The sequence below is a fragment of the Myroides sp. C1519 genome, from assembly GCF_038039755.1.
Lineage (GTDB): Bacteria > Bacteroidota > Bacteroidia > Flavobacteriales > Flavobacteriaceae > Flavobacterium > Flavobacterium phaeum_A.
This window is the reverse complement of record NZ_JBBPHM010000008.1, coordinates 57,672-115,342: the sequence shown is the minus strand read 5'-3', so window position 1 is coordinate 115,342 and position 57,671 is coordinate 57,672. Positions and strand designations below refer to the sequence as shown.

The 57,671-nt window shown below is 31.8% G+C and carries 46 protein-coding genes and 1 riboswitch (1 of these 47 only partly in view); of the genes, 38 read left to right on the top strand and 8 right to left on the bottom strand.

From position 1 onward, the window contains the following. The 12 genes from AABL81_RS06610 to AABL81_RS06555 all read left to right on the top strand — a co-directional run. Positions 1–764, top strand: partial view of a site-specific integrase gene (locus tag AABL81_RS06610; protein ID WP_286431462.1) — the 3' portion only. The gene continues 394 nt to the left of window position 1, outside the view; the window shows 764 of its 1,158 coding nt (coding positions 395–1,158); the start codon falls outside the window, past its left edge; its stop codon occupies positions 762–764. 19 nt (positions 765–783) lie between these two features. Next, positions 784–1,935, top strand: a complete 1,152-nt coding sequence (locus AABL81_RS06605) for a hypothetical protein (protein ID WP_286431464.1) — start codon at positions 784–786, stop codon at positions 1,933–1,935. 93 nt (positions 1,936–2,028) lie between these two features. Then, positions 2,029–2,391 (top strand): helix-turn-helix domain-containing protein, encoded by a 363-nt coding sequence (locus tag AABL81_RS06600; RefSeq protein WP_286431466.1) that lies wholly within the window; start codon positions 2,029–2,031, stop codon positions 2,389–2,391. Beyond that, positions 2,391–2,714: a hypothetical protein gene (locus tag AABL81_RS06595; protein ID WP_286431468.1), complete on the top strand. Its 324-nt coding sequence runs from the start codon at positions 2,391–2,393 to the stop codon at positions 2,712–2,714. The genes AABL81_RS06600 and AABL81_RS06595 overlap by 1 nt, the downstream gene beginning before the upstream one ends. Before the next feature lie 3 nt (positions 2,715–2,717). After that, on the top strand, positions 2,718–4,262 hold the full coding sequence (locus AABL81_RS06590; RefSeq protein WP_286431470.1) for a DNA primase family protein: 1,545 nt from the start codon (positions 2,718–2,720) through the stop codon (positions 4,260–4,262). Between the two features lies 1 nt (position 4,263). Beyond that, a complete protein-coding gene (locus AABL81_RS06585) occupies positions 4,264–5,286 on the top strand; it encodes a DUF6371 domain-containing protein (RefSeq protein ID WP_286431472.1) in 1,023 nt (340 codons plus the stop codon). A 584-nt stretch (positions 5,287–5,870) separates the two neighbouring features. Then, positions 5,871–6,998 carry a site-specific integrase gene (locus tag AABL81_RS06580; RefSeq protein WP_341340639.1) on the top strand — a complete coding sequence of 376 codons (1,128 nt, stop codon included), beginning with the start codon at positions 5,871–5,873 and terminating at the stop codon, positions 6,996–6,998. Positions 6,999–7,002: 4 nt separating this feature from the next. Further along, positions 7,003–7,776: a hypothetical protein gene (locus tag AABL81_RS06575; protein WP_341340638.1), complete on the top strand. Its 774-nt coding sequence runs from the start codon at positions 7,003–7,005 to the stop codon at positions 7,774–7,776. An 89-nt stretch (positions 7,777–7,865) separates the two neighbouring features. Then, the gene (locus AABL81_RS06570; RefSeq protein ID WP_341340637.1) at positions 7,866–8,252 is read left to right on the top strand and encodes a helix-turn-helix transcriptional regulator; all 387 of its coding nucleotides are present in this window, start codon (positions 7,866–7,868) and stop codon (positions 8,250–8,252) included. Between the two features lie 57 nt (positions 8,253–8,309). Next, positions 8,310–9,536 carry a VapE domain-containing protein gene (locus AABL81_RS06565; RefSeq protein ID WP_341340636.1) on the top strand — a complete coding sequence of 409 codons (1,227 nt, stop codon included), beginning with the start codon at positions 8,310–8,312 and terminating at the stop codon, positions 9,534–9,536. A 226-nt stretch (positions 9,537–9,762) separates the two neighbouring features. Beyond that, complete coding sequence (locus tag AABL81_RS06560; RefSeq protein WP_341340635.1) at positions 9,763–10,614, top strand: CHC2 zinc finger domain-containing protein; 852 nt, start codon at positions 9,763–9,765, stop codon at positions 10,612–10,614. A 266-nt stretch (positions 10,615–10,880) separates the two neighbouring features. Then, entirely contained in the window at positions 10,881–11,468 is a 588-nt protein-coding gene (locus AABL81_RS06555) for a BfmA/BtgA family mobilization protein (protein WP_341340634.1), read from the top strand. Between the two features lie 36 nt (positions 11,469–11,504). On the opposite strand, the gene AABL81_RS06550 is transcribed toward AABL81_RS06555, so the two are convergent. Beyond that, positions 11,505–11,714: a hypothetical protein gene (locus AABL81_RS06550; RefSeq protein ID WP_341340633.1), complete on the bottom strand. Its 210-nt coding sequence runs from the start codon at positions 11,712–11,714 to the stop codon at positions 11,505–11,507. Between the two features lie 375 nt (positions 11,715–12,089). Here AABL81_RS06550 and AABL81_RS06545 point away from each other — a divergent pair, with 375 nt between their 5' ends. The 9 genes from AABL81_RS06545 to AABL81_RS06505 all read left to right on the top strand — a co-directional run bounded on the left by AABL81_RS06545 (position 12,090) and on the right by AABL81_RS06505 (position 27,565). Continuing rightward, positions 12,090–12,293 carry a helix-turn-helix transcriptional regulator gene (locus tag AABL81_RS06545; RefSeq protein ID WP_341340632.1) on the top strand — a complete coding sequence of 68 codons (204 nt, stop codon included), beginning with the start codon at positions 12,090–12,092 and terminating at the stop codon, positions 12,291–12,293. Further along, a complete protein-coding gene (locus tag AABL81_RS06540; protein WP_341340631.1) occupies positions 12,293–12,628 on the top strand; it encodes a HipA N-terminal domain-containing protein in 336 nt (111 codons plus the stop codon). The genes AABL81_RS06545 and AABL81_RS06540 overlap by 1 nt, the downstream gene beginning before the upstream one ends. Continuing rightward, positions 12,621–13,547, top strand: coding sequence for a HipA domain-containing protein (locus tag AABL81_RS06535; RefSeq protein ID WP_341340630.1), 927 nt, complete (start codon positions 12,621–12,623; stop codon positions 13,545–13,547). The genes AABL81_RS06540 and AABL81_RS06535 overlap by 8 nt, the downstream gene beginning before the upstream one ends. A gap of 716 nt (positions 13,548–14,263) precedes the next feature. Next, the gene (locus AABL81_RS06530) at positions 14,264–17,140 is read left to right on the top strand and encodes an SNF2-related protein (protein WP_341340629.1); all 2,877 of its coding nucleotides are present in this window, start codon (positions 14,264–14,266) and stop codon (positions 17,138–17,140) included. A 2-nt stretch (positions 17,141–17,142) separates the two neighbouring features. After that, positions 17,143–20,118 (top strand): DNA methyltransferase, encoded by a 2,976-nt coding sequence (locus AABL81_RS06525; protein ID WP_341340628.1) that lies wholly within the window; start codon positions 17,143–17,145, stop codon positions 20,116–20,118. Next, positions 20,118–21,482: a DUF262 domain-containing protein gene (locus tag AABL81_RS06520; RefSeq protein WP_341340627.1), complete on the top strand. Its 1,365-nt coding sequence runs from the start codon at positions 20,118–20,120 to the stop codon at positions 21,480–21,482. The genes AABL81_RS06525 and AABL81_RS06520 overlap by 1 nt, the downstream gene beginning before the upstream one ends. Further along, entirely contained in the window at positions 21,482–23,446 is a 1,965-nt protein-coding gene (locus AABL81_RS06515; RefSeq protein WP_341340626.1) for a DUF262 domain-containing protein, read from the top strand. Before AABL81_RS06520 ends, AABL81_RS06515 begins: the two co-directional genes overlap by 1 nt. Positions 23,447–23,489: 43 nt before the next feature. Next, on the top strand, positions 23,490–26,645 hold the full coding sequence (locus AABL81_RS06510) for a DEAD/DEAH box helicase family protein (RefSeq protein WP_341340625.1): 3,156 nt from the start codon (positions 23,490–23,492) through the stop codon (positions 26,643–26,645). A 422-nt stretch (positions 26,646–27,067) separates the two neighbouring features. Then, complete coding sequence (locus tag AABL81_RS06505) at positions 27,068–27,565, top strand: hypothetical protein (RefSeq protein ID WP_158211142.1); 498 nt, start codon at positions 27,068–27,070, stop codon at positions 27,563–27,565. Between the two features lie 1,004 nt (positions 27,566–28,569). Here AABL81_RS06505 and AABL81_RS06500 read toward each other — a convergent pair. Continuing rightward, entirely contained in the window at positions 28,570–29,700 is a 1,131-nt protein-coding gene (locus AABL81_RS06500) for an FAD-dependent monooxygenase (RefSeq protein ID WP_341340624.1), read from the bottom strand. Positions 29,701–29,937: 237 nt separating this feature from the next. Here AABL81_RS06500 and AABL81_RS06495 point away from each other — a divergent pair, with 237 nt between their 5' ends. Next, positions 29,938–30,597, top strand: a complete 660-nt coding sequence (locus AABL81_RS06495) for a response regulator transcription factor (RefSeq protein ID WP_341340623.1) — start codon at positions 29,938–29,940, stop codon at positions 30,595–30,597. Between the two features lie 127 nt (positions 30,598–30,724). Continuing rightward, positions 30,725–33,082 carry a glycoside hydrolase family 3 N-terminal domain-containing protein gene (locus AABL81_RS06490; protein ID WP_158211134.1) on the top strand — a complete coding sequence of 786 codons (2,358 nt, stop codon included), beginning with the start codon at positions 30,725–30,727 and terminating at the stop codon, positions 33,080–33,082. 314 nt (positions 33,083–33,396) lie between these two features. On the opposite strand, the gene AABL81_RS06485 is transcribed toward AABL81_RS06490, so the two are convergent. Both AABL81_RS06485 and AABL81_RS06480 read right to left on the bottom strand, forming a co-directional pair. Beyond that, on the bottom strand, positions 33,397–33,963 hold the full coding sequence (locus AABL81_RS06485) for a hypothetical protein (RefSeq protein ID WP_341340622.1): 567 nt from the start codon (positions 33,961–33,963) through the stop codon (positions 33,397–33,399). A 58-nt stretch (positions 33,964–34,021) separates the two neighbouring features. Next, a riboswitch (SAM-I-IV-variant riboswitch) is annotated at positions 34,022–34,117 on the bottom strand. Positions 34,118–34,306: 189 nt separating this feature from the next. Beyond that, complete coding sequence (locus AABL81_RS06480; protein ID WP_158211132.1) at positions 34,307–34,723, bottom strand: CBS domain-containing protein; 417 nt, start codon at positions 34,721–34,723, stop codon at positions 34,307–34,309. 333 nt (positions 34,724–35,056) lie between these two features. Here AABL81_RS06480 and AABL81_RS06475 point away from each other — a divergent pair, with 333 nt between their 5' ends. The 9 genes from AABL81_RS06475 to AABL81_RS06435 all read left to right on the top strand — a co-directional run bounded on the left by AABL81_RS06475 (position 35,057) and on the right by AABL81_RS06435 (position 43,803). After that, entirely contained in the window at positions 35,057–36,265 is a 1,209-nt protein-coding gene (locus AABL81_RS06475; protein WP_341340621.1) for an aspartyl protease family protein, read from the top strand. A gap of 298 nt (positions 36,266–36,563) precedes the next feature. Beyond that, positions 36,564–36,977 carry a hypothetical protein gene (locus AABL81_RS06470; RefSeq protein ID WP_158211124.1) on the top strand — a complete coding sequence of 138 codons (414 nt, stop codon included), beginning with the start codon at positions 36,564–36,566 and terminating at the stop codon, positions 36,975–36,977. A 353-nt stretch (positions 36,978–37,330) separates the two neighbouring features. Further along, positions 37,331–37,555 carry a hypothetical protein gene (locus tag AABL81_RS06465; RefSeq protein WP_158211123.1) on the top strand — a complete coding sequence of 75 codons (225 nt, stop codon included), beginning with the start codon at positions 37,331–37,333 and terminating at the stop codon, positions 37,553–37,555. Positions 37,556–38,024: 469 nt separating this feature from the next. Then, the gene (locus AABL81_RS06460) at positions 38,025–38,930 is read left to right on the top strand and encodes a helix-turn-helix transcriptional regulator (RefSeq protein ID WP_158211122.1); all 906 of its coding nucleotides are present in this window, start codon (positions 38,025–38,027) and stop codon (positions 38,928–38,930) included. 50 nt (positions 38,931–38,980) lie between these two features. Beyond that, positions 38,981–39,202 (top strand): DUF6140 family protein, encoded by a 222-nt coding sequence (locus AABL81_RS06455; protein WP_090408076.1) that lies wholly within the window; start codon positions 38,981–38,983, stop codon positions 39,200–39,202. 22 nt (positions 39,203–39,224) lie between these two features. Continuing rightward, a complete protein-coding gene (locus tag AABL81_RS06450; RefSeq protein WP_341340620.1) occupies positions 39,225–39,821 on the top strand; it encodes a uracil-DNA glycosylase family protein in 597 nt (198 codons plus the stop codon). An 86-nt stretch (positions 39,822–39,907) separates the two neighbouring features. Next, complete coding sequence (locus tag AABL81_RS06445; RefSeq protein ID WP_158211120.1) at positions 39,908–42,076, top strand: hypothetical protein; 2,169 nt, start codon at positions 39,908–39,910, stop codon at positions 42,074–42,076. Between the two features lies 1 nt (position 42,077). Beyond that, the gene (locus AABL81_RS06440) at positions 42,078–42,653 is read left to right on the top strand and encodes a DUF4112 domain-containing protein (RefSeq protein WP_158211119.1); all 576 of its coding nucleotides are present in this window, start codon (positions 42,078–42,080) and stop codon (positions 42,651–42,653) included. A gap of 304 nt (positions 42,654–42,957) precedes the next feature. After that, complete coding sequence (locus tag AABL81_RS06435) at positions 42,958–43,803, top strand: HPP family protein (RefSeq protein WP_341340619.1); 846 nt, start codon at positions 42,958–42,960, stop codon at positions 43,801–43,803. 188 nt (positions 43,804–43,991) lie between these two features. Here the strand turns inward: AABL81_RS06435 and AABL81_RS06430 are convergent, their stop codons facing one another. Further along, a complete protein-coding gene (locus AABL81_RS06430; protein WP_341340618.1) occupies positions 43,992–46,076 on the bottom strand; it encodes a sulfatase-like hydrolase/transferase in 2,085 nt (694 codons plus the stop codon). A gap of 401 nt (positions 46,077–46,477) precedes the next feature. Here AABL81_RS06430 and bioB point away from each other — a divergent pair, with 401 nt between their 5' ends. The 5 genes from bioB to AABL81_RS06405 all read left to right on the top strand — a co-directional run bounded on the left by bioB (position 46,478) and on the right by AABL81_RS06405 (position 53,619). Continuing rightward, positions 46,478–47,476, top strand: coding sequence for a biotin synthase BioB (gene bioB, locus AABL81_RS06425; RefSeq protein ID WP_158211116.1), 999 nt, complete (start codon positions 46,478–46,480; stop codon positions 47,474–47,476). Next, positions 47,469–48,740, top strand: a complete 1,272-nt coding sequence (bioA, locus tag AABL81_RS06420) for an adenosylmethionine--8-amino-7-oxononanoate transaminase (protein ID WP_158211115.1) — start codon at positions 47,469–47,471, stop codon at positions 48,738–48,740. The genes bioB and bioA overlap by 8 nt, the downstream gene beginning before the upstream one ends. A gap of 2,886 nt (positions 48,741–51,626) precedes the next feature. Then, positions 51,627–52,067 carry a lipocalin family protein gene (locus AABL81_RS06415; protein ID WP_158211114.1) on the top strand — a complete coding sequence of 147 codons (441 nt, stop codon included), beginning with the start codon at positions 51,627–51,629 and terminating at the stop codon, positions 52,065–52,067. 842 nt (positions 52,068–52,909) lie between these two features. After that, complete coding sequence (locus AABL81_RS06410; RefSeq protein ID WP_262885460.1) at positions 52,910–53,140, top strand: TM2 domain-containing protein; 231 nt, start codon at positions 52,910–52,912, stop codon at positions 53,138–53,140. Positions 53,141–53,352: 212 nt separating this feature from the next. Further along, on the top strand, positions 53,353–53,619 hold the full coding sequence (locus tag AABL81_RS06405; protein ID WP_158211112.1) for a TM2 domain-containing protein: 267 nt from the start codon (positions 53,353–53,355) through the stop codon (positions 53,617–53,619). 303 nt (positions 53,620–53,922) lie between these two features. Here AABL81_RS06405 and AABL81_RS06400 read toward each other — a convergent pair whose 3' ends face one another. Next, the gene (locus AABL81_RS06400; RefSeq protein ID WP_341340617.1) at positions 53,923–55,134 is read right to left on the bottom strand and encodes an MFS transporter; all 1,212 of its coding nucleotides are present in this window, start codon (positions 55,132–55,134) and stop codon (positions 53,923–53,925) included. 91 nt (positions 55,135–55,225) lie between these two features. Here AABL81_RS06400 and AABL81_RS06395 point away from each other — a divergent pair, with 91 nt between their 5' ends. Then, on the top strand, positions 55,226–56,098 hold the full coding sequence (locus AABL81_RS06395) for a LysR substrate-binding domain-containing protein (RefSeq protein ID WP_158211110.1): 873 nt from the start codon (positions 55,226–55,228) through the stop codon (positions 56,096–56,098). Between the two features lie 55 nt (positions 56,099–56,153). Here AABL81_RS06395 and AABL81_RS06390 read toward each other — a convergent pair whose 3' ends face one another. Both AABL81_RS06390 and AABL81_RS06385 read right to left on the bottom strand, forming a co-directional pair. Further along, positions 56,154–56,780, bottom strand: a complete 627-nt coding sequence (locus AABL81_RS06390) for a hypothetical protein (protein WP_158211109.1) — start codon at positions 56,778–56,780, stop codon at positions 56,154–56,156. A 365-nt stretch (positions 56,781–57,145) separates the two neighbouring features. Next, positions 57,146–57,571, bottom strand: a complete 426-nt coding sequence (locus AABL81_RS06385) for an acyl-CoA thioesterase (RefSeq protein ID WP_158211379.1) — start codon at positions 57,569–57,571, stop codon at positions 57,146–57,148. Between the last annotated feature and the right edge of the window lie 100 nt (positions 57,572–57,671).

The window sequence follows — 57,671 nt, the reverse complement described above, 5'->3', positions numbered from 1 at the left end:
GAACTTTAAAATTTTCAGACCTCAACCAAAAAGTTTTGGAGGAATTTAAAGAGTACTTACTTACCATAAAAAGCAATAAGAGTGATAAAACAACTCTATCACAAAACTCAGCTTCTTCTTATTTCAACAAGATAAAAGCATCATTACGTCAAGCCTTTAAAGATGGTTTGCTACAGGTAGATATAAATAGCAAAATAAGCCCAATTAAGGCAGAAGAAACCCGAAAAGAGTATCTAACACTTGAAGAACTTAATATGTTGCTTAAAACGCCTTGTAATAACGAATTATTAAAGCGTTCAGCCTTATTTTCAGCATTAACAGGTTTGCGTTTCTCTGATATTCAAAAAATGACTTGGAGTGAAATCGAATTTATTAAAGGGCAAGGCTACTTTTTGAATTTCAATCAGAAAAAAACTAAAGGCGTTGAGGTACTACCTATTTCAGACCAAGCTTACAGCTTTACAAATGGAACTGATAACCCAAAAGATATGGAGCAGACAGAACTTGTTTTTAAAGGGCTTAAATACTCGGCTTATCACAATAAACATTTGTTTCAATGGATAGGCGCTTCAGGAATAACAAAGGATATTACTTTTCATTGCTTCAGACACACTTTTGCAACTCTACAGCTTTTTAATGGTACTGATATTTATACCGTTTCAAAGATGTTAGGACACAAAGACCTTAAAACAACTCAGGTTTACGCTAAAATAGTTGATGAAGCTAAACGAGAGGCAGTGAATAAAATAAAATTAGATATGTAATTAATAAGCATAAAAGACAATGATTAATGATAAATTGACTAATGAAATATGTAATTCAGGTTTCATAAAAGCATTTATAGAAGAATATTTTGAATATTATACTTATTCTGTTTATGACGAGAAAGATAAATTAGATTTTAATTTATGTATAAATGATAAACAGAAAAATAAAATGATAAACAGAAAAATAAAAGAGATAAAGGTAAAAATTAAAAGCTTAGGTAATTATGAATTAAGCTCAGCATATCTTGCAAGTTGCAGAAAGGAAAGTACTTTTAACTATATTGAAGATAATGAAAGGCATAAATTTTGGTTAAATCGTTTTACTGAAGAATGTGAGTCTATTTCTGTTTTTTTTCCTGTTGAATATTTATTTGATGAATACTTTAAAGAAAATCAAAATTCTAAAATAGAGGAATTTCAAGAATATTTTTTGGATATTTTTCCCAAATACTTTGATGAAAACCAATTTGAAATTGCTGAGATTATTGTCCTCGAGGCCGAATTAAAAAAAAATATACTATCTATAATTGAAGAATTTAAAGAAACCAAATATTGGAGTTTTGAGTTTGATGATTTAAAAGAATTTATTCCTTATAATAATTCTATAAAGGTATTATTTGATTTAAGTGAACTATTGTTTCTATTGGATAGATTTTCAATATTTAATGATTTACAAGAAATTGTAAAGTCTGAAAATTTAAGTAATAAAGAATTGATTGAAAAAAATCAGCCTGATACTTCAAATATTGCAGATAATACTGAGAGTATGCCAGATACCCCAACTCCTTTAAATGAAATCCCTGACTTAAGACAAAAGATAGAAAAACACTTTGCTTTTTTTAATGGCGACTGTCCACGAACACACACAAAAATATTAAATAATGAAGATTATAATAATTTAATTAAATGGACTTTTTATTACTACAATAATAACTTTAAAGTGCCTGAAATTGATAAACCTATAAGGAAAGTTAATACTAATAAAACATTTGTTCAATTTGCTTTAAGAGCCTTATTTAAGGAATTACATAATGGTAAAACATATCCAAAAACTCTCTTTACCTTTTATATTAGTGTATTTGAGAGATATAAAGATGATAAAGAGTCTAATTTTAATAAAGTAAAAGGAAAAGGAAAAGATGAATTAAAAAAATTAATGAAACTTTAAATAAAAAATACTATCCGTAAATACGCTTTTTTTCCGTAAAAAAACCGAAAACCCGTTTTTGAACATTTGAGTAAATATAAAAAGTTATTCAAAATGAACGTAAAGGAAAAGAGTTTTACATTTGAACAATTACCGACTTTGGTAATGCAACTAACAAATGAGGTTAGTGGACTAAAGAACTTGTTACTTTCACTAAGCAATCAAGTAAATAAAGAAGAAGTAAATCTTGAAAAAATGCTAAATATTCAGCAGGCTTCTAAGTTTTTAAACCTTACTACTTCTACTTTATACAGTAAGGTTAGTAAACGCGAGATACCAAGCTTTAAACAAGGTAATCGTTTGTATTTTTCAAGTATAGAACTTACCGAATACCTTAAACAAGGTAAAAAGAAAACATTTGCTGAGATTGAAGCAATGGCAGAAACTTATTTGTCTAACAATAAAAAAGGGTTGTAATGAAAAAGAATCAAAACAACCCTAATAATGCTTTTCAGCATAAAAGACAGGGTAAAGATACGCAAAAAATTTCTGAAATTACAGTGTTTTACGACTACTTAAAAAATCATTTAGCAACTTCCTCAATGGCTTCAAAAGCTACAGGAATAGCGCAAAAAAACTTAACGAGGTATAAATCTGAATTAGAAGAACAAGGTTTATTGTATTGTGTCAAAAAAGATTATTGTAAATCAACAAGGCGAAAAGCGTGGTATTTAACCACTAACAGAAGCCTATTCAACGAGTTTACACAAACGAATACAAACCAATTAAAATTGTTTTAATAAATGGATAACCTTATAAACCCAATATTTACGGATTTAAACGCTAATACCGTTATAAGTCATTTAAAACAGATTACAAGTACAAATTCAGTTTCTCACTCTGATATACTACAAACATTAATTTCAGAGATTAAACCTGTAGATTATCAATCTTTGGCTTATCCTGAAGTAACTGATTTAAAAAAGAGATTGTTACTAATTGAAAAAGATAGTGAAGAAGCGTTATCTATTCAATCAAAATTGGATAGCTTTAAAATTTCAGAAAAGCATCATTTGATACTAACAGTTGAAAATGTTATAGAACAGGCTGAGCTTAATGATTGGGGTATCTGTAAACAAGATTGTTATATTTATTCTTTTAATGGTTGTTATTGGAAAGTATTAGACAAAGAATTATTTCAAAGTTTTTTAGGGCAATCAGCTGAAAAAATGGGCGTTGCTAAATTCTCGGCTAAACACTTTCAATTCAGAGAAAAACTATTTAAACAGTTTCTTTCTACAGGATATTTACAAAAGCCTGAATCCAATAAAAACACGGTATTAATCAATTTACTAAACGGAACATTTGAAATAAGTGGAAAAAAATCCATTTTAAGAAACTTTGACAGAACTGATTTTCTAAACTATCAATTACCTTTTGAGTACAATGCTCAGGCAAATGCGCCAATGTTTGAAGCTTATTTGAATAAAGTATTACCTGATATAGCTATGCAAAACATTTTAGCTGAATATTTAGGCTATGTTTTTTTAAAACAAGGTAGTGAGGGCTTAAAACTTGAAAAGGCTTTGATTTTATACGGTTCTGGGGCAAATGGTAAATCAGTGTTTTATGAGGTTGTAAACGCTTTATTAGGGGCTGAAAATACAAGTAATTATTCATTACAGAGCTTAACAGACGAAAACGGTTATTATAGGGCTAAAATAGCAAACAAATTAGTGAACTATTCAAGCGAAATAAATGGAAAGTTAGAAAGCTCAATATTTAAGCAATTGGTTTCGTGTGAGCCTGTAGGTGCAAGGTTACCGTATGGAGAGCCTTTTGAAATTCAAGAATATGCAAAAATGATTTTTAACTGTAACGAGCTACCTAAAGATGTTGAACATACAAACGCATATTTCAGACGTTTTTTAATTATTCCGTTTGAAGTAACTATTCCAGACAATGAAAGAGATACTCAACTGTCAAATAAAATTATCAAAAACGAGCTTTCAGGAGTGTTTAATTGGGTTTTAAAAGGATTAGAAAGACTTTTAGAACAGAAAAATTTTACTCAAAGTGATAAGGTAAATAATGTTTTAGAGGAATACAAAATTCAATCTGATAGCGTTAAAATGTTTCTTGAAGATTATGGCTTTTCAAAAAGCTCAAATGATTATGTTTTGATAAAAGAATTGTACATTTTATACAGAGCCTTTTGTAATGACGATGGTTGTAAGCCTGTTAATAAGAAGAACTTTATTAAGCGTTTAGAAAGCGACAACGTAAATGTAAAGAGAATCAATAAAGGTAATATCGCTTATGTTTCAAGTAAAGAATACCTGATATAGTATGACGACAAATTATAGATTTATATTAGAAAAGGGCAGTAAAAAACATTACTGTCCTACTTGTAACAAAGTTAGGTTTGTTCGATATGTAGATACTGAAAAAGGAGAGTATTTACCTTTGCCTTATGGTAAATGTGATAGGTTGGTTAATTGTGGAGCTGATTTTAACCCGTATAAAGATGGGTATGTAAAAGGAATGGTAAAAGAAAATCCCTCACTTATGAGTTTTAAACCTCAGCCCATTAATCAAAATAAAAAATCTTATTATATCCCTGTTGAGGTACTAAATGAAACCTTATCAGGCTACTCTATAAATACATTTATTCAAAATCTATTATTCAAAGTTAGGTATCCATTTACAAAAGAAGATGTTGAGAAAGTTATTGCATTATACAATTTGGGTACAGTACAATTTGGTTATCGTAAACAGGCAATTACTTTCCCGTTTATTGATGTTAATAACAATATTAGGGCAATTCAAGTAAAAGAGTTTAACGAATTAAATCACACTAAAGGAACTGATTTTTTACACTCAATTATTGAAAAGCAGTATCTAAAATCAAATAAACAACTACCTGATTGGTTGGAAAAATACTTGACAAACGATATTAAAGTTTCTTGCCTCTTTGGGGAGCATTTATTGAATAGATACAAAGACAATCCTGTTGCTTTGGTAGAAGCGCCTAAAACAGTCATTTATTGCAATCTATATTTTGGTTTACCTGAAAGCCCTAAAGATTTACTTTGGTTAGCAGTTTACAACCTGAGCAGTTTGAATTTAGAAAAATGTAAAGCCTTAAAAGGGCGTAAAGTTTTCTTATTTCCTGATTTATCAAAAGACGGTAAAGCATTTGAATTATGGAGTAACAAAGCTAAAATGATAATGAATGCAATGAAAGGAACAATTTTTAAAGTTTCTGATTTACTTGAGAAAAATGCTAATGACAGTGATAAGGAACAAGGAAAGGACTTAGCAGATTACTTAATTACTCAAGATTGGCGTTTATTCAGAAATAAACAATAAAGTGTAAAAAGTGCAAAAAGTGAATGCGTGAAAACAACTTATTATTTTTTGTTACTATGCTAAATTTAATATTCCGATACACTCATACGCGTACGCGCGCGCGTAATTGTCTCCGAAAATTAGGTTTATTAAATAAAAGGGTACTTTATCGGTATCCTTTTATTGTTTATAATAGTTTTTGAAGTATAGACTATTGATAAGTTACCCCCTTATAAAATCGCATAATATCGCATAATAAAGATTGATATTAATCTTTTAAGATGTTGGTAAATATTTAGTCAAAATGTTAGCAAATAAATCGTCTTAATGAGTTTTTAAACTAAGTGGTTTTATAGGGAGTTTTATAAAGTTTGTACTTGTTTTGTACCTCATTTGTACCTTGTTTTTGTAACTATTTGATTTACATAGCTAATTACTTTTTGTATCGGTAAATAAATTACGTTTCGCTTGTTAAGATATACTTTCTTTTAATTGACTATCAGCAAATTAACACTGATAGTCTTTTCTTTTATGTTCTTTTATATGTATATTCGTTGCAACAAAATCATCACATATTTTAGATATGTAGCAAATTGCATCACATAATGAAAGTTACACTAAGAGAACGATTATTGCCAAGTGGTAAAATCAACCTGTCTATAGAATATTATAAGGGTACAATACAACAACCTAATGGTAAAAGAAAAACCGTTAGAGATTACGAAAACTTAAAACTCTTTTTACATGGCGAACCTAAAAATGCTAGTGAAAGAAAAGAGAATAAAGAAACAATGGTACTTGCCAAACAAATTTTAGCTATTCGTGAGGCAGAAGTTTACCAAGGTAGGTATGAACTAAAGAACACCACCAAAGGTAAAAGACGCTTTTTAGACTTCTTTCATGAGAAAACGGAAGAGAAAGCTGATAGTCCTAAAAACTATGGTAATTGGACAGCTACAATGGTTCATTTAAAACGTTGTGTTTCTTCTAATATTATTTTTGATGATATAGATGAAGATTTTGTGAAACGTGTTCGAAAATATTTTGATAAAGAAGCTCGTACTAAAAGTGACCTTCCTTTATCTCTAAATTCAAAATACTCATACTTTAATAAATTTAAAGCTTGTTTACGTGCTGCATTTGATGAAGGCTACTTAGCTATAAACTATGCTTCTAAAGTTAAATCATTTGAACAAGCAGAAAGTCAAAGAGAATACCTAACTTTTAGTGAAGTACAACGATTAGTTCAAACTGAATGCAAGTATGAAATTTTGAAGCGTGCCTTCTTGTGGTCTTGTTTAACAGGAATTAGGTGGTCCGATATCAATACTATGACCTGGTCAGAGGTACGTGATGAAGATAATACAAGTCGTATAAACTTCAGACAAGAAAAAACAGATGGTGTTGAATACCTTTACATATCTAAACAAGCTCGAGAACTATTAGGAGAGCGTAAAGGCAATATGGATCGGGTATTTATAGGATTAAAGTATTCTGCTGTATATAATAATGAGATAGTACGTTGGTGCAATAGGGCTGGTATTTCAAAGCACATCACCTTCCATAGTGCAAGACATACAAACGCTGTTCTTTTACTTGAGAACGGTGCGGACATTTATACAGTATCTAAACGCTTAGGGCATCGTGAAATCCGTACTACTGCTATCTACGCTAAAATAGTAGATGAGAAAATGAAAGAAGCCTCTAATTTAATCCCTGAACTAAGTTTTTAAGACTATGACTGATAAAAAATTCAAAGAACAATTAATCAATTTAATAAAGACTGATGATGAAGTACGTTCATTGGTTTCTGACATAGTTATTCCAGAAGTTGAAAACCGATTTGTAGATATATTCATAGAAAGAGCAAGAACGAAATATGAAGCAGAGTGTGATGCAAATTTTCATAAGATACCTATAGAGAATGAAAATAGTATTCAAAATCAATTAGATGATTATTTTTACTATATAGCGAGAGAAATTGAATGCTATAGAATACAGACATTTCAAACAGAAATGAACAAAGAATTAGCATTAGAACATCAAAATAAACTAATTGAAATTGAGCAAGAATATCAAAAAATGAGGGAGGTTCAACAAAAAGAATGGGATAAACAAGATGCCTATCTTAATGCAATACCGAAACACAAGCTTAATGAAAACAGACTTATAGAAATTTATGATTACTTAATCACAAACAAAATGATAGAAGGAGGTTTTGATCATTTTAGAGGTTTCTGTAAGATGTATGGTGGAAAATATAATTTAAATTGGATTGATACCAAAGGTTATAATAACAAATCAAAGAGAGTCTGTTATCCTCTTTTATTCGACCTTATGCACAATATTATATTTAGTAAGAAAAAAGCATTTGCAGAAGGAAGTAGAAAAATATTTTTGACAAGCATAATGGAAGGGATGAAATTCGATGGAGAATACGTTAATTACCAAAATTTAAATACGGCTTATTCAAGTTGGATAAATCAATATATCCTAATAGATAAATTATAGCTTAAAATACTGGATTATTAGGCATTAGCTTATTTACACAACACTTTTTTTTTAAGTCTTTTGTGCTATAACATAATAAAGGAAAGCATATGAAAGCAATAGAAAAAAAAGATCTATTATTAGAAAATGTATCTCAACTTGAACAAATGCTATTTCAAACAATTGTAGAATTCGGAGTGTTTAAGAATCAAATAATGCACCAGCAACAAGAATTGAAAGATGCGATTGAAATAGATAGGAATAAGCAAAAAGAAATGCTCAATGTACAGGAATTGTCTGAATACATAGGTATGTCAACATCAAGTATATATAAGTTAGTTTATAACAACAAAATTCCATTCTATAAACCGAATGGGAAGATTTTATATTTTGATCGAGTAGAAATAAACGCTTGGCTACGTCAAAACAAAAGTCAGTCTATATCACAGATAGAACAACAAGCTTTAGACTATTCCTTCAAGAATAGAAAAAAATAAAGCGTTCAAAATTGCAGTTTGAACGCTTCAGATTAATATTGTCTCACTCATAAGAGTATGATGCAAATATACGCATTATACTCTTATCAATCAACTATTTATTTAATGGAAGATATAAGCGTATATGATATATCGACACGCAAGGACTCCGTGTATGATAAAATTCACGAAGAACTAACTAAGTATTTCACTATCAAATTCAATGAAATCTCTTTAGAGTTTGAAATATTTAGTTCAAAATCAAATAAGCCCCTTGAGTTTAACGAATCGTCTCTTTTAATACATCTACATAGAGAGAAGCTAAATGTTAGTCCACAGGCGTTTAAAACCTATCTAAAGAGCCACTTTATAGAGCGATATAATCCTATCATTGAATATTTCGAAGAATTACCCACTTGGGAAGGAAAAGACTACATAAAGCAATATGCTTCTTATGTAAATACAGACGATAACAATCTTTTTGCTCATCATTTATTAAAATGGGCAGTAAGAGCTGTTAAAACAGTTATACATCCAGAGCAGATCAATAAACACTGTTTAATCTTAGGAAATGGAGAACAAAATGCGGGTAAATCTACCTATTTAGAAAACCTTTGCCCTAAACCACTAAAGCGTTACTACTATGAAAACATAGGAGTTAGTAAGGATGATAGAATTAAGCTATGTAAAGCTTTTATTATCAATATAGAAGAATTGGATATCCTGGGAAAATATGATATCAATTCTATTAAATCCATTATATCACAGACTACGGTAAACGAACGTTTGCCCTATGCTGAAAAATCCTCTTTGCTTTATCGTATTTGTAGTTTTGTAGGAAGTACTAACAAGCTTGAGTTTCTAAATGATGAAACAGGTAGTGTACGTTGGATCGTATTTGATGTGCTTGGTAGAGTCAACTTTTCCTATAGTCAAGAGTTTAATATCGATAATTTTTGGGCACAAGCCTATCATATTTATAAACATCAGCCCACATTCAAATCAGATCTAACAGTTGAAGAAGTAATAGCTAATGAAAAAAGAAATGAGCGTTTTACAATACAAACTGTAGAAAGTGAATTTGTACTTCGATTTTATGAAATCAGTGAAGATATAGAAGATTTTAGAACAGCAACAGAGATAATAACAGAACTAACTGTAATGGGACACAAATTAAACCATAAACAAATTGGAACTGCATTAAGGAAGCATGGATTTAATAGAATTAAACATGCAAAAAGACAAGTGTATGGTTATTTAGCTAAAGCAAAATTTACAGACTCTCCATGGGGTTTTAATGAATAATTGCTCAATATCTCAAATTATCTTACCTACTTACCTAAAAGCTTTTATTTAATTGATTTACAGTAACTTATTTAGGTAGGTGAGATAATTTTCTACTTACCTAATTACTGTTTTTTAGGTAAGATGGTAAGATGAAAAACAACTTACCTTGATGTTTAAGTTATTGTTTAATAGTAACTTATGTTAAAAAGGTAGTTAGGTAAGTAGAAAACACATTTCAGAGCATATGATAAATTGTAACGAAGCAAATAAAATTAGTTTAGTCTCTATTTTAGATAAAATAGGTGCTAAAAAAATTAAACAGAATAATCGAGAAATTTGGTATTTAAGTCCATTTAGAAATGAGAAAACTGCATCCTTTAAAATTGACCTCTCAAGAAACATTTGGTTTGACCACGGAGAAGGAAAAGGAGGAAATGTTTTAGATTTCTTAATGCTTTATCATAGCTGTAATATTAAAGAAGCGTTGCAGATTTTAGACAAAGGATCTTTTTCTTTTCACCAGCCCATTTTTTATGATAATGCTGTTGAAAAAGAAAAGAACTATGACGTTATAAGCATTAGTTCAATTGAGAATAAGTTATTGATACATTACGCGAAGCAAAGAGGTTTAAATTTTACACATCTACATAAGTATTGTAAAGAGATACATTACAAGAGGAATAGTAAAGTATATTTCGGTATTGGTTTTAAAAATGTTTTAGAGGGGTATGAAGTTAGAAATAAGTATTTCAAAGGATGTTTGAGAAGTAAGAGTTTTTCTTTTATAGATAACCAAAGTAATAATGTTATTTTATTTGAAGGTTGGATAGATTTTTTAAGCTTAATAATTCTATATCCAAACATTGAGAAACGATTTGATTTTATTGTTTTAAATAGCACTTCTCAAAAAGAATCTATTCCCAATTTACAAGTTAAGTATAGCAAAATTTATTTGTGTTTTGATAATGACTTAGCAGGAGATGAAACAACTTTTTATTTTCAAAATTGCTATATAAATTCAACAAAAGATATTCGGTATTTATTCAAAGAATATAAAGATGTAAATGAATGTTTGGTTAAAAGAAATAAACTATAATAGTTTTAGAAGGAGATGATTTTCTGTTGGTGTTGTTATAGCAAGAGGGTACTGCGATAAATCGCAGTAGAAATCATTAACTCCTGTATTTCAATTGTTTATAACGAAAAATTAAATTGTAAAAATGCTTTTTTATATGCTTAAGTACTTAACTGTTTGTAATATAGTAATTTATAATAAAAATATGCATGCATGTTTTTATATTACAGGAATACGAAAAACAATTAATAATATAATAACTAATTCATTTTAAATCAATTATATGTATGCAAGATTTTAAAGATACATCTATAAGAATTAAAGGCTCAACTAAGAACAAGTTAGATAAACTTTGTAAAGAATATCAGTATAAAAAAATAAACGATTGCGTTGTAGCTATGATTGATTTCTTCATCCAAAATGGTCTGAGTCCTCAGTCTAATATCAATCTAAATTTAGAAGCGAGTCTTGATAAAATAAATAAAGATTTTATCAAAAGAGATGATAGTTTTCGTAAGTGGTTTGGTGATTTGTACTATAAAAAGGTAGTTTTTTTAATGAAACAATCAGAGGATATTTTTGATCAAAATAATAAGATCTTGAATTTAATTGAAGATAAGTTTAAGAGAGAAATTATGGAAGCTTTAAAAGAAGATAATATATCTTTTTCTGACAATTCAGAAGAATGGAAACAGAAGTATTTTAAAGTTTTAGATGATAAAGAAGAAGAATTAATAGAGGAAAAGGAAACTGTAAGATTTTTGAAAAATAAACTAAAAAGCTTGATAGAAAAAGTTGAAAGGAAATCAAGTTTCTCTAATTCTTATATAATAAGACTTACACAAGAAGAATTGAGAGAATTCCAAGGTAGTTAAGTTTTAAACGGTGTTTAGTGAGAGAAAATATTATTATTACTTTTTTAAATCTTTGTAAGCAATAAATAATGCATCTGTAATTAGATTTTTTACGGACGTGTTTTCTTTAATGGCTTTTACCTTCAATTGATCCCTTAGGTCTGAAGTAATTTGAAAATTAAAAAGTATTTCTTGTTTTTTTATTTTCTCTTGTGTTTCCTGAATAGATTCAGTTTTAATTACTTTTTCAAAAAGATTTTTTGCCATAGCCTTGTAAATTAAAAAAGCGTGGAACTAAAATCAATCCGTTATAGAGGTACTAGGAGACCCAACATCCAGAAAGACTTAGCCCACGCCAAAATAAGGCACGGGCGTAAGTCTGTCTAAATTATGGATGTTAAGAAGATTCCTAGTTTTCTATAACCAAATTCGACAGCTTACGCTTGTTCGTAATATTTTCAAATGCAAATGTAGGGAATAAACCATAATACTGAAAATACTCTTTTTCTTTTCATCAGTAAATGTCAATATTAAATAATTATACCTTTTATGGTATAATTAAAGAAGGTGTAAGTGATATTATACCCGAAGGGGTATTTTTTAGTTTTATTTATGTATATTTATACCTGAAAAGGTATAGATATGGATTCAATACAATTATTTGTAAAGCAAAAACGAAAAGAATTAAAGCTTACGCAAGAGGATTTAGCGCTAAATGCTGGTGTAGGCTTGCGTTTTGTACGAGATTTAGAACAAGGCAAGAAAACACTCCGTTTAGACAAAGTAAACGACGTATTGGCTTTGTTTGGTAAAGAGGTAGGTGTAATTGATAAAATAAAGGAATAATGACACGACAAGCAAAAATATACTTTCAAGAGCAATTAGCAGGTTATCTTCTTGAAGGAGACAGCGGATATTCATTTCACTATGACAAGGATTATCTCAATACTCCAAATCCTAAGCCGATTAGTTTAACGATACCGATATCCGAAAATGTATATCACAGCAATGTTCTTTTTCCGTTTTTTGATGGGTTAATTCCTGAAGGATGGTTATTAGACATTGGAGAAAAACATTGGAAGCTTAATCCACGTGATCGTTTTGAGTTGCTAATTAACTTATGTAGAGACACTATTGGCGCTGTTTCTGTTTATCCGATGGAGGCGGACAACCATGAGTAATTGTTTATTTTGTTATCAACCTGTTGAAACAGGTAATTACCACACCGCTTGTTCAAAGAAATTCTTTGGAACAACACAAGTTCCTACATTAGAATTAGATAAAGAACAATTGAATAAGTTAGCGCAAATCACCGTAAATGAGCGATTGGCATTAACGGGTGTTCAGCCTAAAATATCATTGAGTTTAAACAATGAAAACGGTAATAAACGACTAACTTTAGTTGGCTTGTGGGGTGATTATATCTTAAAACCACAATCTACCGATTTTGCTTTTATGCCAGAAGTAGAAGATTTGACGATGCACTTGGCAAGACTTTTTAAAATCGAAACTGCTGAGCATGCTTTAATTCAGACCTCTACAGGTGAAATCGCTTATATCACTAAGCGTTTTGATCGTGAAAAAGGAAAAAAAATACACGTAGAAGACTTATGTCAACTTTCAGAATTATTAACCGAACAGAAGTACAAAAGCTCTTACGAGCGTGTAGGAAAAATTATTAAACAACATACTACCAACTCAGGGTTAGATGCAATAAAGTACTTTAGACTAGTTTTATTTAGCTTCTTAACAGGTAATAATGATATGCACTTAAAGAATTTTTCGTTGATGCATACAGATAGAGGTATTTTGTTTTCACCAGCTTATGATCTTCTAAATGTAAATCTAATTTTTCCTGAAGATAAAGAGGATTTAGCGTTAACCTTGGGAGGTCGTAAAAGAAAGATTAAACGTGAAGATTTTGATCAATTGGCTGTTAGTTTGGGTATTACAGAAATTGTAAAAAACAACATCTATAAAGACTTTTCAAAACAGATGGGAAAAGTACACGATTGGATTGAGAATAGTTTTTTGACTGATGAATACAAAACGGAGTATATTCATATTTTTGAAACTAAGATGAAGCAGCTAAGAATGTGAAAAACAATAACAACAGCGAACCCTGTTCGTACTATTTTCTACTATAAATGTGGGGAATAAACTATAATATTTAAAAATACTGTCTTCCTTTTCACTAGCAAGTAAACCTTCTTTACTTTGTTTTCTTATGCTTTCACTTGTTTTCTTTTTAATACCATATTAACATTTCCTATATTTACACGGAAAGAATAGAATGTTAAATAAGAGACTATTTATATAATCAAAATATTTTATTTCAGATAAATATTTTTTATACCCATAGAAAAACAAGTTAGGAAAAAGTGTAAAAAAGGTAATTGGAGGTAAAAGTGAATAACCTTGTGTTTACGTTTTTGATATAACCAAAGAGATATTTAACAAAATAAAAAATACTAGAGAAAAAATTAAAAAAATAATTAAAGTAAGTTCAGTTAGTTTAGATAGTGAAATTTGTGAAATTCACACTATTATCTACGTAATAATTTTATCAAAAGAATAGAGAAAAAAGGAATAGATATTACTGGTTAATTCCTCTTTAGATTGATGAGGAAAATTTTACAGTAAAAAAAACAGAATGAGTGTAACACCTATTTTAAAAAGGATTATTTTTTATGAAAATTATGTTACTATAATGAGTTTAGAAAAGAGCTATGTTCAGCGCATTAGCTATCCAATATCTTATAATCAATTAGAAGGAGCTTATAATCATATAAATTATTATTATGAGGGACTTAAGTATGAAGACGATTTTTGGATATATTAATTTAGAAAACATTATGATCAACCAATACCAAGCTAAATATTACGCCTACGAATTATCCAAAAAGGCATCTTCTGATAGCCCTGAAAAATTTGGAGCTACCTTAATGGATGCTAAAGTAGAATTGAATCCTCATCAAGTTGAAGCTGCTTTATTTGCTTTCAAATCACCTTATTCCAAAGGAGCAATCCTTGCTGATGAAGTTGGTTTAGGTAAAACGATAGAAGCAGGAATCTTATTAAGCCAAAAATGGGCAGAAGGAAAAAAGAAAATATTAATTATTTGTCCTTCGTCATTACGTAAACAATGGGTTAATGAATTAGAAGATAAATTCTATTTAAAAGCTGAAGTATTAGATAACATCTCTTATAATAAAAAATCAAAATCGGGTATTAAAAATCCATTTGATAACGGTTCTACAATCAAAATTTGTAGCTATCAATTTGCAAGAAAACGTGCAGAAGAAATTCAGCTGACTTCTTGGGATTTGGTTATCTTAGATGAAGCACATTACTTAAGAAATGCTTACAAGTATGGCAATGTAACAGCACAAACCATTCAAAATGCTATTCGTGATTATAAAAAAGTTTTGCTAACTGCAACTCCGCTTCAAAATAGGTTAGACGAATTATACGGTTTAGTATCTTTTATAGATCCTGAGATTTTTGGCGATATCAAAAGTTTTAGACGTAATTACATTTTAGAATCTGGCAACAGGGATATTGACGGATTAAAAGATAGATTAAATTCTATTGTACATCGTACTTTACGTAGAGATGTGAAAGAGTTTATTAACTATAGAGCTCGTATTCCTATTACACAACAATTTACACCAACTAAAGAAGAGCAAGAATTATACGAAAAGGTATTAGAATATTTAAGGCAAGAACGGACCTATGCATTTCCTCCTGCACAAAAACATTTAATGCAATCGGTTATTTTCAAACTCTTAGGTTCATCTTCATTCGCAATAAGCAGAACACTAGAATCATTAATTAAACGATTAAAAATGCTACTTGAAAATTCTAAGGTAGTAGAAGATGATTTGTACGAAATGTTTTTAGAAGAATATGAAAACTTAGATGATGAATTTGATGAGGGAGAAATTATAGATGACGAGGACTTTACAGAAATAACTTTAGATGATAAAATTGCTATTGAAGAAGAAATTAAACAATTGGAAGAATTTCTCATTTTAGCCAATAGTATTCAGCATAATGAAAAGGGAGAAAAATTACTTATTGCTTTAGATAACGGTTTTGCAAAATTGAAAGAATTAGGCGCTAAGCAAAAGGCGCTAATTTTTACAGAATCTACAAGAACGCAACAATATTTACTAGAGCGGTTATCCAAAGAGAAATACGCAGGAAGAATCCTAATTTTTAATGGTAATAATTCTGATCCGATATCGAATCATATTTATAGAAATTGGATTGAAGCTGATAAAAATGCAGGTAAAATTACAGGTTCTAAAGCTGTAGATATTCGTCAAGCTTTAGTTGATGCTTTTAAAAGTGATCAATACGACATTATGATTGCTACCGAAGCTGCTGCAGAAGGTATCAATTTGCAATTTTGTAGTATGATCGTGAACTATGATTTACCATGGAATCCGCAAAGAGTAGAACAGCGTATTGGTCGATGCCACCGTTACGGTCAGGAGTATGATGTAGTGGTTGTTAATTTTATCAATGCAGCTAACGCCGTTGAAACAAGAGTTTATGAATTATTAGAGCAGAAATTTAGACTATTTGATGGAGTTTTTGGCTCATCAGATGAAGTTTTAGGAACCATTGAAAACGGGGTAGATTTCGAGAAACGAATTATAGAAGTTTATAAACAATGTCGAACGAAAGAAGAAATTGAAACCTATTTCAACCAATTACAAAGTGAGTTCGAAGATCAGATTAATCAAAAAGTCAAAGATGTACAATCTAAACTTTTTGATCATTTCGAGGCAAGTGTGATCGAGAAGTTGCGTACAACCTATTCAGAAACAAAAGTTTTTATTGAAAAATTCGAAAAATGGCTATGGGAGCTAACAAAATATTACTTCCAAAACAAAGCTCGTTTCATAGATGATGATTATACCTTCATTCTTGATAATGGTGAAAAATATACTTTAAATAAGAAAAGAGAAGACGCAAAACGTTTTTTAATTAATGGTGCTATTGCTCAAAAAATAATATTTCAAGGGAAAAAGGAACATACACCATTAGCTCATCTTCAATTCAATTGGTCAGATGCAAAAGCGACAAATTCGGAAATAGAAAAACTGAAATCAAAATCTGGCATTATCAAAATAAGTAATTTGGAAGTCGTGTCTGAGATAGAATCACATTCTGTATTACTTTTTTCGGGATTAACTGATGCTAACGAAGTTTTAAATGACGATATTTGCCGCTATATTTTAAGCTTAAACTCAAAGATAAAAGGTAAATTAAATGGCGATGTTGAACGTATTGCAGATACGCATTTAAAAGTAAAAACAGAACGTCTTAATTATCTGAATGATACCGATGCTGCTTTAATGCAAAGGGAATTTAAAAAATTCCATAACTGGGCAGATGATCGCATTTTTGAATTGGAAAGTGAATTGCGCGAAGCTAAAAAAGAGGAAAAAGAAATTGATAAACAAGCGATGCAAGAAGGTTTATCTGGTTCAGAAGCATTAGCACTACAAGAGCAATTGGCAAAAGCGAAAAAGAAAGTTTCGCGTTTAAAAAGGCAAATGTTTGAGCGCGAAGAAGAGATTGAACTAGAGCGTGATCAAATGATTGAAGAAGCCAAACAAAAATTAAATAGAACAATAAAAGAAGAAGAAGTGTTTACCATTTCTTTTGAATTGATATAAGTATGAACAATTACATAAAATTACAAGAAGTTTTAAAGGAAATTTTTGAGATGGATAAAGCGGATTTAGATTTTGGAATCTACCGCATTATGAATCAAAAACGCGATCAGGTAATGGAGTTTATCGATCGTAAATTACCTAAAGACATCAAAGATATATTATCCCAAACCCAATCAAAAGATTCTGCTACAATTCAGGCAGAATTAGATCAGATGGGTAAATCACTAGACGATGCTGGCGTAGCTCGCGAATCGGCACCAAAATATGTAGCACTGAAAGCACAATTAGAAAACGCAGTTGATACCAATGCGTTAGAACAAGAAGTGTTTTCGCATTTGGCAAGTTTTTTCAAACGTTATTACAAAGACGGTGATTTTATTTCCTTACGTCGATACAAGAAAGATGTGTACGCTATTCCTTACGAAGGCGAAGAAGTAAAATTACATTGGGCAAACCACGACCAATATTACATCAAAACTTCTGAATATTTAAAGAATTATGCGTTTAAATTAAGTGATGGCAAGAAAGTCCATTTTCAATTAAAAGAAGCTTCTACCGAGCAAAATAACAATAAAACGCAAGGTGATGCCGAACGCCGTTTTGCTATTTACGAAGAACAACCTATCGAAGTCATCAATGGTGAATTGTTTATCAATTTCACTTACGAACCTCATAAAAAAACAGTTAAGCAAGACGATTTGGCAAAACATGCATTGGAAGTTATTCAAAATAATATTCCTGCTGAATTTGCATTGGCGTTTGATAAAGCTCCAACGGAGAAAAACAAAAACCGTACGGTATTAGAAAAACATTTAAACGATTTTATTTCGCGTAACAGTTTCGATTATTTTATTCATAAGGATTTAGGTGGCTTCTTATCGCGCGAGTTAGATTTTTACATCAAAAACGAAGTCTTATACATTGACGATATCAATACGGAAAATCCAGCCTATTTTACAGCGCAATTATCGAAGATTAAAGCGTTGAAATTGGTAGCATCTAAGATTATCAACTTCTTGGCTCAGATCGAAAATTTCCAAAAGAAATTATGGCTAAAGAAAAAGTTTGTGATCAGTACAAACTACTGCATTACTTTAGACCGTATCCCAGAGAAATATTATCCTGAAATTGCTTCCAATGAAGTACAGCTTAATGAATGGAAAGAATTATTTAATGTTGTCATTCCATCTTCGGAGGCTGAGGCACTCGAAGCCTTACGTAACGAACCGTTCTTAGTTGTTGATACCAAATTCTTCTCAGAAGAATTCAAAGACAAATTACTTGCCGAGTTAGACAATTTAGATGAAAAAACCAACGGATTATTAATCAATTCAGAGAATTTCCAAGCTTTGAATCTGATGCAGGAGAAGTATCAAGAAAAAATTAACGGTATTTATATTGATCCACCATACAATACGAATGCTACTGAAATTGTTTACAAAAATGAGTTTAAAGACTCATCTTGGTGTTCTCTTATAGAAAATAGAGTATCTCTAGCTAAGAACTTACTAAGTAGTTATGCAATCTCTTGTACAACAATTGATGAATGCGAAGTTGATAATCTTTCATTAATCCTTAAATCTGTTTATAATAATTATAATATCCGACCTACAATTATTGAATATAATCACCGTGGAAGAGTTAAAAGTAATTTTGCAATTACTCATGAATATGGCTTATGGACTATTCCTGAGGGACAAGATTTAATTACTAAAAAAAGAGAGATTTCAGATGATATAAGACGTAATTTACGTAGAACGGGAACTGATTCTTTGCGGACTGATGTACCTAAACAATTTTATGGAATTGAAGTTAATAAAGAAACTTTGCAAATAGTGTCAGTACATCGTTCATTAGAAGTAGACGAAGAAATTCCGCCACATGATAATCCTGATACTGTTGTTATATATCCCATAGATGATGATGGTATCCAAAGAAGATGGTATTATGGAAGAGATAGAGTCGAATTAGAAGCAAATGATACTGTCTGGGCAAAAATTATAAAAGGAAATTATCATATTCATTATCATCAAGACGGTAAAGCTAAAATGCGTAAATCAGTATGGGTTGGCAATTTAATGGATAGCAGTACACATGGTACTGAGTTGTTAAACGATATTTTTGGAATGGGTAGTAGAGACTTCTCATTTCCTAAAAGTATTTATGCAGTTAAAGATTCTTTAGAGGCATTAACAGATAATCCAAATGCTATTTATTTAGATTATTTTTCTGGATCAGGAACAACAGGACACGCCACCATAAAACTAAATCGTGAAATTGAAGATAATAACTGTAAATATATTTTAGTCGAAATGGGTACGTATTTTAATACGGTAACCAAACCACGTATCCAAAAAGTGATTTATACGGACAATTGGAAAAATGGTCAGCCACAAGATAAAGAAGGGATCTCTCAAATCTTCAAATACCAAGTATTAGAATCGTATGAAGATGCTTTAAATAATCTAGCCATTACATCAAAAGCGCAAGATGGTTTCTTACAGTTTGCAGAGGAAGCTCAGGAAGAATATATACTCAACTATATGTTGGATGTAGAAACGCAAGACCATTTGTTCAATATTCAAATGTTCCGCAATCCGTTCAACTACCAATTAAAGGTAACAGAAAACAACGAGTTGGTACCAACCAAGGTCGATTTGGTAGAAACCTTCAATTATTTAATCGGTTTATACGTAGAGCGTATGCAACGCGTAGGCGACATCAAATTTGTAGAAGGTAAAACACGCGAAGGGGTAAAAACTTTAATCATTTGGCGTAATCTGGAAACAACAACCAATGAAGAAACGGCACAACGTTTCCGTAAAATATACGATAGTGTACGTTCTTCAGAATTTGATCAAATCTACATCAATGGCGATCATCATTTTGATAATATGCGTACTGGTGAAGATGTCTTCAAAGTAAAATTGATAGAAGAGACGTTTTTTAAGCAAATGTTTAATATTTCGGAATTGTAATGGTAAATTTAGCTGTAAAAAAGGAACAGGATCTTCATATCAAGACTTTAACAATTTGCCAGTTATTGCAAATGCAGAATTTAGTTATTCCTGTGTATCAACGTCCCTATAAATGGCAAGAAAAACATGTTTCGCAGTTGATAGAAGATATTAATTTCTTCAAGCGAAAATCTGCATATAGGTTGGGAACATTAGTTGTGCACAAAGATGAAAATAGTAATGCATTAAATATTGTGGATGGTCAGCAAAGAACCATTAGTTGCATTTTATTATTCAGAGCTATTTGTGAAACAGTTAAAATTGAAGATCCACGCTTAAAAAAAGAAATAGAATCTATTAGTAAAAACCTAATTGATTTTGATTTCAGTAATGAAACTACAGCTTACAATATTAAAAACAATTACGCAGTAGCAAGACGTGCAATAGCTAAATGTGATGAAGATTTTGTGAGGTTTTTTCTAAACCATTGCGAACTGATTTATTTCGAGATTGGACATATCAGCGAGGCTTTTCAGTTTTTTGACTCACAGAATGCCCGAGGGAAAGACTTAGAACCACACGATTTGCTGAAAGCATTTCACTTGAGGGAATATGCAGAAAATGATGAAAAATTGAAATTAAATAATGTTTCAATCTGGGAAAAACACCAATCAAGTGATTTAGCCAAATTGTTTTCAGAATATTTATTTAGAATTCGTTCTTGGTCAAGAGGAGAATCGGCTCAGTTTTTTGACAAAAATAAAATATATCTTTTCAAAGGAGTAACCATAGAAAAGATTGGTGATTATAAGTATGCAGATTCTTTGAGAATTTTGCATCATTTTACAGATGAGTACAACAAAAGTTATCATCGTCAAATTGATTTGAGCAAGAAGCCTTATCCTTTTCAGTTGGACGCTCCTATTATCAACGGAAGGCGTTTTTTTGAAATGATAAATTATTACAAAGAGGTTTTTGATATGTCTGTTAAAAACATCCAGACCCATCAGAATCTCGCAGAGAATTCAAAGAATATTTTCAGCACGATAAAAACGTATGATGGATGGGAACGAACGGGTGATACTTATGTAAGAACACTGTTTGAGTGTGCTTTGGTTTTTTATGTGGACAAGTTTGGTTTTAATCATATTAACGAAGCTGTAGAAAAAATATTTGCTTGGGCTTATCGTCTACGGTTAGAATATTACGCAATCCAGTTTGTTAGTGTAGATAATTATGTTTTGAGCAATAATCTTTTTTCTGATTTTAAAAATAATTATTCGCCGCAGGAGGCATTATCACGACCTGTTGACTATAATTTTACAGCACAAAGAAACATCAGTGAATTAGAAAAAATATTAAAATCACTTTATTACATTAGTTAATGTCACATCAGGTACAAACATACAATATCAAAGAATTATTTAATTCAGGTAATTATAGAATTCCTGTATACCAACGCAATTATGCTTGGGGCAGAAGTGAGATCATACAACTCATTCAAGACATTATTGATTACATCCCTGAACAAAGAAATTATTATATAGGAACGCTAGTGGTTTATCCTCAGAGAATTAATGAGGAAACAGTTTACGATGCAATCGATGGACAACAAAGGCTTACTACCTTATCCATAATGTTATCCGTTTTAAAAAATAAATTTGGACAAGCAAATTGGTTTGATAAGCAAATATTGCATTTTGAAAGCCGTCCCCTTTCACAAAATGCTATGAGTTTTGCAAAGAAAGGGTATTTTGACGGGCACAAAGAATATCATTCTACGATTAAAGAGGCTTATGATAGCATAGAAATAGAATTAGAAACAAAAATCACTAATGGCTTAGCCATCGAAGAATTTACTGAATTTCTCACCGATTTGGTAACTATTCTCCGTGTTGAAGTTCCGCATGACACCGATTTAAATCACTATTTTGAAATAATGAATAACAGAGGTGAGCAACTGGAAAAACACGAAGTGGTGAAATCAATGTTATTGGATGTTCTCTACGATGATGAGGATAAAAATAATAAACGAACTCAAGAACTCTTTCATATCATTTGGGATTCTGTTCAGAATATGGAACGCTATGTTCAGTTTGGTTTTGAACCTAATTTACGTAAGAAATTATTTGACAAAGATTGGTCCAATCTTGTGGTTGAAAACACTAATGAATTATTAGATATTTATCAGGATTTTCAGCAAAACAATAAAATAGCTGGTGATTTTAAGATGAATATCCATGATATACTAACCAGTCAAAAACTATTTCGAAATACAGAAAATCAGTTAGATCAATCAGAACGATTTACTTCGCCTATTAATTTTCAAAACTTTATATTGCATATTTTGAAAATTCAGACGGAAAGTAAAGACATTTCTTTAGACGACAAGAAGCTAATAGATTTCTTTAAGCATGAAATTAGAAGTAGGTCAAAAGAAGAAGGTAAACAGTTTGTGTTAGACTTTATGTTTAATCTGTTGCGAGGAAAATGGTTAATGGATGCTTATGTAATCAAAAGACAGTTTGTAACCGATAAAGAAGGATGGAGCTTATTGAAACTTAAATCAAATGATGGTAAAAAAGGCTACTATGTGAATACTTTTGGAAAAGATGAAGCATTGAATAAGAAAAGAGGAGATTGGAGTAATGAATATATTATTATGTTACTATCTATGTTTCATGTTTCTACACCAACAATGATTTACAAACATTGGTTAAATGCTGCTTTGTTTCATTTAATTAATTCAGAGGAGATAGATTTTGAAGCATATCGAAATTATTTAGAAAAAATAGCAAAGCAGTTAATTAGTTTTAGATTTTTGAATAGTGATAAATGTAGTAAATTAGACTATCATCAATTGATCTATTCTCCTGATGATGTAAGTGAAGATTATCCAAAAATAGAGTACGATAATTCCCTACTCAATTATAAAGCTATAGAAAATAATTTAGTTTTTAACTTTCTGGATTATGTTCTTTGGAATGAATTGGATGTGGGTGATGAGGGAGTCGATTTTGAGTTTACTTTTCGAAGTTCTGTGGAACATTATTATCCCCAAAATCCTATTGGAGGAAAGCCGTTAGCGGATAAAAATGCATTACATTCATTTGGAAATTTGTGTTTAATTAGTCATCAAAAAAACTCAAAACTTAATCATCATTTACCATCTGCAAAAAAGAATTACTATTCTAAATTGAATAGTAAAAATGGATTAGCTTATGACAGTTTAAAACAGTATGTAATGATGACAGAGTATGATGCTGATTCATGGGATGAAAAAAGTATTGAGGATCACCTTAAAAAGATGATTGATAAATTGAATGAATTTATCCAAAAATTAAATTAGAAAAAAAATGAACTTCCACGATAAACTCGTTTTAAATAAGTATATGTTATCACTTTTCGGGATTGATAGCATTGGTAAAAAAATAGTAGGTAAAAAAGGTGTTGAAATTTTTACCGATTTAAAGTTGTCTTCTAACGAAGGGTATACTGAAGAGGGAAATACTAAATATTTACAATCGTTAATTAATCATATGTATAACTCTGAGCATCTGACTGCTACGATGTTACAAACTTATGATGAAAACATAGTACGTTATACCAAACAAATCTCTGAAAAAAGAGAGGAAATCATTACTTGGAAATATTTTCAATACCTATCGCTTTTGTTTACGGAAGTATATTTAGATAAATACTTTAGAAATAAAGTAAAGCTTTTAGCAGATTTAAATGAATTTATTAAAGAATTTAATTTAAAAATAGCGAAAGAAAATGCAGGTAAGAAAAAAAGCAAAGACACATTTATTGCACAACCATTTACTTTAGACAACTTAAATAAGTTGGCATTTTGGAATGCTACAGGTTCAGGTAAAACCTTATTGATGCATATCAATATCAAACAATACTTGAATTATTCCAATCATTATAATCAGCACAACCAAAACAAAGTGTTGTTAATAACACCTAACGAAGGATTAACAAAACAACACTTAGAGGAATTTAAATTATCAGATATTCCTGCAAATAATTTCTATAAAAATGACTCAGGAATGTTTTCTGGTAAACAAGTGGAAGTTCTTGAAATTACTAAATTAGCTGAGAACAGTGGGGAGAAAACAGTAGCTGTAGAAAGTTTTGAAACGAACAACTTAGTTTTGATTGATGAAGGACATGGTGGTATGTCTGGCGATTCTTGGAAAAGATTTAGAGATCAGTTGAGTTTGACAGGGTTTGCTTTTGAGTATTCCGCAACCTTCGGTCAAGCAATCAATGCCGCTTCAGGGGCAAAGAAAAAAGAATTTACACAAGAATATGCAAAGAGTATTTTATTTGATTACTCATATAAATATTTTTACGAAGATGGTTACGGTAAAGATTACCGTATTTTAAATTTAAAAGAAGATAATGAAAATTATCAGCAATTATATCTTACCGCAAATTTAGTTTCTTTCTTTCAGCAGCAATTATTATTTAAAGAAAAGAAAAATGAATTAAGAAATTTCTTATTACATAAACCATTATGGATTTTTGTAGGTGGTAAAGTAAATGCAGTTCGTAAAGAGGGAGATAAAGAAGTTTCAGATGTTTTAGAAGTTATTTATTTCTTAACCGATTTCCTAAAAAATCCATTAGATTCAATTCAAAACATTGAGGCTGTTATCAATAATAAAGCAGGTTTAGTGGATAAAAACGGTTATTCTATATTCGAACATTCATTTTCTTATGTCAACGAGCAAAAGTTGGATGCCAATACAATTTTCAATTTAATTAATGAATTAGTGTTTAACAACACCACAATTGGTGCCAATTTATATATAGATAATTTAAAAGGTGCAGATGGTGAGTTAGGTCTACGTGTAGGTGATAATGATTATTTTGGAGTAATTAATGTAGGTGATGAAAAGAAATTATATGATTTAGCAATTAAAAATAATGTCTTAGGAAACGAACGTGATTTTTCGGAATCATTATTTAAAAAAATCAATGAGGAAACTTCTACTATTAATTTATTAATCGGTTCTAAAAAATTCACAGAAGGTTGGTCATCTTGGCGAGTTTCTTCAATGGGGTTAATGAATGTAGGTAAAAGTGAAGGATCACAAATCATTCAGCTATTTGGTCGTGGTGTTCGTTTAAAGGGATATAACTTCTCATTAAAACGTTCTACAGGTCTCGATGAGTACCAAAGACCTGACAATATTAAAACCGTAAAAAAACATTTAAAGCACCTAGAAACTCTTCAGATTTTTGGTATAAAAGCTAACTATATGGAGAGGTTTAAAGAGTTTTTAGAAGAAGAAGGTTTACCTGCTAACGATTCATCTTGGATAACGATTAAAGTACCTACAATTCAAAAAGAAATTATTCAGCAGAACAAATTAAAATTGATTGCTGTTAAAGATTCTGAAAACTTTAAACAAAAAGTTATTTTACCATTAATTTATAAAGCTTCTATTTTTGATGGAAAATTGATCGAATTAGATTGGTATCCTAAAATAGATGTATTAGAGAAAAAGAACTCTGGAGTAGTAATAACTAAGAATGAAGCAGTTTTGACTGCTTTCCATCTTTCAATGTTAAATTGGAACTCTGTTTACTTAGAACTTCAAAATTTTAAAGCAGACAAAGGCTACCATAATTTAAAAATTGAGTTAGAACAGTTACAAGATATCATTCAGCAAGTATCTTGGTATAAATTATTAATACCAGAACATAAAGTTAGTTTCAAGCAATTTTCTAATGTTCATACTTGGCAAGAATTAGTAGTTACATTACTTAAAAAATACATAGAGCAGTTTTACCTATTTTATAAAAATGAATTTAGTTCTGATCACGTAGAAGCTATTCAATTAAATGGTTTTGATGATAACTTTGTGTTAGAATATGATTTTAGATTAAATACAGAAGAAGAAATTCAACAGTATCAAACTAAAATTGAACAACTGAATGAAGAGGTAATAGACCCAGCTTTTACAAATGTTCAAATTGGATCTGAAGTGGATGCATTTGATAATATATTACATCTGTACAAGCCATTGGTTTATGTAGGAAAAGGTTACAAAGATAAATTGCAAGTAAGTCCTATTCCTTTAGATATATCTGAAAAGCAATTTTTAGACGACCTTATTACCTATGTAGCTTCTAAACCAAGTAGTTTAGATGCAAAGGAAATTCATGTATTGAGAAATCAAAGTAAAAAAGGTTTAGGCTTTTTTACTGATGGAAATAATTTCTACCCAGATTTTATATTATGGATCATTGAAGGCGAAAAACAAATCATTAAGTTTATTGATCCTAAAGGAATTCGTAATTCAAGAGGTATAAATGATCCTAAAATACAATTTTATAAAGTATTAAAAGATAAGATTCAGCCACAAGTTGAAAGAGCAGGAATAGAGCTGGACTCTTATATTATTTCCAATACTTCTTATTTTGTAGTGAATTGGAAAGGTAATCTGGATATTGAAGAATTTAATAAGAATCATGTTTATTTTCAGAAAGAGAATGCTATTGATTACATTGAAAAAATATTAATAAAATAAATTCATCACATCCGCATCACATAATTCTTACAACCCCTTGTTTTACAAGGGTTCTAAGATATTGTATCGGTAAATAAAGCACTAAAAAACAAAATACCAAAGCGTTGTAATCCAAAATACAACGCTTTTTTTGTGAAATGTAATGAAAGTGTGCTATACAGTATTTACAAATAAAACTTATTAGATTATACCTCATAGAGTATAGTTTAAGGCTGTTGTAGCGATATTATACCCGATAAGGGTAATTTTCGATATCTAAATCTACAATCTAAATTGGTGAACCATATTTTATAAAGAGAGTTTTCAAAATAAGGAAACACTGACTTTACAGCACACGATAATTACAAGAACATTTTAAACTATTTTGATATAGAATTGTATTACTTTTACAAACGAAATATATACGTTTTAAATAAAAAAAAATGAGATCTGAAATTTGTTCTTGTCAAGGCTTAAATAGTAATTGTAAAAAATGTTTTGGAAGTGGATTTGTTTCTACCGAAACTGTAACTAAGTCTGCGGACTACAAAAAAGGAAATAAACAACAACAATTGAAATCGTTGGTGCCTAAAAATTTAGATCTATTATCAAAAAATGAAGTAGAGGCAATTGCAATTAAAATCATTGGAGGTTTAGACCAAAAATCAAAAAAACAAATGCAAATTTTAAATTCAATTCCTTTTAATACCACAACTTTTAGAAGAGATTTTGGTGATAAATTCGAATTACTTAGTTCCTTAGAAGTTGAAAAACAACATTTAAGAAATGAACTTTTAATTATTGATCAAGAAATTATTCTGAAAAACTACAAAAGTAATTTCAAGTTTAAGCATTTTTTATCTGATAAGGATCTCGACGTTACATCAAATCGTCAGCTAAAAGAATTAATTCGTGCTTATAAAAAATTGAAAAATATCTAAAGTAATCGAGTAAAGAAAGATCGTTAGATAATTTTATACACACGTTTTAAAAAAGTTATAGCTCCAATAGTATAGTTTACAACATTAGTTTTTTTGTATAATTATACTTTTGTAATAGTAGTTGTTTTTGATAAAAACGTTTAAGTACCACGATAATGTTACTTATATAAAATACTAAAAATAAAAATACCCAAAGCGTTGTAGTACATACTATAACGCTTTTTTTGTACCCTAAAGCCATCCTCTCCATTTTCAATCTCCCCATACCTAACAAGGGTTTTGATTACACCATGTTCGAGACAAGTTCGAGACAAGTCCCACATTTACTCGGAAACAGGGGGGTATTTCCGAAGGAGTGTAGAAGCAATGTGGTATTAGTCTCGAATCAGTAGTAACCAAAACTAAGCGCAGAGTAGTCTTTTTTATCAATTATCGTCATTTCTTTCAACCTTTGGCTTCCACAAATAAGAGAGAAGTACTTTCATATAATCAGCAGATTTAACCAATGTGTCTTTCATAATCAGCAAGTATTTATTGTTTAAGTCAAAATTAGATATTCCCAATGTTAGTTTTAGTTTATAAGGCAAAATTAGACATCCCTACAAGACAATAATTTCAAAGCGGTTATTTTGACATCATTTGCTATCATTTGACATCATATGCTATCAAATGCACTATAAACGCTGTCCCACTTTTTTCTCATATCGCTACTATCCCTTATAAACACTGAGATTGAAAGGGTTTTGTATAACATTTAGTCGCAAATAGGTCGTAAATAAGTCGTAATTACCTCACCTAAAGGCCTTTTTCGCGAACTAAATACGACTTATTTACGACTCAATTACGAGTTAATGTCGTTTAAAACTATAGGAAGTACTGTAAATACAGAGGATGATCTATAATAATCTTGTGTAGAAGCACCTTTGTTAGGTTTTCAGTTCACTCCAATAACTGTATGAGTAGAGGAAGTATTTTATGACATTAAATAACCTCTTCTAAAGCACTTAATACACTTTATCTAACTCGAACATCTCTCGCATTTGTTTGTCCTTCAAATACGCTGGTAGTACCTTAAATGCAGTATTACGAGCGGCAACTAATACTGGATTGCTAAGTTGGGCTATTTGCCCCAATTGCCAACTGTTGCGTACAATACTATGTGCTTTTTTACGGCGGATAACCGGAAACTTCTGAAGGGCTTCATCTAAAGTGAATTGTTCTAATAATCGGCTAAAAACGTAAACATCTTCAATAGCCTGACAAGCACCTTGCCCTAAGTTAGGGGTTGTAGCGTGTGCGGCATCGCCAATTAAACAGACCTTGTCTTTATACCATTGTTGCATTAATTGTAAGTCATATATCTTGTCGATATGTAGTTCGGAAGGGGGTGTTTGCGTAATCATCTGTGCTACCAGAGGTGCGCAATCGCCTAAGTGATCTTTCAATTCGGGTTGTTGTATGTATTTATCCTCATCCACTAAAAAGTACCAATACACCTGTTTACTGTCCAATTTTACAAAGCCAAAGCGCTTGCCTTTTCCCCAACCTTCAAGGGCAACGTGGTTATGCGTAGGAGGTAGGTCAAAATCGAGAACTCCACGCCAGCATACTTGTTTAGCATCGCGCAACGGATGGTCTCCAAAAACGAACTGTCTGACCTGTGAGCGTATACCGTCTGCTCCAATCACATACTCGTGAGTCGCCTTGCTGTTGTCTGTAAACGTCAGTTCATACAGTCCGTCAGTTCGCTTTTCAATGTTTTGTATGCGCTTGCCAAGTACCACGTTCTCTCGATCAATTGCGTTGAGTAATACCTGGTGTAATTCACTTCGGTGTATGGCAATATTTGCCAGTGTATACTGCTGTTCATAAGGCGTTAAATCGGTACTGTTTAATAAATTCAACTTAAAATCAGTGAGCTTCACTGTGGAAATATGTACGCCTCTTTCGTTCAATTGATCAGCTACCCCAAGATAGCGGTATACCTGCATAGCGTTGTTGGCAATGGCAATTCCCGCACCAACAGGTTTGATTTCTTTAGTGGCTTCGTAAATGACAAACGGAATATTGGCTCTTTTTAGCGCAATAGCCATTGTTAATCCTGCAATTCCTGCTCCTATGATAGCTACTTTCATCTTGATTTGTTGAGGTTATTAAAGAGGTGAGTGTTTGGTAACACAAAATGATAATAGTAAAACTAACGCAATTTTAGGCAGTAGTCAAATTGTTTGTGCTAATTGATTCATAACAACTTTGAGGAGGTTGTTTAGAAGTGATAGTTAATCTGCAATCCACAAGTAAGTTGTATGGTTTTTGTAACTGTTAAATGTCATTTTATTTCAGTATATTTATGTATATAAAGTGCTATAAATATGATAGTTGGAATCACAGAAGATTACAAGAATTTGGCAGAAGATATCACGGATATATCTTCTTGGCAAGAACCCGTTCAGGTTGTATTTGAAGGGCGTTGTCCTAACAAATTGTTGGCAGATTTACAAAAGACGCCTGTTGATGTGCTATTTGCAAGTCATCATTTAATCTACTATCTAAATGTTCCGTTTTATGGAACATTAAAAGATTTGTTTCCTGATATACGCATTGTTATTTTCGACCTATTTGATCATGAAAAGAGCAAAGGGAATTGTCAGTTTCCGATTGAACCAAAGTTGTATGAACGGACTAAAAAAATGCTGTCACTTACAGCTAAAGAAATATATATAGGTCCGCATATTGTGTTTGTTGATGAACACGATCCCAACGGGTTTCTTAGAAAATTGAAGTTGTATTATCAAGGACTTTATGAGTTTAACGATGTTGTTTATATTTCACTTCGAGAGAAATATATTATTAAATTAACTGCGAGAGAGTTGGCTGCAAAAGAAATTGCGGATGAACTAAACATCAGTTTACGCACTGTTGAGGTGCACAAAAGAAATTTGATGGAACGCACAAACTCTAAAAACTTCATTGGGGTTATTCTTTATGCTCTCACGAATCGAGTGATGACATTGGAAGAGATATATGGTTAGTATGTAGTGATTTAAGAATACGTGAAAATACGTATTGAAATCATTTACGAAATGGAATAGGTTTGCCTCACATATTACAAATGTGTTTTAAAGTTGAATTTTATAGTCATCAACCAAATAAAAACCTATGAAAAAACTAACCTATTTACTTGCTTTCTTTGTGCTATATGGTACACAGGAAATAAGTGCTCAAAAAACAAAAGATGTTAAGTTACCACAGCAAGCAGTTTTATACACGGATGCTGAAATTGATCAATTATTATTAAAGTTAACAGATGAAGAAAAGGTTGCTTTAATCATTGGTAGGGGAATGGATAATGTGGGTAACCTTGGGGTTATCGATGGTAGAGTTCCTGGTGCAGGTGGACAAACACATAATGTGGATCGCCTTGGAATTCCAGACATTATTGTGTGTGATGGTCCTTCTGGAATCCGTATTAATCCTACGAGGGAAGGGATATCAAGAACATTTTATACAACAGCTTTCCCTTCAGAAACTGTTTTAGGTTCTACTTGGAGTAAAGAACTTGCACGCGAAATCGGAAAAGCTTTAGGTACAGAAGCTAAAGAGTATGGAATTGATGTGTTGTTAGCTCCTGGAGTTAATATTCATCGTAACCCACTTGGAGGCCGTAACTTCGAATACCTTTCTGAAGATCCTGTTTTAGCTGGTGTAATGGCAATGAACTTAATCAACGCTGTTCAAGAATTGGGAATCGGGACTTCACTTAAACATTATGCAGCCAATAATGCGGAGAGAAATCGCCTTTTCAGTAATTCATTAGTTAGTGAACGTGCTTTGAGAGAGTTGTATTTAAGACCATTTGAAATTGCTGTTAGAGGTGCTCAACCTTGGACAATTATGACTTCTTATAACAAATTGAATAATGTTTATACAAGTGAAAGAAGAGATTTGAATTACCAACTACTTCGTGAAGAATGGGGTTTTAAAGGATTGGTAATGACAGATTGGTACTCTGGTTTCTCAAGTGTTGAAATTATCCGTGCTGGTAATGAGTCAAATGATGTATCTGCACAAATTCGCTCAGGAAACGATATGATTATGCCAGGTTCTAAAATTCAGTTAGAGGCAGCTTTGAAAGATGTAAAGTCGGGAAAACTTTCTAAAAAAGACTTGGATTTTGCAGTGAAAAATGCTTTGCGTTTGGTGGCTAAGTCGCCAACGCCATTGAAATATGCTTATAGCGATAATCCAGATTTGAAAGCACACGCAGCTGTGTCTCGTAAAATTGCAGCTGAAGGAACAGTGATGCTTAAAAATGCAAACGCACTTCCACTTGCGGCAACGACACGTATAGCTACATTTGGAGTTGGGTCGTATCACTTGGTTGTTGGAGGTACTGGTAGTAGTGAGGTTACAACGTCTTATAATGTACCTGTGTATAAAGGGTTACAGAATGCGTCATTCACCTTGTACAAACCATTGCTTGAAAAGTATGTTGGTTATGTTCAAGAAGAAGAGAAAAAGGATATTGCACGTAGAGCTAAGTTGAACAAATTAGCACCGTTAGGAGTGATTGGACAGTTGAATTTAACAGATGCAGAGTTGGCTATGGCTGCTGCAAATACAGATGTAGCGATATTAACTTTTGGAAGAAATTCTGCTGAAGAGCAAGACTTGAATGTTGAAACCGAGTATAATTTGACGAAAGAAGAGGAGTCAATGCTAACTCGTATTTCAAATGCTTTTAGAAAGGAAGGTAAAAAAGTAATTGTAGTATTGAACGTAGGAAGTGTGATGAATACGTCTTGGAGTGATAAAGCAGATGCTATATTAGTTACTTGGTTTGCAGGTGCTGAAGGTGGTAATGCGTTAGCTGATATTGTTAGCGGTAAGGTAAATCCTTCTGCAAAAACAACAGCTACTTTTCCAAAAGCGTATGCTGATGTGCCTTCTGTAGATAGTTTCTTTGCTTCAGAATCTTCTGATTATCGTGATATTAGATACACGGAGGGAATCTATGTTGGATACCGTTATTACGACACCTTTAATGTTGAAACTGCCTATCCGTTTGGATTTGGATTGTCATATACAACTTTTGATTATACTGGTCTGACACTGAATAAACAAGAGTTTAAAGATGATATCAAAGTTTCTGTGAAGGTTACAAATACAGGGAAAGTTGCTGGTAAAGAAGCAGTACAACTATATGTGAGTGCACCGAAAGGAACTATTGACAAACCTGTGAAGGTATTAGTTGATTTTGGTAAGACAAAGTTGTTAGAGCCAGGACAGTCTGAAGTTTTACACTTGACAATAGGAGCTAAAGAAATTGCATCGTTTCACACAGATAAAAGTCAGTGGATAGCAGATGCTGGAACATATAAAGTATTAGTTGGTAAGTCAAGTCAAGACATTGTTTTACAAGCTGCGTTTACAATGAAGAAGCCTTTATTGGTGGAACAGGTTAAACCTGCTTTTGTAGAAAAACTTGATTTTAAAGATTTAACAAGCAGTAAGTAAGATTGTTGGGGGGACAATTTTATTTAAGAGAAGAGGGAGCTATATAGCTCCCTCTTTTTGTTTTTATAATATAGGTGTGTTTTGGATAATTTTGATATCTCTAATAGCTAAGACATTTGTACTACGCAACATAGAAAATAAGTGTTTTCAACATAAGTGCAACCGTCGTTAATAGTAATTGAACTATTGACAACCAAATATTTCAACATTTAAAAGCTTTATTGGTTTTGCAAATGAGTTTAGTACATCCAAGAGATCATACACACATTACGCTATTGCTATCCATAGTAAATACCTAAAATAGGGATGTAGGATTATACAACTTCAAAAGTTCCAAACCTTCTATAACCAACCTTTCGATTGTAAATAACCTTTGTGTTGTTCTTTACAAATGGTTCAACCTCAGAAGGGGTAGGGTGTGTTTTTCCATTCAATGTCATATATATAAACACCTGATTAGGCTTTAAATCAACCAATTGTTGAGGTGTGATAACAGTTATATTTGCATCTGACATAAGTGTTTGCTCCCTAATATGGTCAAACGTTACAAGCTCGATTTCCTGTAATAAAGGGTGTTTTTTTAGGAATTCCATTGCTGGATATAAGGTGCTTTTGTAAAAATAACCTACTTGAGATGGTCTTTGAATATTCTTTTCAAAAATAGTCTTGTTGTGGATAACAAGCTGTCCATCTGTTTTAAAGATAGGGGTAGCATCAGGCGTACTCTCGTAGTTTGTAATGATACAAGAGTAGTCAAGTTCCCGTCTTTTAAATTCGGCGAGTAGCTCAAGATCAGTAAATACCGACGAAGCTTTAATGTTGATAAATAGGTTGTCTGATAGATGAGACCACGTTGTCTCTGTGAAATGATAATTGCTCATAATACAATATTTTATGTTATTAAATAAACTATTGTACTTCGATAAAAATAGAGGAAAATGTGTACGTTAATTTTGGACAGTCATCCCGTATTATTTGACCACCGTGGAGTCTACTCTCGGTTGGTATCACTTAATGTGATTCGAAATACAGGGCAAATGTATAATCAAAACCAATTGAAAACAAGTGTTTTGCAAAATATTTTTTTACGATGTTTTTTATTGAAGGGTAAAACAAGTATTAAAAGATAATGTGTATGTGAGGATATATCATAAAAAAATCCTCGTCGGGGTGACGAGGATTTCTATTAATGAATCGGTATATTAATAAAGGGGATTATTAATCTTAGTATTGAGCGATTAGATAATTAATTAAATCAGTAGTTGTTACAATTCCCTCTAATTTATTGTCTTTTCCTACAATAGGAAGTGAGTGGAAATGTTGCTCAGCAAATAACTCAGCTACTTCTTTAATATTTGTATCATCGCTTACAACGATTGGATTTTTTGTCATGATGTCTTCTAATTTGTAAGCATCATAGATAGCATTTAGTGCATCTTTATCCATATCGGTATGGCTATATCCTATTTTCAAAATATCTTTGCTACTAATAATACCAACGATTTTTTCACCTTCTACAACAGGAATGTGTCTAATGTTGTAATCTGCGAATAATTGGTTTACTTCGCTTAGTTTTTTCGTTGTAGGAACAGCGATTAAAACTTTAGCCATAATTTGAGAAATTGGAACTCTTTGTTTCATAGTGTTTATTATTGGTTATTATGTTTTTGTACTACAAAGGTGCACGTATTATATTGTTGAAAACATGATAAATAGCATATTTTGGTTAAAAAGATTATTGTAATTTACATCTTTAAAAATTCAAAAGTAAAATTGAATTTTGTAATTTGTCATCGTTAAATATAAAAGCATTTCGTTGTAGAAATGCTTTTTTTATAGTACTTCTTATTATTATTTATAATTGCTAATTCTCACAATAAGAGATGTTTCTATACGTTGTTTGTACATATGTACAATTGCTCAGGTTGTTTGTGTAAACTACCTGTTTCTCTAAATATTTGTAAAAAAGTTTGTATGAATAAAATCAAAATATGGGTGTTTGGAATATTCCTTAGTGGACTTTCGTTAACTATGCACGCTCAGAATATCAATAAACTAATAAACAATACGACTGTTGACCAAAAGGACTTTAAAATAACCTTCCCCATTGAAGTAAAAGGTGCTTCTATATTCGTAAAGCCTATTATACAAGGGAAGGAGTATAAAATGTTATTTGACACAGGAGCAGTAACCACAATTTCTTCTGATATGAAAGAGAGCTTACGCCTTAAACCAATAAAAGAACGTAAGGTGTATGATATAGATGATAAGAGCAATAAGATGATGTATGTCAAAATAGATACGCTTTCTTTAGAAGGGATCAATTTTTATAATGTAGCAGCGATAGAACTGGACCATAAAGCTGTGGCTGCGTTTAAGTGTAAAGAGTTTGATGGTATTTTAGGTGCCAATGTTTTGAGAAAAGTAGTCTGGCAAATAGATATGAAAGCAAAAACCATCACGTTTTCAAATGCTCTTAATTCTCTGACAATTCTCCCTAATACGCCTAAAACTAAGCTGTATATAGGCGTTGGTGGTGTGCCGAGTATAACAACGTATATCGGGAAAGAGAAAGTGTATAATACAGTCTTAGATTACGGATTTGATGGGGGGATAAGTATGAATAGTAGTTTGTTTATTAAACTACTCAAAAGTAAAGAGGATGTGAAATATATAGAAGGAACGGGTAGTACGCTAACTGGTTTATATGGAGATGTAATTGTTCCTAAATATTACACTGCAGTGATAGATGATTTTAGTATAGGTAATTTTACAGTGCCTAAAGATTACGTTTTCTTCAACACTAATTATTCAAGAAGTATAGGTGCTTCTTTTTTGAAAAACTATAAGGTAACCTTGAGTTGGAAAGAAAAGACTATATGGTTTGAACCAATGGAGGGGGAAAATAAAGAAACTTATAAAGGTTTTGGATATCGTTATGCTTTAAGGGGAGAAAATGTCTATATCAACTCTATTTACGCGGATAGTGAAGCTGCAGCTAAAGGATTACAGATTGGAGATCAAATTGTAGCGATAAATGGGGTAGGTTATACTAATTTAAACAGTGAAGAGCAGTGTAAAGTTTTATATTCTGAAAGAGGAGATACACAAGATATTACAATTAAAAGGGGGGAGGTTATTATAACTAAAAAACTTGAAATGAGAGAAATGTTAACTCTGTGATAAAGGTTAAGTCATTGTTAGTAATAGAAAATATACTGTGAATTGTTTTGTAAAAGGAATGCCTTTGCGAAAAATAGCTGAACTACTAATTACTAAATATTGCTTGTATCCTTTGTAAAATAAGGGAAAATGTCATATCTTAGAGTATGAAGTTTTCTTCATTATAGTTTTTTATTAGTAAAAAACTATAAAAGCAAAAATAAATATAAACATCTATCACAAACTGTCGAAAAAGTGTAATAATACGAATTATTTTAACTTTTTTAGGTGGGGATACAAAACAAGTTTGAGATAAAACATGAAACAAATTATTAAAAACATCTACAAAAGTTTACTTACTTATTATTACTACAATAAATATGAAAACAATTTAGAGAGGTCAAGAGGAAAAGCATATGAACTAACGCGTATTATCTGTTTTTTAGCAGTGACTATTCCTACTTGCTTATTCTTGGTTTTTGGTTATGATAGTTATCAGGAATTCCTTCAAAATAAAGGATTAATGTTTAAACTATTTCAATATATCTTAGGTATGTTATTGTTCTTTTTAGGCACACGATTTTTTAGAAAGAAAATGGAGGTTGACTTTGATAGTATAACTGTAGGAGGGTGTGATGAATCTAAGTCAGTAATTAAGTGTTTGACTTTTGGAGGCTTGGGATTTATTGCGTTAAATGTCACTCTTGTACTTGTTGTACAATACCTATTATAAATAGGAATAAAATAGCGTATAATCTGAATCGTTTTTATATAAAATAATTTATGAATGGATTATAAAGTATAATCCTATTCAGAAGCGATCTCCCCTTGATTTGAGCTGTATTTATCAATTTTAAGTAAAACATCTACTTTATAAGAAGAAAAAAAATGAAAGAGAGTAAAATAAGTTCCTAAAAAGGAGTCTGAATAGCAATGTTTGGTGTGTTTTTTAGTTGTAATTTATTGATTTTTAATTGTTTGAAAATTTTTTAAAAAACCTAAAAAAAAGTAGATAAAAAATATTTCGATATTAAAAAAGTTATATATTTGCCCCGAATTAATAATCAACTTTTATAGTTTAGTAAAATGAAAAAAATCGTATTAAGTATTGCTTTAGTAGCAATGATGGGAGTATCTTTCGTATCTTGTAAAGAAACTGCAACAGAACCAACTCAAGAAGAAGTAACTACAGAAACTGTTGCTGAAGAAGCTCCAGTAACTGAAGAAGTTGCTACTGAAGAAGTAACTGAAGAAGTTGCTGCTGAAGAAACTCCAGCTACAGAAGAAGTAAAAGCAGAAGAAGTTAAGTAATTAGCGCTCTGTTATATAAAATAAACCTCGTTTTTAAAACGGGGTTTTTTTATGTCCTGTTTTTTTAGTTTGAATATAAAATCGAGAAAAGCTAATTGTAAACAGATTGCAATTTATTTAATTGCTTATACCTTTCTATACGTGCATTTTGCACATTTTTCTTAATATATTTTATTGATTATAAGTGAATATCAAAGCGAGATACATCTTTGTACATTTATTTTGTGCCTATCTCATAGCTTTTATATCTGGCATACAAGTAATTTAATTATCAACTTGCTTAATTCTTTTATTCATAAATGTGATAGATAGTATTTCACTTTTCTATAGTAATGATAGTTTCGATATTTCCCCTCAGAAAAACAGGCGTTTTACCCAATATTTCTTCAATTAACAATACTGTTGTTTTAACTTTAATACGTCATCATTTGGCTGAATGACAAGTTAATTTTGACAAAAATTATTAAATATGGCAAAAGGGGAATACGCTAAACGACAAATGCTTATTGTGGAGCTATTAAGAAAAAAAGAGTGCACATTAAAAGAGATTCAAGAATACTTGATAAATAAAAGCACCTTTTTTGATAAGAATTTAGAAATAAGTTCACGTACCTTTCAACGTGATGTAAAAGACATTTTATCGCTTATGGGAATAGAAATTCTCTATGATAGAAAGGAGAAAGTGTACAAAATCAGTGAGGAGCATAAAGAGGAGTATATTGAACGTGTAATAGAATCATACGATACAATTACAGCCTTAAAAGTTGGTGAAACCTTAGGTGAACATATTTATTTTGAAAAGCGAAAGACAAGAGGAACTGAACATTTTAGTGGAATACTTCACGCTATTCAGAATAAGTTAGTTGTTACTTTTACTTTAGATAGTTATTGGAAAGATCCTTCAGAACGTAGATGTGTTCCAAAAGCAATTAAAGAGTCGCAAAATCGCTATTATATGATAGCGTATGATCTGGATAAGAAGGAACTACGCAATTACGGATTAGATAGGGTTAGTAATTTAGTTATAACTACTCAGACAGCAGTAAGTCCCGTGATAAATATAAAAAAGCATTATGAAAGTGCCTTTGGTATTGAGTGTTATGATGCCCCTCAAAAAGTAGTATTAGAAATAGATCAGAGTCAACGTAAGTATGTGGAATCTTTGCCCTTTCATCATTCACAGAAAATTACCTCTACAAGTGATTATACATTTACGGTTGAATTATTTGTACATCCCACAACTGACTTTGTTATGGAAATAATGAGACATGGCAGTAATATTGAAATTATTTCACCTCCTGTTTTAAGAGATTGGGTAATAGATACTATCAAAGAAATGTGCGAATTGTATGAATTGTCTTTAACTACGTCGTAGTTTGGCTGAGTGTCAGGGTATTTTTGTTTTATCAATTAAAAGCAACACCAATGTCAAAAGTATTTAAAGTAACTCCTAAGCGAGTAAAGAGAACAAATGGAACTCTTTTAACACCAGAAATGTCAGTTGTAGTTACAACTGTTCAGCACACTTCTTCTCCGTTCTATAATGGAGCAAAAGAATTGCAACAAGCCTATGTACGTTTATATGATTTTGATTATAAACAAGCTTATTGTACAATGGCGGATTTTGATGTAGAAAAATTAGATTAACGACTTATAAAATTAAACAAAAATGGCAAAATTAGTTTTCAAACCTTGGGTAGGTAAACACTATACTAAAGGCATTAATGGAAAACGTGTCTTAGTATTAGGAGAAAGTCACTATTGTGATGATCCAAAAGATGCAGTGCTTACTATGACATCAGATATTATTAGAGATCTTTATGATGATGATAGTGAACATGAACCATATAAAAACACGTATACAAAATTTGAAAGAGCTTTAAAAGGAAGAGTTGTTCCTTTTGAAGAAAAACAAGAATTGTGGAATTCAGTGGCATTTTACAATTATGTACAACATCCGATAGATGAAGCACGTAAAGCACCAACAGCAGAGGAGTTTAGAACTTCAGAGCCTTTATTCTTTGAAACATTAGAAGAGCTACAACCGGACTGCGCTATTGTATGGGGCAAAAGGTTGTACGGACAATTGCCAAACACTGGTGAGCAACAAGCAGATGTTGTTTTGGACAATGGGGATAAAATTGAAACATGGGGATACAAACTTTCAAATGGGAAAGTAGTTAAGTTATTACCAATTTATCATCCTTCAGCTGCATTTGAATGGACTTATTGGCATCAGGCTATAGATAAGTTGATTAAAGAGTAATTGAAATGTAACTGTATCATTTTAAATATAAATAAGCCTTATAAGTCCCCATTCTTTACTTAAAAACATATTAAACCACCTTACTAATGAATAATAATCAGATTTACGATAAAATATACGAAATAGCTAAGAGCTTAAGTAGTAAATCAACAACATTTACGCGCTCTGACCTATCTTATGAATTGAAGAGTTTAGGCGTTAAGAATGATTCTTTTGATGTAAACACCTTAGTGTGGGATACTTATTTGCACTTTAACAAAGATATTCGTGTTAAGAAGGCCTTTGTCAATAATGAACAAAATAACACAATTATTGATGAACATAAGTTATATATCCAATTACAAGAAGGTGATTCGCAAGCGGTTTTTGCAGTAATGCAAGATAGTATAGACAATATTCAACGCAGTGTTTACTTGTTAGAACAACAATTCGGAGTTGATATTAATGCTTTTGTAGCAGAAAAGGGTACTGCAATGATAGCAAGGATTGTAGGTACAAGTGGAACGATGAAAGTGCAACAAGAAGCCTCTGCATTGTTTAACAATTACAACATAATGATTAACAATTATGAAGAATCTAAAGACTCAATAATTGAATTAATAGAAGACTTTTTAGTTCTGAGAGAAAATGTCTTGGCTATTTATCGCGAGTATTCACAAGCATTAATAGATGTATTTGGTGACTCAATTAAGTTGATTGCTCCAGAGTTGTTTGACTTTAATCACATTAAGTGGTTAGATACAAAAGGAATGCTTGAATCGGTTTCTTTAGAATATGATAAACTTGCTACTTCATGTGGGGTTTTAGTAGGAGAAATAGGGGAAGGGTTTAAAAATTCATTAAACACAGCAGCAAAGTATTCAAAAGTTAGTAAAAATGGAAAAGTAGCTTTAGGATTAGCCGTAGTTGGTATGCTTACACATTATGTTGAAGCAGAGCAGAAAACAACAATGATGAAACAAGAATTGTTGAAATTAAAGGGCAAAATTAAAGAAGATGTTACAACTGTAAAAGCTGATATGGGACGCTTAATGGAAATTTATAAGACTTTAAATGAGTTGTATATTCCTAAAGCACAAGTTTTTTATGGTTCAAGTAGAGAAGTGTTATCTCAAGAATTAAAAGGTTTGATTACATCTATCTATAATACACCAGAGTTACAAGCTTTAAAAGCTGAACGTGATCAAGTTTTAAAAGAGTATAACTTGTTAGGTAATAGAATATTAGATGAAAATAGAAGTATCGAATATTACAAGTCTAATATTCAGGAGCTTAAGCAGCTTTTAGTTGATGGAAAAGATGAGTATGAGATGGTACTTCAAGTTAAGCCTCAAAAGCCAATGATGCTTGTAAATGCTTTGTCATTTGGAGCTAAAAACAAGACATATAACAGAGAATTGTACGATTGGAGTATAAAAGGAGCGCCTGTAATAAGTGCTTATGAAGAAGCTAAGGTTAGTTTAAAATTAGATATGGAGGAGTTGTCTGGACAACAAGAAAATTTTAAAGTAGATACAGCGAATTATAATCAATTGAAAGGTAAGTTAGATCGTGTAAATCGAGTAATTGCGGATAAACTGGAAGTATCAGATGATGTAAAAATAAAGGTAGGAAGTCAATTAGGACCTTACATTAGTTTATTGCGAATTGCCAAAGACATTGTTAATAGTAAATTAGATCAGAGATTGGTAAATACGATTAGTATTAACAAACATGAGGAAATAAAGTTGCCTGCTGAGATAGAACAAAATGTAAATAATTTTATTCAGGCAATGCGTCAAAACTTAGTTGTCAATGATTTTGTCTCAAAAGAAGTTACAGAAGAGTTTTTTGGGGCTACGTTTATGAAAGAAGAAGACCAGAAAAAAATAGATAAAGAAAAACTCGATAAAAATTCTGTGTATGGAGAACAAGATTTAAAGTTAATGATTAATTCTCAAAATAAAGCATTACAAGCAGGTATCGGGTATTTTGAAAGTTGGCTGCAATTACAGAATGAAGTAAAGTTGTCTGTTGAAGCAAGTAGATATTATGATCAACAAATGGAGCAAATGGAAGAGGAGTTTAGAAAAAATATAGCTTCAATTGACAATAAAGCAGAACTGTTACGTGCGATTATATCGAGAATAAATACAGCAGGAAGTCCTGAAACACTAAAAGAAGGAATGTTGATGTTAGCTGAAATTAGTGGCGATAAGTTGAGCAAAAATGATGTAATTCAGTTATTAAGAGGAGACAAAATTATAGAGATTTAAGATGCAAAGTAGTAGAAGAGTTCAAGCACAAGAGTCGTTGGGAATTGCTAATGTGCAACAAGTTAGACAAGATCAGACAGCAATAGAACAGGAAATCAAGAGGAAGGAAGCTAAGATTAATAAAAAAATAGCGATTGAACAATCTCAATCCTATAGACAGTTGAAAAGAATAGCAACTATAATGGACAAGTATTTTTTAGATCCATTATTAGGTTTTATTCCAGGGATAGGAGATATAGCAACTCCAATTATATCAGTACCTTTTGTCTATGTAAGTTTGTTTAAAGTAAAATCTATATCTCTTACATTGGCAGTAATTTATAATTCATTAAGAGATATGCTTTTAGGGATGATTCCATTCTTTATAGGTGATTTTATCGATGTATTACATAGATGCCATTTGCAGAATTTAAAATTAATTGTTGGCTTTGTGGAAGATGACAAAGAAATTATTAAAGAAGTAAATCAAAAGGCAATTAAAAGTGCTATAGGTATTGTCATTTTGATAGGATTAATTTATTTAATGTTTAAAATGGTAGCTTCTATTGTAAGTTGGTTTAGCGGATTATTTGGATAAGATGTTAAGTATAATTAATAACTTTTAACGTTAAGAAAGGACTGTCATTTTCGATAGTCCTTTTTTTGTGTAAAAGTTTTGTCTGTATATATTAAAATAAAAGTTATGAGTTGTATGTATTAGAAATGATGAAGTTTCATATTTTAAAAGTTGATGTGTGAAGGGAATGAGTATTAGAGAAGTATTTCTAACTTAGAATTAACATAACTGAATAGCGTTTTTGGTAATTTTACATCAAAATAAATCAATGCCTTTATCATCGTTTCATTCAAAACTTCCAATAGTACACTATACAATAGCTTTTATGTTTATTATCGCAATGATAATAACAGCATTTCTTTTAGAAGATAAAGAAATAATATTACCTGAAATTGCAGCAATGACTATTGCTTTATGGGTATATCGTGAAAAAGCGTGGATGCGTCACCCTGAGAAAATATTCATTATGCCATCTATAACAGCCGTCTTAGGTTTTGCTGTAAATATGCTAACTGTGCCTTATATAGCAAAATTGGCAATTATATTATTGTTGATGGTTATTTTTATGAGATTAGTACGTTATAGTTTCCCGCCAGCTTTAGCAACGGGTTTTCTTGCAATAGTCACTAATGCTCACGAAATGTCATTTCTCTATGCGATATTCTTTTTAACCTTTGTGCTAATGCTTGGTGTTTATCTATTTAAGTTAAATGAAGGGGTAGAGCGAGAAGGGGCTTTTGATACGCGTAAATTGTTAGCTTATTTTTCAATAACAAGTATATGGCTATTATTGAGTTTCGTATTAGGAATAGAGCAAATGGCGTTAATTCCACCAATAACAGTGGTAATGTTTGAGTCTTTAAATATGAAAAAGTACTCATTCAAAATTGCAATTAAGCAGACTATAATTTTAACACTATCTATAAGTATTGCTGTTCTATTGACTTTATATATTACAAATTGGGTAGTGTTGATATTGTTTTTTTTGGTGTTGATGAATATCTTATTACGAATTTTTAAAATGAAAATTCCTGCTGTTTATGCATTTCCATTGTTGATTTATGTTTTTCCTACAGAGAGAGTATTGCAATTACCATTTGCTGCTTTGTTAGTTTCTGTTTTCTCTTTTGGGATGGTATTGATTTATAGAAAAATGTTACAAGTTGTATAAGTATGATTAGTAATCAGTTAGTTGGTATTTTTAGTTGTGTTGGGAATTTATTTATTATATGAAGTTATGCTTGTTTCATTTTTAGTAAGGTTATAGAGTTTTTAGAATAGGTAATCATTTTTAAATAATATAAAAAAACCGGCTCACAGTAGGTAAACTGCAAACCGGTTATATAAACAAATATTAACTTAAAACTTATTATAAGCACTCTTCTCAAGTTGTTTCGCAGTAAACTGATAAAACGAAACTGCCTCATCTACATACTTTTGATTCAACTTCGGACTCTTAACCAGCGGAATAATCGGATTGTTAATTGCCCCAGGGGTAAACACAAACTGGTTCACATTTCTGTTAGCACTCAATATCGTAAGCGTATTATCTCTAATATACCCCAAATCTTGGTAAGTAGCAATAAAAGCACGCGGAATATAATCTTCTGCCAATACATTCGTACCAAAAAACTTAGACTCATAACTAAAGTTAAGCAAACCAAGTAGCGTAGGCATCACGTCAATCTGCGACATCACCTTATCAAACTGTTGTGCAGGCACCCCATTTGGTGCGTATATCATAGCCGGAATGCGGTATTTATCAAGTGGTAACTGTGTTTTACCAGCACTTGATGCACAGTGGTCTGCCATAATAACAAACACCGTATTCTCAAACCACGGTTGCTTAGCCGCCATTTTGAAGAACTGTCCAATCGCATAATCTGTATAACGAACCCCTTTATCACGACCACTCGACAAGTCCGACACATCTAACACTCCCTCCGGATACGTAAAAGGTCGGTGGTTACTCACCGTCATAATCTGATTAAAGAAAGGCTTCCCAGCAGCGTGTTCTTCATTCATCACCGTAATCGCCTTGTTAAACATATCCTCATCACAAACACCCCAGATGTTTTCAAACGTAATCTCCTCTGGTTTAAAAGCCGACTTATCCACAATAGCATATCCATTACCGCCATAGTAGTCGCGCATATTATCAAAATACGCATCCCCACCATACAAGTACTTCGTTTCATATCCGTTTTTAGCAAACACAGAACCCGTTGTAAACTTGTCCTTATTGTCCACGCGTTTCACCACACTCTCACCAGGTGAAGGTGGAATACACATAGTCATAGCCTCCAAACCACGTACCGTTCTATTACCCGTTGCATACACATTAGTGAAAAACAAACTCTTTGTAGCTAAACTATCCAAGAAAGGCGTCAACTTTTTGTCATTACCATAAAACGACAAGAAATCCGCACTATAACTCTCGATACTAATCAGCACCACATTTTTATTTTGCATAGTAGAGTCGCCTTTAATCTCTCGCAACAAAGACTCCCCACCAGTATAAGAAGGGTAAAACTGCTTCATATTCTTCACCACAGTTTCCTCAGGCACCGTGTTGTAAAACTGAAAATAGTCTAACACACTATTCGTAAACGCACTGTAAAATTTATACACCCCATTACTTGCCAATTCCGCAGTAAAAATATTATCCTTTTGTTGCTGTTTCATTATCCAAGGTGTTGCCCATAAAGCCAAAGCCGTTGCAGCAATATAAATACCACTATATTTTATTTTTTGTGACAACGTAGCAATATTGATCACGCTGTCATTTGTTTTTCTATAAATGAAATACGTACACAAAATCGTAACCAATCCAACTCCTGCAAACAGAGGAACCACAGGATACGACTCCATAATATTCCCAATTACCTCATTGGTGTACACTAAATAGTCCACTGCAATAAAGTTAAAACGCACACCAAATTCGTTCCAGAAAAAGAACTCGCTCACGGAGTTTTGCACTAAAATCAGTACAAACAAGAAAATAACAAAAGCGTAGTTTACTTTTCTAATTGCTGTTCTCTGTTGAGGTAAAAACAAGCAAAGACCAAACATCACAGTCTTTATCGACAAGAAAATAATTCCAATCTCCGGTAGCACACCACCGTATTCATTCAAAATTGTCTTGCCAAACGTTACCCACGCCCAAAGCCCTACAAGCAGAGCAAAGAGGATATAACCAAACGGTTTTTTGTATTTATCATTCGACAAAAAGATAAAATACAACCAAAAAATCAGGTAAGCGATTATAAAAATCGTCATATCTCTAATTGCACCAATCACAAAAATAGACATCAATTCGCCCACGCTAAAAGATGACGAAGTAATTGGGTGAACAATTAAAACAATTCTCAATACAAAATTAATCAGCAAGTATAAGCCAATCAAGTATTTAAAAGGTTTGTAAAACGAAGCGTTTTTCAACATAGTTATAAAAATGGTAAAGTGAAATTTCTTTTTTTAAAATAATAAAACTACAATTAATTATATTTATTGTTTAAAAGAGTGCAATTATAAGATAACTTTAAGAAATAGGAGTATCTGTTGGTATAAAATTAATTATACTACTATAGAATTATTTTAAAATAGGACACTCTGTTAATTTATACTATAACTTATTTTTATTTAAGCAAAAACTGTGCTATAAATTACTATTTGTAATATAATTTTTTCATTTAATGTGTGAATAATGATAAAATATCATAATTGAAATCACAAGGTGTAGATAAGTCCATTAATTAGTGGCTTAGTTGCTGTTTCAAAACCGGACTACCGAAGTCAGGAGTTGAACTAATATTTTTGTTGCAAATGTTTAAATAACAGCGACAATGAAAGACAACCACACTATAGCGACTATCCGTCACGATTGGACAAAAGAGGAGATTCAGGCCATATACGACACGCCTTTATTAGAATTAGTTTACCAAGCGGCAACCGTTCACAGAGCGTACCACCCAAAAAACGAAGTTCAAGTAAGTACCTTATTGTCAATCAAAACGGGAGGTTGTCCTGAGGACTGTTCATACTGCGGACAAGCAGCGAGATATCAAACAGATATTAAAGTACAACGCTTGTTGCCAGTAGATACGGTTTTATCACACGCACAAAAAGCAAAAGACAACGGATCATCTCGATTCTGTATGGCTGCTGCGTGGCGTGAAGTGAGAGATAACAAGGACTTCGACAAAGTAATCGACATGGTAAAAGGAGTAAATGAAATGGGCTTAGAAGTTTGTTGTACTCTTGGAATGTTAACAGAAGAACAGGCAATTCGCCTTCAAGAAGCGGGATTACACGCTTATAACCACAATATAGATACGTCAAGTGAAAACTATGACAACATCATTTCAACGCGTAAGTTCAGCAACCGTACCGACACTATTCAGAACGTGAGAAAAGCAGGAATCACTGTTTGTTCTGGTGGAATCATCGGATTAGGGGAGAATGATAGCGACCGTATTTCAATGTTAATGACGTTGGCAAATATGGAGAAACACCCAGAATCAGTGCCAATTAATGCTTTAGTACGTGTAAAAGGTACGCCAATGGAAGACATGCCTAAGGTAGATACAACGGATATGGTTAGAATGATTGCTACAGCGCGAATCATTATGCCAGAAACAATGGTACGCCTAAGTGCAGGCCGTATTGAAATGGATGAGTTCGAACAAGCGATGTGTTTCATGGCAGGGGCAAACTCAATGTTTTCAGGAGAAAATGAGACGTTGTTAGTAACGCCAAACCCAAGTTTGACAAAAGATAAAACACTATTGGAGAAATTTGGATTAACACCAATGGTAAGCAGCAAAAAAGCATGCCATGAATAATGAATTACGATTAAGAGACAAAGCTGTCAACTGGCACCCTTATACGCAAATGAAAACAGCGGAACACATCATTCCGATTGTCAGTGCAAAGGGAGTTTACCTAACAGACAGCGATGGCAAGAGTTATATAGACGCTGTTTCTTCTTGGTGGGTAACGCTTCACGGACATTCACATCCGTACATTGCCCAAAAAGTAAGTGAGCAGTTGTCCACTTTAGAGCAGGTTATCTTTGCGGGGTTTACCCACAAACCAGCCATTGAATTATCAGAGCGATTATTGGCGTTATTGCCTAATAATCAGCAAAAGGTATTTTATACAGACAACGGATCGACGGCAATTGAAGTCGGACTGAAGATGTGTATTCAATACTGGTTCAACAAAAAACAAAAGCGTAATAAGGTGTTGGCTTTTAAAAACGCTTACCACGGCGACACGTTTGGAGCGATGTCTGTGAGTGGAAGGGGAATATGGACAGACCCTTTTGGGGCTATGTTGTTTGAGGTTATTTTCATCGATGTGCCAACTAAGGAAAACTTCGAAGCCAACAAACGCATCATTGATCAACACGCAGACGACATTGCTTGTTTTGTGTACGAACCTTTAGTACAAGGAGCGGCAGGAATGTTGATGCATGAGAGTGAGTGCTTGAGTGAACTGATGACCTACTGCCGTTCTAAGAATGTATTGATGATTCAAGACGAGATATTCGTTGGTTTCGGTCGTACAGGGAAATTGTTTGCAGCAGACCATTTGACAGAAAAGCCAGATGTAATGTGTTTTTCAAAAGGACTAACAGGAGGAACAATGCCGTTGGGGCTAACCACTTGTACCAATGAAATATATGATGCTTTTTACTCAGAAGAAAAAGACAAAGCGCTATTCCACGGACACTCGTTTACAGCGAGTCCCCTTGCTTGTACAGCGGCAGTGGCAAGTTTAGACTTGTTATTACGACCAGAAACGCAAGATGATATTGCCCGAATAGTAGCACAACATAAAGCATTTGCCGACAAGTTGCAGCAGCACGAGAAGGTGAAATGTGTAAGACAAACCGGTACTATCCTCGCTTTAGAGTGGAAAACCGGCAACACCACAAGTTACTTTGATGATATTCACGACAGGTTGTATGCGTATTTCTTAAACAAGGGAATATTGCTACGTCCTCTTGGAAATATCATTTATTTGTTGCCTCCTTATTGTGTAACAAATGAAGAACTAAACCATATATATACTACTATTTTCCAAGCATTAGAGGAGGTGTAGTCGAGGTTTTATACTCTGTATGGATAATTTATTAATGGCATACCACAAGCTGATTCTTGGGTATGGGCATTGAAACAAATGCCACTGTTGTTTTTATAAAAGGATTCTATACTTTTAAATATGGGGATGTTTAAAAGGCATAGAATCCTTTTTTTATTGATATAATTCGACTCCGAGTTTATCAGTACAAACGAGATACTTTTCATCTCGACATTGCATATTCCATTTGTATTGTAGTTTGTGTATTCTTGTGATTTGACTGTCAGTTTATCTGTTTACCTCCCCCCAACTAACACGTCAATTATTACGTGTTTCGCTGTGTAATATTACAATTTTAGTGATAAAAATAAAAGTATTTTAAAATCCAATAAAATGACTCATAGTATTTTTTGTTAATTTAATTTATTGTTAGTCAGTATAATATGCCTTAAGCCAATATAATGAAACAATAAGGTGAGGATGAAACAAGTTCTTTTGTTTAATTAGAGGAAATAAGAGTAATTATAAACAAATTTACTTATTAAAACAATGGTAGATAATTGGTAAATAACAGGAGATATAACGTGTCATAAGATAGGTAAGTATAGTTCTAAAGATCTAATTTCTAACGCAAGGTATTTATAGTTACACGTATATATATATAAGGAGTAGCTTATTGTATTTGCACATATATATATGTATAAGGAGTGGCTTGTAGTATTTACACGTATATATAAGGAGTAGTTTATTGTATTTACACGTTATATATGTATAAGGAGTGGCTTGTAGTATTTACACATATATATATAAGGAGTAGCTTATTGTATTTAAACGTATATATATAACGTAAAAGCAATATTTACACCTATATATATAAGGAGTGAAATATATCAAATAAAAGTACGTTTGGAAAGTACGTCGATTCCCAATAAAAAGTATCCAATCCGAAATCAAATATTTACTGTATAGTCTATGCTCATATGAAATTTTGTTCTTTGACAAGATAAAAAGTCATAGAAGAAAATCACTTATAAAAAAAATAACTCTTTATACCCCCATTTACAAGAGTGTAAAATAAAAGGTACTGTATAGCAAGTATGCATAATTTTATGTGATACTCTAATAAAGTTCCAAACAAACTTATGTCGTTAATGTGTGCTTTCACGTAACAAGAAACCATAACAAAAGAGTTTCTTATTGATACATTCACCAGTAAGACCGCTTTGTTTAATTGCCGATATCGACTAAGCAAACAAACTAATGTTCACCACATAACGATTATACAAACAATAAGCAGTTAGCCATTGATGCAATGGAATCTGTTGACCGGGGGTTAAGAGGTTAGTTGTGTCGAAGAATTGTATGGGAGTGCCTATTGGGGTAATTCAACGTATTATTTTTATTACTTCATTTTCCGTTCGGGGGAAAGGAAAAAACAAGATTAATAAAAGCTACAAGATAGCAATTGCTTAAAGGTTACTTTATCAGTTCATCAAATCGTGTCCATAAGAACAGATAGGCGTACCAGCATTACAGTATTAATCAACTCATACTGAAACGACATAGATCCATTTCAAGGGAAATATTCAGACTACAATTTTTCAAGCTAACCGTGGTGAAAAGGGGGATTGTTTATGAAAAGCTTAAAAACAAAATACGGTATAGTGAAACTTAAAGTCTTTTTGAAAAGATTATACATTCGTTACCAACTCCAGGCTATCCCTTTTGTGCAGTTCACAGTCATTTCAAGCAAGTAGGAGTAAAGTAAGATAGTTTTGTGTAAGAATATAAAACCGATACACGATGTTTGGCGAGTTTAGTTTAACCAATAAAGAATATTATAGGCGAAACACACTCAATCTACAAAAGAACTTTCGTTCATACGGAGTAACACAAAAGTCAGAAATATAAGTTACAATAGGTTTACGAACGAGAGGGTGCGTTATATTCGCCAAATAGATGTTGAATACTCGATAGCGTTTCAAATGCAAAAACTTGATCAGATGAACAATTTTACTAACAGCTACTATGTAAAGATCCTGTGCACATGGTACAACAAGGCATTTTTGACGAAGTATAGTCAAGTTAATAAAAAAGCTGAATAGTTTTTGAAGCATAGCGGTTCTCTTTTTTTTTAAATTCACTGCTTTACGCTTATAAAGCCAATGAATAAGATAATTTTCGTTATAAGGCTATATGCAAAATCCAAGCCAAACTATTGTTTCTATACTGAGAAGTGCTATAAAAAATTATTTAGAGAAGAAAAAAGAATGAATTTAGAAAGGAAGGGGGGGAAAGGGGATTATTTCGCAGCCTTTTAGTGCAGAAAAAATAAGAATTAAGTGAGAAATTAATAAAACAAAAAACCAGTCTACTTTTAGCAGTAGAAAAACTACTGAATTACTGTGATTTGAGGCTTTTGAACAGGGTGAAAGATGAAAAAGATGCAATTTTAACATCAAATATTTTCATATTTTTTCAAATAAAATGTTAGAGTACATTAAAATGGACATTTCAGACATTTTTTTACTTTTTTTAAACTGTTTTTACATCATAATTCACAGTGTAACTAACTATCCTTAAGGTACTTATTTTGCTGGGTTTCTATACTAATTAAGTTGTATTATTTTACTTGAAAATTCAATGATTTTTATCATATAAATCTGGTGTAATCAGTAGTACATTTGAAGTATAATTAGAAGGGGAAATAACAACAAAGAATTCTAATTATAACGTTAATATCCTTTATTATTTAATACAATTAGTTTTTAATCCTTATTATTTTACTTAAAATTAGCTTATTAAAAATAATTGTCTTAAATTTATGTAAAGATAAGGGGGAAAAGCAAACAGAAATTGAAAAGAACGTGTTTGCAACAATTGTATAATTTTTTAAAAAGCAAGATTATGAAAAGCTTAATGAATTTGGTAGTAGGGGTATTATTAGTAAGTGCTAACTTCTTATTTGTAGGATGTAATAATGCAGATGATAACAACATAGTTGATGTCAACCCAAAAATGGAAATTAACAGTGTTAACTTAGAAAGAAACTGGATCGCAGCGCACTTCGCATTTTCTCAAGAATGTCATGCATCAAATAGATCAGCATATCAAAAATCATCAATTGAAATCAGTATAGATGGAGATAGATTCCACGCAATTGATCAATACAGTTTGAAAGAACAAAAAGGAGCTTGGAAATTAAACGGTAAAGTGATTAAAGCGATTTTAGATGAAGGAGGAGAGAAAGAATATAGAATCGTAGAGTTGAAAAAGAATGAGTTAATCGTTCAACCTATAAATCACAAAGATTTAATTGAAATTGAGTTAGTGTCTTTAGACAAGTAAACATAGCGGTAACGCATCAATCTTGAAAAAATAAGAAAAGCCTTTCGTTACGAAAGGCTTTTTTTTTAAAGCAGCGCTTTCAATCTTTTCTTTTTGAAAAACTACGGTTTTCTGTTTTTCTCATTTTCATTTATGTTTACCGGATTATCATCCAACCACCGATGTAGGGGGGAATTATTATTCGCCTGTACGACATACGACACAACGCATATCACGCATTATATATTTTCGCTCTGCGCATCAATTTTCACGTATCACGTATTTCGGTTCGACGTATCACTTTTAAACAGGTAAAAAACGGACAAAATGTGCTATTTAGGATGTTATTCTGTGCCTGATAAAACGCACAATGTAATATAGTTGTTTTAAGCGTTTTTAGTAATGTATGTACATAAAATGATTAGAGTAAAAAGATACTGTCGTTAAGCGCTGTTAAAATGCCAAAAAAAAGCAATATGAGAAGTGATTCTGTTAGTGGAAATTAAAAATTATGCCTAATAGTTTAAAATGGTTGTTTACGGACAAAAGGGTGTTTTTTGTAATATGTACGATTTTAGTAGAGATTAAGGCCTATTGAAGGATAATATTAGCAAAAGTGTCAAAATGTATTTATTGGTAAGAACAAAGAGTAGAGTTGTCTGTGGATTAGAGTTGTTTTTTAAAAAAAATTGCACAAAATGTGCAAGATTGTATATTTGTATAAAAAGAACGTTATGCATTTAGTAAATCAACCAAATGGGAACAATCAAGAAGGTCAACAGTCTCATTACAGTAATTCGTCGGCAAACCAAGGAAGTAATAACTATGGGAATTACAACAGAAATAACAACAATGGAGCACCTATTGACAACAAGAAAATTGCAGCAGGATTGTTGGGAATTTTCCTTGGTCCATGGGGAGTTCATAAGTTTTATTTAGGTTATACCACAGAAGGAATTATCCAGATATTAATTACACTTTTCTCTTGTGGTACTTTGGGGATTTTGGGAATAATAGAAGGAATAGTTTATTTGACAAAATCAGATGAGGAATTTTATCAGATATATCAAGTGAATAAAAAAGGATGGTTCTAATTAATTAAGTGTTTTTTTATAAAAATCACACTTTTTTAAAAGATGATGAAATTTTATGTCAGCCCTTTATTTACAAGGGTAGAACAGGATTTATTACTGCTAAAAAGTGGCTATTTGATAAGTTTTTCTTTTTGATATAAGTTAAAATTGTTTTTTAAAATATTGCTAATCAATGATGTTTTGTTATTTTTGGTTAAAAAATATAAAACATTATGGAACAAAAAAGACAAAGTAGCAATGTGCCACAACAAGAAAACAAGAGGGTTATTGCAGGTATATTGGGAATATTATTAGGATCTCTGGGAGTTCATAAATTCTATTTAGGATATACTAAAGAAGGAATAATTCAATTGATAATTAGTATATGTAGTTGTGGAGTATTGTCAATTCTGGGATTAATAGAAGGAATTATTTATTTGACAAAAACCGATGAGGAGTTTTACCAAACGTACCAGGTTAATAAAAAAGGGTGGTTTTAATTATATAAGAGATGTTGAAAAACATCTCTTTTTTTTTGAAAAGCTGCACTGCATTATTTCTAATGATATATTTGTTATGGCCTGCAAATGTTAGACGCATAGTATCGATTTATTGAGAGAAAAATAGCAACCCAACCACCGACGTGATGTTTACAGTAATATCACCCATCATTGGTGTAGATGCTAATTATTATTCGCTCGCACGGCATATGCCACAAATCATATTGACAATTATACAGTATATAACCACAAAGACGCATCATATATTTCGGTTCCCGTTTCACGTATTCCCTTTTTGGTGCATTACTTTTTACGCGTAGTGTACAACGTAGTTGCTAAGGCAATAATTGACAGAGCCATCAAGGTTAAGAAGAAGTCATTCCAATTTCCTTTATTTACGAAAATTCCTGTAGAACTACCGATTACACTCGATCCGATGTAGTAAAAGAACCAGTAGAAAGCAGTTGCAGAACTCTTCGCTTCTTGTCCTAAAGTAGTTACGACGCGACTCGCAATGGTGTGTCCACTGAAAAAGGAGATTGTAAAAAATGTTAATCCTAATAAGATGACTACAAGGTTATCCAAAAACATAGCAATTGTTCCCAATAGCATCATTGTTAACGCGGATAATAATATTTTTTTAGGCGAATATTTATCAGAAAGTGTGCCTGCTATCATATTTCCGAAAATACCAAAAGCATACATCAAAAAGATCATGGCAATCAAATAGTGTGGTAGGTTGTAAGGCGGAGCTTCAAGTTTAAAACCAAGAAAGTTATACACACTGACAAACGAACCCATCAAACAAATTGCAACCACATACATAGCCAGTAATTTTACATTTTGGAAAATGCTCTTCATTTGAGTCAATTTGTGTTGTAAGTTCAACTTTTGAGGAGTAAAGAAAGATGAATTAGGAAAGAACATATAAAATACAAAAGCGATGATAATTGCAATAATACCGATGCTAAACACTGCTACCTGCCATCCAAACCAACCACTGATTAGCGCTGCTACAATTCGTCCAAACATTCCACCAAAGGTATTACCTGCTAAGTAAAAACTAATCGCTGTACCTATATATTTTGGATCAATCTCTTCAGCGAGGTATGCCAATGTAACAGCGGACACACCAGAAATACAGATTCCTTTTATAAAATTGATATTCACTAAAATAGAAAAATCGCTGATCCAGGCAGAAACGAGTGTCAAAAGGGTAGAGGTGACTAAAGAAAATAACATTACTTCTTTTCGTGGGTAGCTATCGGCAATAAATGCAAATAAAAGTAAACCAAAAGCCATTCCCATTGTTGATGCAGAAACAAGGTAACTACTTTGTGCAGGAGTAACTTTGAAAAAATGAGTAATATCTGATAACAGTGGCTGATAGTTGTACAATTGTGCGAAAACCGACACCCCAACCATAAAAATACACCATTTAATCCTTTTATAACGGACAGATCCCTTTACTGCTCTATCCATTGACAATTCATTGCTATACGCTGTCGTCGCCATGTAGTTTTCTTTTTTTGTAAAGTTAAGCGTAAGTTCTATATTAGTAAAACGGAATTTTTCTATTACATCTATCGATAAAACCGATTAACATATGGAGTTACGACAACTGAGATATTTTCTGAAAGCTAAGGAATTGCTGAATTTTACAGAAGCATCAAAACGATTATACATCACTCAGAGTACACTTTCACAACAGATTAAACAGTTAGAGGATGAGTTAGGCCAACCATTGTTTAATCGCATTGGTAAGCGCATTGTACTGACTGAGGCAGGTGCGATGTTTGCTACTTACGCAGAACGTAGTATTAAAGCTGCGCAAGATGGGATGACATTGTTAGAGGATTTAACGGAATTGAAAACAGGTGTGTTGAGTTTTGGATTAACGTGGGGACTAAAATCATTGGTATTGAATCCTTTGAAAATGTTTGCTCAAGCTTATCCAGGAGTGAAGATTGAGGTTACATTTGGAACTACCAATGAGTTAATAGAGTATTTGTCAGACCAGCAAATTGATTTTGCACTCACTTTCTTTGATGGAGAGCGTACGGAAAATTTACATTATGAACCATTAATTGCATCAGAAATGGCACTTATTGTAGCGAGTGATTCACCTTTGGCAAAGTTGTCAGGCATCAAATTAAAAGATATAGAGAAGTTGAACCTTGCAATGCCTGTCAAGGGATTTAGTACAAGAAACTTTATAGATCGTCAGTTTGAGAAATATAAGATTTCCCCTCATATTGCAGTAGAAGTGAATCATACAAGTACAGTAATTGACTTGGTGAAAGTAGGAGCTTTTCAGACAATATTAACCCTTGCCACAGTGCGTGGAGAAGAGAATTTAACGGCTATTCCAATCACAGATACAAATATGCAGCGCGAAGCAGTAATTATTCAGATGAATGGAAGCTATCAAAAGAGAGCTGTAAGAGTTTTCGTTGATATGTTGATGAAAGAGGTGTAAAAATATTTAGATTACTGTAAATAGTAATTTTAGAAATTAAGTTATCAAATAAAAACTAATTCTGTGTAGATTTAAATACGAGAGCAGCTCTAATAAAGCGACCTGTTTTTGTATAGTTCTCAGGTAACTTATTGTAAAAATCGCTAAAAGAAATCAAGCCGTAATTAAAATAAATAGATTTATCTTGATTTTCTTCAGTACTACCTAATTTCCAAAAGTTGTATAAGTTGAGATAGATGGCAAATTGTTTTTTGTCTTCACTCATTACAATATAATCAGACATATCGTCGATAGAGTTTTTAAGAGACCCTACATTATTTTTCCAAATTATTTTGTATGTTTTAGAAGTTTTATTCTTCCAGGTAACAGTTGCTTGATCATTTTCAATATCAACTTTATCTGGAGTAAGTTCCCAAATTTTTTGCTTAAAAATGTCGTCCATTTTTTCGTTGTCATTTCTAAAAAAATTACCTCTAAAAAAATAATTTTCTTCAATATGCATATATTCATATAAATAGGTTGCCTTATGTTCATTAGGAACTTCTGGGGTAGTTGGTACAACTGGTTTTGGTGGAATAGTTTCTATTGGTGGAACAATGGAATCGTTATTGTTTTCAGTGCTACAATTTGTAAAAATGATAGCTCCAATAGCTATAATGAATATTTTAAAATTATGTAACATAGTTTGTTTATTTGCTGTTAGTTACTATAAACGTACAATGAAATATAGTGTATTTATATGATAAAAAACATTTGATAATGTCAAAATATGTCGTAATTTAAACTGTAGAATATTTTGTAATAAAACAGATAAGTATTTAAAAAATGTAGCGAAAAACAATTGTTTCAAGAAGGTTGAAAATATAAAAGGAGATTGCATTTCTCTAACCTTGTTTAAAGAATCTCATTTTGATAAGTATAATAAAAACAAAAGGACTGGCATCAATGGCAGTCCTTTTGTTTTTATTATTGTGTTCCAATATCAATTATATATTTGTATTCTGACAAATCAGTGATTAATATTGATTGTATTATTGTGAATAATAACTATTCTTCTATTTCATCTAATACAGGAACAGGTCTTTTACTTTCGTTAATAGCAACAAGTGTAAACGATCCAGTGATTGCTTTTTCACGTCCTTCTCTATACATACTTTCTACGAATACATCTACGCGAACATCTAAACTCGTTCTACCTACACGAGTTACTGTGCCTATTAGTTCAACTAACGTACCGGCAGGGATAGGATGATTGAAATCTACCTTGTCACTTGAAACTGTAACAATAGGCTTACGACAAAAGCGTGTTGCTGTCATAAAAGCGATTTCATCCATGATATACATAACTGCTCCACCAAACATTGTGTTGTGGTGATTTGTTTGACCTGGGAATACAGCTTTAAAAACGTGAGTTTCAGAATCTTTTATTTTCTTTTGAATACGCAGTTCTCTGCTTGTTAATTGACCTTCCATAATATAATGATTCATTTTTACAGATTAAAAATCTATACGCAGCAACCAAAGATTAGCTTTGTTTCATACACTGATTAGTGTAGCCCCGGAAACAGATGAT

Excerpts from the sequence above, each read along its gene's own strand:
- AABL81_RS06560 (WP_341340635.1), top strand. The coding sequence starts at position 9,763 with ATGATAAATTGTAACGAAGCAAATAAAATTAGTTTAGTCTCTATTTTA.
- AABL81_RS06535 (WP_341340630.1), top strand. The coding sequence starts at position 12,621 with ATGAGTAATTGTTTATTTTGTTATCAACCTGTTGAAACAGGTAATTAC.
- AABL81_RS06520 (WP_341340627.1), top strand. The coding sequence starts at position 20,118 with ATGGTAAATTTAGCTGTAAAAAAGGAACAGGATCTTCATATCAAGACT.
- AABL81_RS06390 (WP_158211109.1), bottom strand. The coding sequence starts at position 56,780 with ATGTTACATAATTTTAAAATATTCATTATAGCTATTGGAGCTATCATT.
- AABL81_RS06485 (WP_341340622.1), bottom strand. The coding sequence starts at position 33,963 with ATGAGCAATTATCATTTCACAGAGACAACGTGGTCTCATCTATCAGAC.
- AABL81_RS06475 (WP_341340621.1), top strand. The coding sequence starts at position 35,057 with ATGAATAAAATCAAAATATGGGTGTTTGGAATATTCCTTAGTGGACTT.
- AABL81_RS06435 (WP_341340619.1), top strand. The coding sequence starts at position 42,958 with ATGTTTATTATCGCAATGATAATAACAGCATTTCTTTTAGAAGATAAA.
- bioA (WP_158211115.1), top strand. The coding sequence starts at position 47,469 with ATGAATAATGAATTACGATTAAGAGACAAAGCTGTCAACTGGCACCCT.
- AABL81_RS06555 (WP_341340634.1), top strand. The coding sequence starts at position 10,881 with ATGCAAGATTTTAAAGATACATCTATAAGAATTAAAGGCTCAACTAAG.
- AABL81_RS06605 (WP_286431464.1), top strand. The coding sequence starts at position 784 with ATGATTAATGATAAATTGACTAATGAAATATGTAATTCAGGTTTCATA.
- AABL81_RS06400 (WP_341340617.1), bottom strand. The coding sequence starts at position 55,134 with ATGGCGACGACAGCGTATAGCAATGAATTGTCAATGGATAGAGCAGTA.
- AABL81_RS06510 (WP_341340625.1), top strand. The coding sequence starts at position 23,490 with ATGTTATCACTTTTCGGGATTGATAGCATTGGTAAAAAAATAGTAGGT.
- AABL81_RS06455 (WP_090408076.1), top strand. The coding sequence starts at position 38,981 with ATGTCAAAAGTATTTAAAGTAACTCCTAAGCGAGTAAAGAGAACAAAT.
- AABL81_RS06405 (WP_158211112.1), top strand. The coding sequence starts at position 53,353 with ATGGAACAAAAAAGACAAAGTAGCAATGTGCCACAACAAGAAAACAAG.
- AABL81_RS06415 (WP_158211114.1), top strand. The coding sequence starts at position 51,627 with ATGAAAAGCTTAATGAATTTGGTAGTAGGGGTATTATTAGTAAGTGCT.
- AABL81_RS06460 (WP_158211122.1), top strand. The coding sequence starts at position 38,025 with ATGGCAAAAGGGGAATACGCTAAACGACAAATGCTTATTGTGGAGCTA.
- AABL81_RS06395 (WP_158211110.1), top strand. The coding sequence starts at position 55,226 with ATGGAGTTACGACAACTGAGATATTTTCTGAAAGCTAAGGAATTGCTG.
- AABL81_RS06385 (WP_158211379.1), bottom strand. The coding sequence starts at position 57,571 with ATGGAAGGTCAATTAACAAGCAGAGAACTGCGTATTCAAAAGAAAATA.
- AABL81_RS06495 (WP_341340623.1), top strand. The coding sequence starts at position 29,938 with ATGATAGTTGGAATCACAGAAGATTACAAGAATTTGGCAGAAGATATC.
- AABL81_RS06585 (WP_286431472.1), top strand. The coding sequence starts at position 4,264 with ATGACGACAAATTATAGATTTATATTAGAAAAGGGCAGTAAAAAACAT.
- AABL81_RS06600 (WP_286431466.1), top strand. The coding sequence starts at position 2,029 with ATGAACGTAAAGGAAAAGAGTTTTACATTTGAACAATTACCGACTTTG.
- AABL81_RS06430 (WP_341340618.1), bottom strand. The coding sequence starts at position 46,076 with ATGTTGAAAAACGCTTCGTTTTACAAACCTTTTAAATACTTGATTGGC.
- AABL81_RS06445 (WP_158211120.1), top strand. The coding sequence starts at position 39,908 with ATGAATAATAATCAGATTTACGATAAAATATACGAAATAGCTAAGAGC.
- AABL81_RS06570 (WP_341340637.1), top strand. The coding sequence starts at position 7,866 with ATGAAAGCAATAGAAAAAAAAGATCTATTATTAGAAAATGTATCTCAA.
- AABL81_RS06525 (WP_341340628.1), top strand. The coding sequence starts at position 17,143 with ATGAACAATTACATAAAATTACAAGAAGTTTTAAAGGAAATTTTTGAG.
- AABL81_RS06500 (WP_341340624.1), bottom strand. The coding sequence starts at position 29,700 with ATGAAAGTAGCTATCATAGGAGCAGGAATTGCAGGATTAACAATGGCT.
- AABL81_RS06550 (WP_341340633.1), bottom strand. The coding sequence starts at position 11,714 with ATGGCAAAAAATCTTTTTGAAAAAGTAATTAAAACTGAATCTATTCAG.
- AABL81_RS06540 (WP_341340631.1), top strand. The coding sequence starts at position 12,293 with ATGACACGACAAGCAAAAATATACTTTCAAGAGCAATTAGCAGGTTAT.
- AABL81_RS06515 (WP_341340626.1), top strand. The coding sequence starts at position 21,482 with ATGTCACATCAGGTACAAACATACAATATCAAAGAATTATTTAATTCA.
- AABL81_RS06490 (WP_158211134.1), top strand. The coding sequence starts at position 30,725 with ATGAAAAAACTAACCTATTTACTTGCTTTCTTTGTGCTATATGGTACA.
- AABL81_RS06545 (WP_341340632.1), top strand. The coding sequence starts at position 12,090 with ATGGATTCAATACAATTATTTGTAAAGCAAAAACGAAAAGAATTAAAG.
- AABL81_RS06580 (WP_341340639.1), top strand. The coding sequence starts at position 5,871 with ATGAAAGTTACACTAAGAGAACGATTATTGCCAAGTGGTAAAATCAAC.
- AABL81_RS06530 (WP_341340629.1), top strand. The coding sequence starts at position 14,264 with ATGAAGACGATTTTTGGATATATTAATTTAGAAAACATTATGATCAAC.
- AABL81_RS06565 (WP_341340636.1), top strand. The coding sequence starts at position 8,310 with ATGATGCAAATATACGCATTATACTCTTATCAATCAACTATTTATTTA.
- AABL81_RS06440 (WP_158211119.1), top strand. The coding sequence starts at position 42,078 with ATGCAAAGTAGTAGAAGAGTTCAAGCACAAGAGTCGTTGGGAATTGCT.
- bioB (WP_158211116.1), top strand. The coding sequence starts at position 46,478 with ATGAAAGACAACCACACTATAGCGACTATCCGTCACGATTGGACAAAA.
- AABL81_RS06505 (WP_158211142.1), top strand. The coding sequence starts at position 27,068 with ATGAGATCTGAAATTTGTTCTTGTCAAGGCTTAAATAGTAATTGTAAA.
- AABL81_RS06450 (WP_341340620.1), top strand. The coding sequence starts at position 39,225 with ATGGCAAAATTAGTTTTCAAACCTTGGGTAGGTAAACACTATACTAAA.
- AABL81_RS06590 (WP_286431470.1), top strand. The coding sequence starts at position 2,718 with ATGGATAACCTTATAAACCCAATATTTACGGATTTAAACGCTAATACC.
- AABL81_RS06575 (WP_341340638.1), top strand. The coding sequence starts at position 7,003 with ATGACTGATAAAAAATTCAAAGAACAATTAATCAATTTAATAAAGACT.
- AABL81_RS06595 (WP_286431468.1), top strand. The coding sequence starts at position 2,391 with ATGAAAAAGAATCAAAACAACCCTAATAATGCTTTTCAGCATAAAAGA.
- AABL81_RS06465 (WP_158211123.1), top strand. The coding sequence starts at position 37,331 with ATGAAAAAAATCGTATTAAGTATTGCTTTAGTAGCAATGATGGGAGTA.
- AABL81_RS06470 (WP_158211124.1), top strand. The coding sequence starts at position 36,564 with ATGAAACAAATTATTAAAAACATCTACAAAAGTTTACTTACTTATTAT.
- AABL81_RS06480 (WP_158211132.1), bottom strand. The coding sequence starts at position 34,723 with ATGAAACAAAGAGTTCCAATTTCTCAAATTATGGCTAAAGTTTTAATC.